Annotated in this window: 51 protein-coding genes and 13 pseudogenes (1 of these 64 only partly in view); 23 read left to right on the forward strand and 41 right to left on the reverse strand. The window is 70.1% G+C overall.

The window, feature by feature from the left end; genetic code table 11:
* Window positions 1–120 precede the first annotated feature (120 nt).
* Both AB0950_RS17890 and AB0950_RS17895 read left to right on the forward strand, forming a co-directional pair.
* Window positions 121–456: a helix-turn-helix domain-containing protein gene (locus tag AB0950_RS17890; RefSeq protein WP_366778884.1), complete on the forward strand. Its 336-nt coding sequence runs from the start codon at window positions 121–123 to the stop codon at window positions 454–456.
* A 492-nt stretch (window positions 457–948) separates the two neighbouring features.
* Window positions 949–1,119: a hypothetical protein gene (locus tag AB0950_RS17895; protein WP_366778885.1), complete on the forward strand. Its 171-nt coding sequence runs from the start codon at window positions 949–951 to the stop codon at window positions 1,117–1,119.
* On the opposite strand, the gene AB0950_RS17900 is transcribed toward AB0950_RS17895, so the two are convergent.
* A complete protein-coding gene (locus AB0950_RS17900) occupies window positions 1,104–1,625 on the reverse strand; it encodes a carboxylesterase family protein (RefSeq protein ID WP_366778886.1) in 522 nt (173 codons plus the stop codon). The two genes, AB0950_RS17895 and AB0950_RS17900, sit on opposite strands and share 16 nt — an antisense overlap.
* 289 nt (window positions 1,626–1,914) lie before the next feature.
* On the opposite strand from AB0950_RS17900, the gene AB0950_RS17905 reads away from it, so the two are divergent.
* The 4 genes and pseudogenes from AB0950_RS17905 to AB0950_RS17920 all read left to right on the forward strand — a co-directional run.
* Window positions 1,915–3,156 (forward strand): protein kinase, encoded by a 1,242-nt coding sequence (locus AB0950_RS17905; protein WP_366778887.1) that lies wholly within the window; start codon window positions 1,915–1,917, stop codon window positions 3,154–3,156.
* 184 nt (window positions 3,157–3,340) lie between these two features.
* Complete coding sequence (locus tag AB0950_RS17910; protein WP_366778888.1) at window positions 3,341–3,520, forward strand: hypothetical protein; 180 nt, start codon at window positions 3,341–3,343, stop codon at window positions 3,518–3,520.
* 325 nt (window positions 3,521–3,845) lie between these two features.
* Complete coding sequence (locus tag AB0950_RS17915; RefSeq protein WP_366778889.1) at window positions 3,846–4,508, forward strand: DUF6368 family protein; 663 nt, start codon at window positions 3,846–3,848, stop codon at window positions 4,506–4,508.
* Between the two features lie 6 nt (window positions 4,509–4,514).
* Window positions 4,515–4,670, forward strand: a pseudogene (locus tag AB0950_RS17920) (site-specific integrase); the annotation flags it as partial.
* A 6-nt stretch (window positions 4,671–4,676) separates the two neighbouring features.
* Here AB0950_RS17920 and AB0950_RS17925 read toward each other — a convergent pair.
* From AB0950_RS17925 to AB0950_RS17940, 4 genes are all read right to left on the reverse strand, one after another.
* Entirely contained in the window at window positions 4,677–5,597 is a 921-nt protein-coding gene (locus AB0950_RS17925) for an RNA polymerase sigma-70 factor (RefSeq protein WP_366778890.1), read from the reverse strand.
* Window positions 5,594–6,799, reverse strand: a complete 1,206-nt coding sequence (locus AB0950_RS17930; RefSeq protein ID WP_366778891.1) for an FAD-dependent oxidoreductase — start codon at window positions 6,797–6,799, stop codon at window positions 5,594–5,596. Before AB0950_RS17930 ends, AB0950_RS17925 begins: the two co-directional genes overlap by 4 nt.
* Window positions 6,800–7,176: 377 nt before the next feature.
* Window positions 7,177–7,620 (reverse strand): zinc-binding dehydrogenase, encoded by a 444-nt coding sequence (locus tag AB0950_RS17935; RefSeq protein WP_366778892.1) that lies wholly within the window; start codon window positions 7,618–7,620, stop codon window positions 7,177–7,179.
* Window positions 7,517–8,008, reverse strand: coding sequence for a transposase (locus AB0950_RS17940; RefSeq protein ID WP_366779060.1), 492 nt, complete (start codon window positions 8,006–8,008; stop codon window positions 7,517–7,519). Before AB0950_RS17940 ends, AB0950_RS17935 begins: the two co-directional genes overlap by 104 nt.
* Before the next feature lie 579 nt (window positions 8,009–8,587).
* On the opposite strand from AB0950_RS17940, the gene AB0950_RS17945 reads away from it, so the two are divergent.
* Window positions 8,588–9,469: an alkaline phosphatase family protein gene (locus tag AB0950_RS17945; protein ID WP_360160620.1), complete on the forward strand. Its 882-nt coding sequence runs from the start codon at window positions 8,588–8,590 to the stop codon at window positions 9,467–9,469.
* A 309-nt stretch (window positions 9,470–9,778) separates the two neighbouring features.
* Here AB0950_RS17945 and AB0950_RS17950 read toward each other — a convergent pair.
* The 5 genes and pseudogenes from AB0950_RS17950 to AB0950_RS17970 all read right to left on the reverse strand — a co-directional run.
* Window positions 9,779–9,880: pseudogene (locus tag AB0950_RS17950) on the reverse strand (IS481 family transposase); the annotation flags it as partial.
* 12 nt (window positions 9,881–9,892) lie between these two features.
* Window positions 9,893–10,261 (reverse strand): trypsin-like serine protease, encoded by a 369-nt coding sequence (locus AB0950_RS17955; RefSeq protein ID WP_366779062.1) that lies wholly within the window; start codon window positions 10,259–10,261, stop codon window positions 9,893–9,895.
* Window positions 10,219–10,644, reverse strand: a pseudogene (locus tag AB0950_RS17960) (trypsin-like serine protease); the annotation flags it as partial. The pseudogene AB0950_RS17960 and the gene AB0950_RS17955, both read right to left, overlap by 43 nt.
* Before the next feature lie 19 nt (window positions 10,645–10,663).
* Window positions 10,664–11,251 carry a hypothetical protein gene (locus AB0950_RS17965; RefSeq protein ID WP_366778893.1) on the reverse strand — a complete coding sequence of 196 codons (588 nt, stop codon included), beginning with the start codon at window positions 11,249–11,251 and terminating at the stop codon, window positions 10,664–10,666.
* Window positions 11,248–12,555 carry a hypothetical protein gene (locus AB0950_RS17970; protein ID WP_366778894.1) on the reverse strand — a complete coding sequence of 436 codons (1,308 nt, stop codon included), beginning with the start codon at window positions 12,553–12,555 and terminating at the stop codon, window positions 11,248–11,250. Before AB0950_RS17970 ends, AB0950_RS17965 begins: the two co-directional genes overlap by 4 nt.
* Before the next feature lie 366 nt (window positions 12,556–12,921).
* Here AB0950_RS17970 and AB0950_RS17975 point away from each other — a divergent pair, with 366 nt between their 5' ends.
* Both AB0950_RS17975 and AB0950_RS17980 read left to right on the forward strand, forming a co-directional pair.
* Entirely contained in the window at window positions 12,922–13,545 is a 624-nt protein-coding gene (locus tag AB0950_RS17975; RefSeq protein ID WP_360571857.1) for a hypothetical protein, read from the forward strand.
* On the forward strand, window positions 13,542–14,354 hold the full coding sequence (locus AB0950_RS17980; protein WP_360160625.1) for a maleylpyruvate isomerase family mycothiol-dependent enzyme: 813 nt from the start codon (window positions 13,542–13,544) through the stop codon (window positions 14,352–14,354). The genes AB0950_RS17975 and AB0950_RS17980 overlap by 4 nt, the downstream gene beginning before the upstream one ends.
* 79 nt (window positions 14,355–14,433) lie before the next feature.
* Here the strand turns inward: AB0950_RS17980 and AB0950_RS17985 are convergent.
* The 6 genes and pseudogenes from AB0950_RS17985 to AB0950_RS18010 form a co-directional block, all read right to left on the reverse strand.
* A pseudogene (locus AB0950_RS17985) lies at window positions 14,434–14,664 on the reverse strand (DUF6193 family natural product biosynthesis protein); the annotation flags it as partial.
* Between the two features lie 272 nt (window positions 14,665–14,936).
* A pseudogene (locus tag AB0950_RS17990) lies at window positions 14,937–15,119 on the reverse strand (FAD-dependent monooxygenase); the annotation flags it as partial.
* Window positions 15,120–15,132: 13 nt separating this feature from the next.
* Complete coding sequence (locus tag AB0950_RS17995) at window positions 15,133–16,272, reverse strand: XdhC/CoxI family protein (protein ID WP_366778895.1); 1,140 nt, start codon at window positions 16,270–16,272, stop codon at window positions 15,133–15,135.
* Window positions 16,265–18,403 (reverse strand): xanthine dehydrogenase family protein molybdopterin-binding subunit, encoded by a 2,139-nt coding sequence (locus AB0950_RS18000; RefSeq protein WP_366778896.1) that lies wholly within the window; start codon window positions 18,401–18,403, stop codon window positions 16,265–16,267. Before AB0950_RS18000 ends, AB0950_RS17995 begins: the two co-directional genes overlap by 8 nt.
* Window positions 18,400–19,392, reverse strand: coding sequence for a xanthine dehydrogenase family protein subunit M (locus tag AB0950_RS18005; protein WP_366778897.1), 993 nt, complete (start codon window positions 19,390–19,392; stop codon window positions 18,400–18,402). Before AB0950_RS18005 ends, AB0950_RS18000 begins: the two co-directional genes overlap by 4 nt.
* Window positions 19,389–19,970 carry a 2Fe-2S iron-sulfur cluster-binding protein gene (locus AB0950_RS18010; protein WP_360160629.1) on the reverse strand — a complete coding sequence of 194 codons (582 nt, stop codon included), beginning with the start codon at window positions 19,968–19,970 and terminating at the stop codon, window positions 19,389–19,391. Before AB0950_RS18010 ends, AB0950_RS18005 begins: the two co-directional genes overlap by 4 nt.
* 281 nt (window positions 19,971–20,251) lie before the next feature.
* Here AB0950_RS18010 and AB0950_RS18015 point away from each other — a divergent pair, with 281 nt between their 5' ends.
* Window positions 20,252–20,821, forward strand: coding sequence for a TetR/AcrR family transcriptional regulator (locus AB0950_RS18015; protein ID WP_360160630.1), 570 nt, complete (start codon window positions 20,252–20,254; stop codon window positions 20,819–20,821).
* Between the two features lie 30 nt (window positions 20,822–20,851).
* Here AB0950_RS18015 and AB0950_RS18020 read toward each other — a convergent pair.
* Together AB0950_RS18020 and AB0950_RS18025 are read right to left on the reverse strand one after the other, a co-directional pair.
* Window positions 20,852–21,084: pseudogene (locus AB0950_RS18020) on the reverse strand (IS701 family transposase); the annotation flags it as partial.
* Window positions 21,085–21,602: 518 nt separating this feature from the next.
* Window positions 21,603–21,728: pseudogene (locus AB0950_RS18025) on the reverse strand (IS5/IS1182 family transposase); the annotation flags it as partial.
* A gap of 361 nt (window positions 21,729–22,089) precedes the next feature.
* Between AB0950_RS18025 and AB0950_RS18030 the strand changes: the two are divergent.
* Window positions 22,090–22,619: pseudogene (locus tag AB0950_RS18030) on the forward strand (transposase family protein); the annotation flags it as partial.
* Window positions 22,620–22,641: 22 nt separating this feature from the next.
* On the opposite strand, the gene AB0950_RS18035 reads toward AB0950_RS18030, so the two are convergent.
* Complete coding sequence (locus tag AB0950_RS18035) at window positions 22,642–23,001, reverse strand: hypothetical protein (RefSeq protein ID WP_366778898.1); 360 nt, start codon at window positions 22,999–23,001, stop codon at window positions 22,642–22,644.
* Between the two features lie 497 nt (window positions 23,002–23,498).
* On the opposite strand from AB0950_RS18035, the gene AB0950_RS18040 reads away from it, so the two are divergent.
* Window positions 23,499–23,831, forward strand: coding sequence for a DUF6233 domain-containing protein (locus tag AB0950_RS18040; RefSeq protein WP_360160632.1), 333 nt, complete (start codon window positions 23,499–23,501; stop codon window positions 23,829–23,831).
* 429 nt (window positions 23,832–24,260) lie between these two features.
* Window positions 24,261–24,407 (forward strand): hypothetical protein, encoded by a 147-nt coding sequence (locus AB0950_RS18045; protein WP_366779063.1) that lies wholly within the window; start codon window positions 24,261–24,263, stop codon window positions 24,405–24,407.
* Window positions 24,408–25,357: 950 nt separating this feature from the next.
* Here AB0950_RS18045 and AB0950_RS18050 read toward each other — a convergent pair.
* Together AB0950_RS18050 and AB0950_RS18055 are read right to left on the reverse strand one after the other, a co-directional pair.
* On the reverse strand, window positions 25,358–25,537 hold the full coding sequence (locus AB0950_RS18050; protein WP_366778899.1) for a hypothetical protein: 180 nt from the start codon (window positions 25,535–25,537) through the stop codon (window positions 25,358–25,360).
* 30 nt (window positions 25,538–25,567) lie between these two features.
* A complete protein-coding gene (locus tag AB0950_RS18055) occupies window positions 25,568–25,822 on the reverse strand; it encodes a hypothetical protein (protein WP_360160634.1) in 255 nt (84 codons plus the stop codon).
* A gap of 474 nt (window positions 25,823–26,296) precedes the next feature.
* Here AB0950_RS18055 and AB0950_RS18060 point away from each other — a divergent pair, with 474 nt between their 5' ends.
* From AB0950_RS18060 to AB0950_RS18070, 3 genes and pseudogenes are all read left to right on the forward strand, one after another.
* Entirely contained in the window at window positions 26,297–26,893 is a 597-nt protein-coding gene (locus tag AB0950_RS18060; RefSeq protein ID WP_366778900.1) for a TetR/AcrR family transcriptional regulator, read from the forward strand.
* 73 nt (window positions 26,894–26,966) lie between these two features.
* Entirely contained in the window at window positions 26,967–27,752 is a 786-nt protein-coding gene (locus AB0950_RS18065; RefSeq protein ID WP_366778901.1) for an NAD(P)-binding domain-containing protein, read from the forward strand.
* A 94-nt stretch (window positions 27,753–27,846) separates the two neighbouring features.
* A pseudogene (locus tag AB0950_RS18070) lies at window positions 27,847–28,179 on the forward strand (helicase associated domain-containing protein); the annotation flags it as partial.
* Between the two features lie 239 nt (window positions 28,180–28,418).
* Here the strand turns inward: AB0950_RS18070 and AB0950_RS18075 are convergent.
* Window positions 28,419–29,441 (reverse strand): zinc-dependent alcohol dehydrogenase family protein, encoded by a 1,023-nt coding sequence (locus tag AB0950_RS18075; protein ID WP_360571874.1) that lies wholly within the window; start codon window positions 29,439–29,441, stop codon window positions 28,419–28,421.
* Window positions 29,442–29,588: 147 nt separating this feature from the next.
* A complete protein-coding gene (locus AB0950_RS18080; protein ID WP_366778902.1) occupies window positions 29,589–30,848 on the reverse strand; it encodes an MFS transporter in 1,260 nt (419 codons plus the stop codon).
* A 137-nt stretch (window positions 30,849–30,985) separates the two neighbouring features.
* Between AB0950_RS18080 and AB0950_RS18085 the strand changes: the two genes are divergently transcribed.
* Window positions 30,986–31,897 (forward strand): helix-turn-helix transcriptional regulator, encoded by a 912-nt coding sequence (locus AB0950_RS18085; RefSeq protein WP_360160639.1) that lies wholly within the window; start codon window positions 30,986–30,988, stop codon window positions 31,895–31,897.
* 179 nt (window positions 31,898–32,076) lie between these two features.
* On the opposite strand, the gene AB0950_RS18090 is transcribed toward AB0950_RS18085, so the two are convergent.
* A complete protein-coding gene (locus AB0950_RS18090) occupies window positions 32,077–32,619 on the reverse strand; it encodes a glyoxalase superfamily protein (RefSeq protein WP_360571877.1) in 543 nt (180 codons plus the stop codon).
* Between the two features lie 547 nt (window positions 32,620–33,166).
* Here AB0950_RS18090 and AB0950_RS18095 point away from each other — a divergent pair.
* Window positions 33,167–33,532: a hypothetical protein gene (locus AB0950_RS18095; RefSeq protein ID WP_360160731.1), complete on the forward strand. Its 366-nt coding sequence runs from the start codon at window positions 33,167–33,169 to the stop codon at window positions 33,530–33,532.
* Here AB0950_RS18095 and AB0950_RS18100 read toward each other — a convergent pair.
* The 4 genes and pseudogenes from AB0950_RS18100 to AB0950_RS18115 form a co-directional block, all read right to left on the reverse strand.
* Window positions 33,450–33,959, reverse strand: coding sequence for an NUDIX domain-containing protein (locus AB0950_RS18100; protein ID WP_360572247.1), 510 nt, complete (start codon window positions 33,957–33,959; stop codon window positions 33,450–33,452). The genes AB0950_RS18095 and AB0950_RS18100 overlap by 83 nt on opposite strands.
* A gap of 134 nt (window positions 33,960–34,093) precedes the next feature.
* Window positions 34,094–34,286, reverse strand: a pseudogene (locus tag AB0950_RS18105) (transposase); the annotation flags it as partial.
* A 37-nt stretch (window positions 34,287–34,323) separates the two neighbouring features.
* On the reverse strand, window positions 34,324–34,518 hold the full coding sequence (locus tag AB0950_RS18110) for a hypothetical protein (RefSeq protein WP_366778903.1): 195 nt from the start codon (window positions 34,516–34,518) through the stop codon (window positions 34,324–34,326).
* Window positions 34,519–34,848: 330 nt separating this feature from the next.
* Window positions 34,849–35,562 carry a helix-turn-helix domain-containing protein gene (locus AB0950_RS18115; protein WP_360160642.1) on the reverse strand — a complete coding sequence of 238 codons (714 nt, stop codon included), beginning with the start codon at window positions 35,560–35,562 and terminating at the stop codon, window positions 34,849–34,851.
* Between the two features lie 128 nt (window positions 35,563–35,690).
* On the opposite strand from AB0950_RS18115, the gene AB0950_RS18120 reads away from it, so the two are divergent.
* Window positions 35,691–36,368, forward strand: coding sequence for an SDR family NAD(P)-dependent oxidoreductase (locus AB0950_RS18120; RefSeq protein WP_366778904.1), 678 nt, complete (start codon window positions 35,691–35,693; stop codon window positions 36,366–36,368).
* 248 nt (window positions 36,369–36,616) lie between these two features.
* Window positions 36,617–36,932, forward strand: a pseudogene (locus tag AB0950_RS18125) (decarboxylase); the annotation flags it as partial.
* 138 nt (window positions 36,933–37,070) lie between these two features.
* Here the strand turns inward: AB0950_RS18125 and AB0950_RS18130 are convergent.
* Complete coding sequence (locus AB0950_RS18130; protein ID WP_366778905.1) at window positions 37,071–37,724, reverse strand: NAD(P)H-binding protein; 654 nt, start codon at window positions 37,722–37,724, stop codon at window positions 37,071–37,073.
* Between the two features lie 202 nt (window positions 37,725–37,926).
* On the opposite strand from AB0950_RS18130, the pseudogene AB0950_RS18135 reads away from it, so the two are divergent.
* Window positions 37,927–38,439: pseudogene (locus AB0950_RS18135) on the forward strand (thiamine pyrophosphate-binding protein); the annotation flags it as partial.
* 21 nt (window positions 38,440–38,460) lie between these two features.
* Here AB0950_RS18135 and AB0950_RS18140 read toward each other — a convergent pair.
* The 5 genes from AB0950_RS18140 to AB0950_RS18160 all read right to left on the reverse strand — a co-directional run bounded on the left by AB0950_RS18140 (window position 38,461) and on the right by AB0950_RS18160 (window position 45,614).
* The gene (locus tag AB0950_RS18140; RefSeq protein ID WP_366778906.1) at window positions 38,461–38,979 is read right to left on the reverse strand and encodes a hypothetical protein; all 519 of its coding nucleotides are present in this window, start codon (window positions 38,977–38,979) and stop codon (window positions 38,461–38,463) included.
* Window positions 38,976–41,792 carry a CHAT domain-containing tetratricopeptide repeat protein gene (locus tag AB0950_RS18145; protein WP_366778907.1) on the reverse strand — a complete coding sequence of 939 codons (2,817 nt, stop codon included), beginning with the start codon at window positions 41,790–41,792 and terminating at the stop codon, window positions 38,976–38,978. Before AB0950_RS18145 ends, AB0950_RS18140 begins: the two co-directional genes overlap by 4 nt.
* Window positions 41,785–42,960: a hypothetical protein gene (locus tag AB0950_RS18150; protein WP_360160647.1), complete on the reverse strand. Its 1,176-nt coding sequence runs from the start codon at window positions 42,958–42,960 to the stop codon at window positions 41,785–41,787. The genes AB0950_RS18145 and AB0950_RS18150 overlap by 8 nt, the downstream gene beginning before the upstream one ends.
* 336 nt (window positions 42,961–43,296) lie before the next feature.
* Window positions 43,297–44,661, reverse strand: coding sequence for an APC family permease (locus AB0950_RS18155; protein WP_366778908.1), 1,365 nt, complete (start codon window positions 44,659–44,661; stop codon window positions 43,297–43,299).
* A gap of 17 nt (window positions 44,662–44,678) precedes the next feature.
* Window positions 44,679–45,614 (reverse strand): carbon-nitrogen hydrolase family protein, encoded by a 936-nt coding sequence (locus AB0950_RS18160; protein ID WP_366778909.1) that lies wholly within the window; start codon window positions 45,612–45,614, stop codon window positions 44,679–44,681.
* 121 nt (window positions 45,615–45,735) lie between these two features.
* On the opposite strand from AB0950_RS18160, the gene AB0950_RS18165 reads away from it, so the two are divergent.
* A complete protein-coding gene (locus tag AB0950_RS18165) occupies window positions 45,736–46,347 on the forward strand; it encodes a TetR/AcrR family transcriptional regulator (RefSeq protein ID WP_360160650.1) in 612 nt (203 codons plus the stop codon).
* Between the two features lie 88 nt (window positions 46,348–46,435).
* Here AB0950_RS18165 and AB0950_RS18170 read toward each other — a convergent pair.
* From AB0950_RS18170 to lysA, 4 genes and pseudogenes are all read right to left on the reverse strand, one after another.
* A pseudogene (locus AB0950_RS18170) lies at window positions 46,436–46,558 on the reverse strand (IS5/IS1182 family transposase); the annotation flags it as partial.
* A gap of 166 nt (window positions 46,559–46,724) precedes the next feature.
* Entirely contained in the window at window positions 46,725–47,573 is an 849-nt protein-coding gene (locus tag AB0950_RS18175; protein ID WP_366778910.1) for an alpha/beta hydrolase-fold protein, read from the reverse strand.
* Window positions 47,574–47,733: 160 nt separating this feature from the next.
* On the reverse strand, window positions 47,734–49,176 hold the full coding sequence (locus tag AB0950_RS18180) for an amino acid permease (protein WP_366778911.1): 1,443 nt from the start codon (window positions 49,174–49,176) through the stop codon (window positions 47,734–47,736).
* Window positions 49,177–49,294: 118 nt separating this feature from the next.
* On the reverse strand, window positions 49,295–50,578 hold the full coding sequence (gene lysA, locus AB0950_RS18185) for a diaminopimelate decarboxylase (protein ID WP_366778912.1): 1,284 nt from the start codon (window positions 50,576–50,578) through the stop codon (window positions 49,295–49,297).
* 112 nt (window positions 50,579–50,690) lie between these two features.
* On the opposite strand from lysA, the gene AB0950_RS18190 reads away from it, so the two are divergent.
* The gene (locus tag AB0950_RS18190) at window positions 50,691–52,034 is read left to right on the forward strand and encodes a helix-turn-helix domain-containing protein (RefSeq protein WP_366778913.1); all 1,344 of its coding nucleotides are present in this window, start codon (window positions 50,691–50,693) and stop codon (window positions 52,032–52,034) included.
* A gap of 467 nt (window positions 52,035–52,501) precedes the next feature.
* Here AB0950_RS18190 and AB0950_RS18195 read toward each other — a convergent pair whose 3' ends face one another.
* The 3 genes in view from AB0950_RS18195 to AB0950_RS18205 are tightly spaced (at most 41 nt apart) and all read right to left on the reverse strand, a layout consistent with a single transcriptional unit that may run on beyond the window.
* Window positions 52,502–54,538, reverse strand: a complete 2,037-nt coding sequence (locus AB0950_RS18195; protein WP_366778914.1) for an NADH:flavin oxidoreductase — start codon at window positions 54,536–54,538, stop codon at window positions 52,502–52,504.
* 41 nt (window positions 54,539–54,579) lie between these two features.
* A complete protein-coding gene (locus AB0950_RS18200) occupies window positions 54,580–55,611 on the reverse strand; it encodes a Gfo/Idh/MocA family oxidoreductase (RefSeq protein ID WP_360571906.1) in 1,032 nt (343 codons plus the stop codon).
* Between the two features lie 29 nt (window positions 55,612–55,640).
* Window positions 55,641–55,653 carry the final stretch of an FAD-binding oxidoreductase gene (locus AB0950_RS18205; protein WP_366778915.1) on the reverse strand. Its footprint extends 1,112 nt past the window's final position, so the window shows 13 of its 1,125 coding nt (coding positions 1,113–1,125); the start codon falls outside the window, past its right edge; it ends in the stop codon at window positions 55,641–55,643.

The following is a 55,653-nucleotide window of genomic DNA, read 5'->3' on the forward strand; positions in this document are numbered from 1 at the left end:
GGGTATTTGCGTGGTGCTGGCACTGCTCGTGGTTCTCCTTCGGGCCAGGATCATAAGCCTGGCTTCAGGGACTCCACGAATCCGGGGTCAGCTCATACAGCCGAGGAGCGTGCGGCCTTCGTGCGCGACATCCTCGACCGCATCGGCGACAAATGGTCGGTCATCGTCATCTGTCGCCTCGGGAAGGGGCCTCATCGTTACAACGAGCTGCGCCGGGCCAGCGACGGAATCACCCAGCGCATGCTCAGTTCCACCCTGCGCGCTCTGGAACGCGACGGCATCGTCACCCGTACCGTCCATCCCACCGTGCCGCCCCGCGTCGAGTACGCCCTCACCGAAACCGGCCGCACCCTGCTCGACGTCGTGAAGGCCCTCGCCCGCTGGACCGACCGGCACGTGGACGTCATCCGGGCCGCCCGCGCGGACTACGACCAGCGAACGCACGCCACGACCTGACACCCGACACAGTCGCGCCCCCTCCACAGCGTCGATCGACCGCGATGCGAAGCATGCCCGGGGGCGCGAGCCAGCTGGATCTACGGAGGCCGTTACCCAGGGGCCCATGAAGGGGGACGGATGGTCAGGGGATTCCTGGGGCTGACAGACCTCTCGCGTGGGAGACGGCCCGTCAAGGGATGTCATCGGCGTGGCTCACGCGGTGTGCTGCGTGCGCCCTGGCGATCCCCTCTGTCAGCCGAAGTGGCGGATGCGGGCTGCGGTCGCGGGGGCGTAGGGCAGCCAGTCACTGGCCGTTCCGGCGGTGACGAACTCGGCGACGGCGCTCGCGGATTCCTGGCCCAGGGTGTGCTCGGTGTGGCCCGCCCCGGCGAGGATGGGCTGTCGGGGTAAGCCTCGAAGGTGTTGAAGAGGAAGGGCAGTTCGGCGCAGTGGGTGGCCCCCAGGGCGTGCGGATCCTCGGCGGGGACGTAGTCGAACGAGTAGACGTAAGTGGTGCTGCCGCCGACCGCGTGGTGGTCGGCGATCTCCAGCGAGGCGTCGCTGGAAGAGGCCGTCGGTCTGCACCGCGGTGAAGATCTGCGCGGGTGTCGCCTGCGGGAGACGCGCGGCGTGCTGCTGGTAGACGTCCTGGGCGGCCTGTCGGCTCAGCTGGGCCGGTGAGCACGTCCAGGGCGGCTGCGGTGGTGAGGTTCTGGATGCGAGGGTCGAAGGCGAAAGAAGGCCGTCGCCTCGTCACGGGTGGTGCCGATCAGCAGCGGCTTGTCCTCCAGGGCGCCGTCCGCAAGCGCCTGCTGCCGGGTGCGGGGCATGCCGGGGGCGTCGAGGACCGGATATATCGGCGGGGCCGCGTTGCCCGGATCCGCGAGCTGGACGGAGAGGCGGCCGTAGGCGTCCAGCATCTGCTCGGCCGGCAGGGCGCGCAGGGCCGCCGCGATGTCCGTGCCGTCCGGGATGCCCAGCAGGCGCAGGTAGGCGGCGGCGTTCTCGGCGGCCTGGTGTGGGTCCTCCGGGTTCAGGCCGAAGGGGCCGCTCTGCAGCAGCACACGGCTGATGAATCCGTTCGTCTCAGGGTCGAGCGCGAGCGACAGCGCCGAGTACGCTCCGGCGGACTGCCCGCCGACGGTGACGGTGCGCGGATCACCGCCGAAGGAGGCGTTGTCCTGCACCCAGCGCAGTAAGGCGGCCCCAGGGTGTGACGGCCTGTCACTCCGGTGCGCTGTAGGAGTGGGCCCAGGGACCCGGGGGGGGGCTCGTGGCACCTGCTCGCCCCCTACTGCGAGCAGGTGATCGCGCAATGAGGGGCAGGCAGGCGAATCCCCCGTCATCTGCCTGCCCCATGCGCGTTCCCCCACGAAGGCTTCCGGTCCGAGAGGGAGTGTGCGTCGGCCTGGGCAACCGGGACCCGAACGCCCGCAACCCGCAACTACCGGGCCCGGGGGAACGACGAGCAACGCGATGATCGGAGTGGGTGTGCAGGGTCTGCTGGCGGACCGCTATGAGTTGCAGGAACTGCTGGGACGCGGCGCGATGGGCGAGGTGTGGCGGGCCTGCGACCACCTCCTCGGGCGCCCCGTGGCCGTCAAACTGCTGCATACCGAGGAAGCGGAAGACGCCGAGCGATTCCGCCTGGAGGCACTGATCGCGGCCCGGCTCAACCACCCCAATGTCGTGGGCATGTACGACTTCGGCTCTCACCACGACCAGCCCCACCTGGTCATGGAACTCGTCGACGGCTGGAACCTGGCCCAGGAACGCTCCCTGCGCGGCGTCCTGCCCCCGGCCGAGGCGGCAGCCATCACGGCCCAGGCGGCCGCCGGCCTCTCCGCGGCACACCACCAGGGAGTGGTCCACCGGGACGTCAAACCCGCCAACGTGATGCTGACCACCGACCGCAGAGTGAAGATCACCGACTTCGGCATCGCACGCTTCGCCGAGGAGACCGCCAGCGGCCTGACCGCCACGGGCACGATCATCGGCACTGCCGACTACCTGGCTCCCGAGCGTGCGTTGGGCCGTCCCGCGCAGCCCGCGTCCGACGTCTACTCCCTCGGCTGCGTCCTGTACGAACTGCTCACCGGGCGGCCTCCGTTCAGCGGAGCCACGTCACTGGCCGTGGTCCAGCAGCACGTCAGTGCCACACCCCCACCGCCCGACCGCCTGCGGCCCGGCATCCCGCAGCCGCTCTCCGACTTTGTGCTGCGCATGCTCGCGAAGGACCCGGCCCACCGGCCCACCGCCGGCCAGGCAGCTGACTGGCTGGCCGCGCAGAGCGGAACGTCGTGGCCGGCCGAGCCCGACGGCACCACCCCCGTGCCCGCCCCGGCCATTCCATCGTCTCCAGCGCTGCACGCCGGTGAATCCCTCGGCGGCACGCACTCCCGCCCCAGCGGTCGCCGCAAACTGGCCTCCAAAGCCGTTCTCGCCGGCGCCGGCCTTGCGCTGTTCGCCGGGGCCACGGCTCTTGGCGCCTCGCTGAATTCCGGCGCCACGGCACCTACGTCTCCACCCTCTCCCTCACCCACTCGCATCGCACCAACAACCGCCGGTCGGACCCCGGCCACGACGCCATCCCTGGCCCCTCCGTCCGCCACGACCTCACCCGGGCCGGAGCACGGTGGCGACAAGGGCGGCGAGTGGCCAGGCAAGCACGCCGACGGGGAGGGAGGAAAAGGACGGCAACGGCACTCCGAAAACTGAGTAGCCAGGGATGGCTCGCACAGCCGTCAGGGCAGACCGTCGCGTGGTCCGTGCTTCCGCTGCTTGCGGTGCGCGCCTGGGCGCCACGCCCCTGACCGGCGGTACGTCCAGGTCATGGCCGAACGTCGCGCGTATCCGAGTGATCTGTCCAATGCCCGCTGGGCGTTGATCGAGCCGGCGGGCCGTGGCGGCGGTTCGTCTCGCCCAGGCGGCGCCGCGGCAGCGTGCGGAGCCGAGCGAGGTCGTCGACGTGCCGGAATGCTGGGATCGACTCGACGGCGCCGCGCAGGTGTCGGTGTGTGCTCCCGGCTGCCGGGTCTGTGTGCAGGCCGAGGAGCGCTACCACCTCGACCTCATCCCATGAACCGGACACCGGCCACCGCGTAGTCGATACGCCGAAACCGCGAACACACGGGCTCCCGCGCGCTCTGGTGGCACAGGCCACGACCGCTGCGGCGGCGGTCGGCGACCGCCAGAGTGTGTCTGAAGGATCGTATATTTCCGTGGTGTGACAGGCTGGCCGGAGCCCGGCCTCATGTTGGAGCATGTGGCGGCCGCCATCCGTCGAGGGTGGCTAGTGCTCTGACCGCACAGGTTCGCCGGGTTGGCGGCGTCGGTGCTCGGACCGGCTGGACTCGGTGTGGGAACAGCTTGGGCGGTCGCGGGGCCGATCAAACTAGGCTCCCAGCATGTCTGGTCCGACGTTGGTGATCGAGTTGGCGGAGCCGCTCTCCCGGACTGCGCTGCGGGAGTTCCGCGCGTTGATGGTGGGGCTCTCCTCCCACTTCGATGAGAAGCGGCCCTGGTTCTTCGCCGTCAACGTGCCCGCAGAGCGACTGGGCGTCGAGGACAGGCGAGAGAAGGACTGGCGTAAGCCGTTCCCGCTGCCACTCCTCGGCAAAGCCTCCGCGGACGAGGAGCTCACGGCCCGGGTGGGATTCAATCCGCAGCGCGAGGACTGGCGTCGGCCCTTCCTGGTCTACTTGATGGGGCCGGGTGTCGGCGATGAGAACATCTTCGATGCTGAGCACGCGGACGAGCCCGAGGTGGAGGCCATCCTCGGCTTCAGGCCGACCCATGCCGTCAATGTCAGCGCCGGCTGCAATCGCGAGATCGACCACGTGGCCACGGCCTTGCTGACCGCCGCTGTCATGGACGTCATCGGGGGCGTGGCCAATGTCGAGCTGCTGGATGAACAGGCGTCGGTCGTCGCTGGCCTTCCGGGGGTGTTGGGGATCGCGGGCGACGACTGGATGGCGCTGGGATCGGCGGAGTTCCTGCGGGCCTGGGTTGGGCACCCCGCCTTCCGGCGTCCTAGTCTGCCGCCCCATCTCCGGAACGCCACTCAATGAGTCCGCATGACCCACCTCGGCGAGCAGGGCGCGTCGCGGCTGATGCTCATGGCGAAGACCCGTCAGGCGAAGCCGGAGAACCTCCGCCGCTACTTCAAGCCGTCGCCCGCGGCACTCCCCGGGCTCACCAGTCTGCTCGCCTCCGACGGCAGCCTGTGGTGACGACGCTCACTGCGTTGTCATGTCGTAAGCGGTGCCGTCGGCGACGGCCTGGAGTTTGTCCGGGTTGGCCACGTTGTGGATGGCGGTGATACGACCGTCGGCGTCGAAGTCGAAGGTGACGGTGGCGAGCACGCGTCCCGGCCCGCTGATCAGGATGCCCGGCCCGCCGTTGATCTCAACGAGTTCGGCCTTCATGTCGGCAGGTGCGACGCCCTGGTAGGTGACGGTTCCGATGGCCGCGAACCAGGAGGCCGCCGTGGCGGCGCCCAGGACCGGGCGCAGGGCCTGGCGGACCTTGCCGCCGCCGTCGGTCCACAGGGTGACGTCCGGGGAGAGCAGCTCCAGCAGAACGTTGACGTCACCGCCGGTAGCGGCGGCCAAGAACCGCTCGGTGGCCTGGCGTTGCCGCGCCCGGTCGGCGGGGAAGCGCGGCCGCCGGGCCCGCACGTGCTCGCGGGCCCGGTGCGCGGCCTGCCGCACCGCGACTTCGGAACGCTCCACCGCCTCGGCGATCTCGGCGTGGCTGAAGTCGAAGACCTCCTTCAGCACGAACACCGCGCGCTCCAGCGGGCTGAGCGTCTCGAGTACGACCAGCATGGCCATCGACACCGACTCGGCCGCCGTGACGGCATCGGAGGCATCCCCGCCGGTGAGGATGGGCTCCGGCAACCACGGCCCTACGTAGGTCTCCCGCTTGCGCCGGGTCGAACGGAGCCGTTCCAGCGCCAAGTTCGAGACGATTCTCGTCAGGTACGCCTTGGGGTCGGCCACCTGCGAACGGTCTGCCGCAGACCACTTGATCCAGGCGTCCTGGATCGCGTCCTCGGCATCGGCCGCGGTACCGAGGAGGCGGTAGGCCACGGAGAACAGAAGCCGCCGGTGCTCGTGGAAGACCTGCTGATCGGGGTGGGCGGACAGGTCGGTCACTTGGCCCTCCGGACCCGGGTGAAGCGGCCCCCGCGGGGCCAGAACGCGCCCGAGGCGGGCATCTTCTTCATGCGGCCGTACGTCGGCCAGGGGGAGGCGGTCACCGTCTCCTTGTACCGGACGGCCATACGGCCGGTCAGGCAGATCCGGCGCGGGCTGCCATCGGGCCGTGTGAACTGCACCACGGCGTCATCGCGTCCCAGGCTCACCGGCGTGTGGTAGTAGCCGAAGCGGAACGGCTTGGGCTGCTTGCCCCTGAGCACCCGGTCGATCGACAGCGCGGCGTGCACCCCGGTCGGCATGCCGCTCTGGCAGGTGCCGTGCATGATGCCGTATCCCTGGCGAATCGCGGCAGCGTCGCCGATCGCGTACACCTCGGGGTGGGACACCGACCGCAGCGCGGGGTCGGTGAGGATGCGTCCGTGCTCGTCGACGCCCAGTCCGGCGGCGGCAGCCAGCGGCGAGATCCGCGTGCCGCTGGTCCACAGGACCGCGTCGGCGGCGATGCTCTCCCCGCCCGCCAGCTCCACCGCGTCGGGCAGCAGTTTCACCACCTCGACGCCGGCACGCACCTGGACGCCCAACCGGTCGAGGGCGGCGTGCAGATACGCCTTGGCCTTCGGGTTCATGGCCGCACCGGACTCCTGCCTGCCCACCAGGACCACACTCAGCCGGGGGTACCGCTCGGCGATCTCCGCGGCCGACTCGACGCCGGTCAGCCCGCTGCCCGCGACCACCACCGTGCCGCTGCCGAGCCGCGCCAGCCGGTCGGCCAGCAGCTCGGCGTCCTGGGTGCTGCTCAGGGTGTACGCGTAGTCCTCGGCCCCCGGCACCGCCGAGGTGTCGGCGAGGCCGCCCAGCCCGTACACCAGCGTGTCGTAGGGCAGCACCCGGTCGTCGTCGATCCGCACGGTCTTCGCGTCCGCGTCCACCGCCGTCACCCAGCCGCGCACGAACTGCGCGCCCGTGCCCTCCAGCAGCTCAGGGACGCTCAGCTCGGCGAGCCGCTGCCCGGTCGCCGTCATGTGCAGCCGCATGCGCTCGGCGAACCGCTCCTGCGCGTTCACCACAGTCACCCGCGCCTCTTGGCGCCGCTGCACCCGGGCCGCGAGCTGAACGGCCGCAGCCATCCCCGCGTATCCCGCCCCCAGGATCACCACGCGGTGCCCGCTCGCCGTGCCCGTCTCCTGCCGTGCGCTCATCGTTGGGTCCTCCTCGGCTCGCTTGCTGACGCCCACCAGACGGGAGCAGGCGGCCTGGACGTGACATGAGCCGGATGTGATGCACAACACAGACTGAATCGGGGCCCGCAGCAATGTGGATGCAGGGGGTCCGTGAAACGACTACCAGTCCCCTGGGGACAAGGGCTGACAAGAAGTGTCCGGTCAAGCGGCCAGGACAGGTGCCGGCGTCACTCATGCGTCGTCGACGGCGTCCTTGTCACGCAGAGAACGCAGCCCACCAGGCAAGCGGACAGCTGGAAGGAGCAGCGGCCCAGCACGATGACGTGGTGCCGCGCGAGCGCCGACAGGCGGGCGACGCCCTCCTCGCGGATGTCGAATCCGCGTATGCTCGTCAGCTACCCGATCTTGATGATTACCTTTCCGAAAGGGCTGGCAGAATCGTAGTACCGGTACGCTGCCACGGCTTCCTCCAACGGGAACACCTGGTCGAGGACTGGTCGCAGCCGATGCGCGGTGATGACGTTGCTCATGGAAATGAACTGAACACGACTGCCGACGGCCAACGCCCGAACCGTAGCGGCGACGCCGAACAGCAGACGAGGGTCGAACGGTGGCCGGAGACGGACACAACGAAGGCGATATGTCCGTCCGACAGCGCCTGACTTCAGAGACTCCTCCAACGTTCCGGCGGTGTCGACCACGCGGTCGATCCTTCCCCCGGCGGTGAGTTCACGGCTAGCGGTGTGCCAGTTCGGGACTTCGCGGTAGTTGATGACCTCGTCGGCTCCCAAATCGCGGAGGCGCTGTTCCTTGTCCGCGCGGCTTGTCGTGGCGATCACTCTCGCGCCCAGGACTTTGGCGAACTCCACCCTGAATGGCGGGCACGAGGGCGTCCTCGGGGAGGATGGCCAACTCGGTCAGCATTCCGTCGAGCGAGCCACCCAGTTGCGGCAGGTATGCCGGCTCCAGCGGGCCGTCCAGCCACCGCGGGAACAATGTTTCGACGGTCCCGGCCCTCGTATCCCACTCGCGCGGACGACAACCGTTGCGGTGGTTGACTCGCTCGTCGCTGACCTGCCCGTATTCGGCATTGCAGAGGACATCGGTCTCGGCGGACATGAGCGCGTCGGCGAACGTCTTGACCATCGCGCGCAGCAGATCGGGACTCGCCGGGGCGAGGTTGTCGTCCACGAGGACGTGCAGGGGCAGACTGTCGGGAGCGGTCATCGTGCTGATCTCCTCGGGCTTCGACACCTCGAACATCAGCCGGTGGCCGTTCGTCTATGCGGACCTCATCCCGATGCCGGAGCAAACCCCGGATCAGCTCGAACCCGTACACCACTTCCGTAGGCGCAACCTCAGACCGACAGGGCCGGGGGCACGGGTGGCAGCACCATACCGGCCGGCAAGTCCCCAGCCGTCGCTGGCGGCTTGAGCGCAGCGCCCCGCAGTTCAAGACGGTTCCCGCCCCGGGCCGCGTTCCAGCCTCGCCCGGCAGCGGTGGGAGTCTTCCTCGGGCGATGGGCAGTTCAGGGTTTTCCCGCATGCAAGGTCCTGGCCATGCCACAGAAGTTCAAGGCGGCCACCGTGCCCGTCCCGCCGCCGTTTCCCGGCGTCCCCTGGCAGGCGAACGCGATATGCGGGGTCATTCTCCGGCCGCCGACAACTGTTTGACGTGCCTTCATTTCAGAGAACCTGAAGACCGCCAGAGCGCCCCCTACTCTCCTACTGCCAGAAGCAAAGACGACCGCCTGAGCAGTAGACAACCCCCCGCGCTGTCCCAACCGCTCCCACAGGAGGTCCACCATGTCCTTGCTGTCCCGCATGAAGCGCTCGCGCCGGGCGCTCTCCCTCGCCGCCCTCCCTGCCGCCCTGGTCGGGGTGTGGGCCGCCGCCCCGGCTGCACAGGCCGCCGCTCTCCCCACCCCCGACCACGTGATCGTGGTGGTGTTCGAGAACCACTCCTACGAGCAGGTCATCGGCAGCACGAGCGCGCCGTACCTCAACAACACCCTGGTGGCCGGCGGCGGCAACCTCACCCAGTCGTACGCCATCACCCACCCCAGCCAGCCGAACTACCTGGATCTGTTCTCCGGCAACAACCAGGGCATCACCAACGACAACTGCTACACGCCGCAGTTCAGCAGCGCCGCGAACCTCGGCTCCGAGCTCATCGCCGCCGGCAAGACGTGGGGCAGCTACAACGAGGGCCTGCCCTCCCAGGGCTCCACGGTCTGCACCAACTCCGCGACCAAATACGCCCGGAAGCACAACCCGTGGTTCGCCTTCAGCAACGTCCCGCTGAACACGGCGCACACCTTCACGCAGTTCCCGACGGACTACACGACGCTGCCCAAGGTCTCGTTCGTCGTCCCGAACCTGTGCAACGACATGCACGACTGCTCCATCAGCACAGGTGACACCTGGCTGCAGAACAACCTCGGCGCCTACGCCACCTGGGCCAAGACGCACAACAGCATCCTGGCCGTCACCTTCGACGAGGACGACAGCTCGCACAGCAACCACATCGCCACCGTGTTCTACGGTGCGCACGTCGCTCCGGGCAGCTCCGCCTCGACCCACTACAACCACTACGACACCCTGCGCACCCTCGAGGACCTGGCCGGTCTGACCACCCATGCCGGAGCCGCGGCCAACGCCGCCGACATCACCGGCATCTGGAACTGATCCAGGTCCGACTTCAACAGGCTTCACACGAAGTTGGCCCACAGCGGTGAACCAGCGTCAGGACCGCAGCCTCACAGGAGGCGGCGGTCCTGACGTACCGGGTGGTGACACACGAACGTCGTCCCCTCGTCGGCGTCGTCAACCGCGAACACCGAAGCCCGGGAGGTGCCTACAGAACAGCCGTCAGACGGGCGGCGGAGTCGTCTGAAAAAGCGGACACAGCTGAAACGGGGACTGACTCTCGGTGAAGAGGGACTGCTGGACGCGGCCGGCCGGCTGGACTGGTCAAGAGCGTGCGTCGACGGCGTAAACCGACTTGGCCGGGCTGGAGCGCTCGTAGCGGCGGATGATCTGCCCGGTGGGGCGGTCCAGGGCAGGACAGGCGTTGAGGCCGTGGCGGGTGAGGAGGCGGCCAGACGGCGATCACCCGCTCGGTTGGGTGTGCGCCACATGGTCGATCCACGGCGCCAGTGGTGCCACGCTGACGTACACCCCGACGTCGTCGACGCGGCAGCTGGGGCCCCAGCTGATGATGCCGGTGACGGTCGTCGCGGCTGGTGCCGTCAGGACGGGGCCGCCCGAGTCGCCGGTGCAGGTGTTCCGGGTGGCCCCGGGAGCCGGCTGGGCGCACAGCTGCCACTGCGGGCGTGGCGCGATGCCGAGATCGCGTTGGGCGCGTACGCAGCGCTGCGGATCGGTGAACCGGAGGGCCACTTCAGAGCGCCGGCAGGGGCCACGCCACCGTAGCCGTCCCGTCCCCAGCCGATTGCCGTGCCCGTGGCCGGCACGGATGGTGTCCGGGTGGGAAGCCGTGCGGGCGGTACGCGGACAGAGCCGGCCAGGACGAGCAGCGCGGCGTCCACGGAGCGATCCGGGTACACCAGCGTGCGGGTGACGTGCACGCGTTGGCCGGTGACGGGCGCGGTGTGGCACAGGTTGTCAGCCCGGACGACCGCGTCGATGGACCCGTCGCGGCGGCCGCTCAGGCAGTGCCGCGCGGTGAGTGCGAGGTCGGGTGCGACGAGGGTGCCGCCGCAGAACTGGCCATTGAAGAGGTCGTTTCGTGGCGCGGAGGCGTTGACCAGCGCGACGACGCTGCGGACGGAGGGCCGGCGGGCCGTCGGCGCGGAGGGTCGCCCCTCCGGCCAGCAGCCCGCCGACGAGCACCACGCCATAGGGCGGCACGTCCCGATCTCAGGAGCATTGCTTCTTCTTCGTCTCCACTTGGAGGCTGATCAGGTTGTGCCACCGGTACTTCTTCGAGCCGACGTGGTAGTCGACCAGGACGGCACGCATGCCGACGTGTGTAGTGCCGGTCACCTTGACCACCGTGACCAGGTTGTACGCGGAGACGGTCCTTTCCTTGACGCCTTCGGGTGGCAAGGTCGCCCCGACCGCCGGCTGCCGCGCCGCCCAAGCCGCCGAGCGGAAGTCGTGGGGCGGTGGATAGGGGGAGTAACCGTAGTCGGTGGACCGTTCGCCCAGCAGGAAGGCTGTGACGAGGTGCAGGCCGTGGGGATCGAGAAGGGTGATCTTGTCGATCACCGCCTTCTGATCACCGTAGTTGTCGAGGTCGTCGCCGCCGAAGGCGACCGACCCGCCGGTCGGGACGGGCACACACACCTGGCCGGAGTTGATCGGCTGCTGGTCCTTGCCGTCGAAGGGGCCGCCGTAGGCGACGGAGGCGGCGGAGGTCGTACGGGAACAGCCGGTGAGGAGGCCCAGAAGCAGACCGGACGTGATGGTGGCGAGCCCTGTGCGAACGGCGGCAGGGCGCTTCACGGGTTGTATCCGCTGCTCGTTCCGGTCGCGACGAACCGGTGGGGATGGGAGCCGCCGACCGAGCCGACCGTCCCGCACAGGTAGCGGGTGGCGTGGAAGCTGTAGTCGACGGTCGCGGTGTTGGAGTAGCCGGTTTCCGAGGAGAAGTCCACACCTGCGTCGCCTGCCAGCGATGCCCCGTTCGCCCAGCTGACCGCGCTGGTGGTGGTCCGCTGGAAGTGGCTGCCGTTGACGTACTTCGCGCACGTGCCCGACATCGTCTTGGGGATGGACGCGGAACTCGTTGTCGCACCGCCGAAGTAGGAGGTGGGCCGTACCTCGTAGTGCGTCCTGTGCTGAGTGCCCTGCGGGGTGACGCCGTAGCTCACGCAGTCGACGCGGTACTTGGCGTAGTTGAACTGAGTCTTGTAGTAAACGCCGTGGTGATCGCCGTAGGTCTGGTAGGAGTTGGTGATGGTGGTGGACTTTGAGGTGGTGCCGCCCGATTGCCAGGAGTCGAACCCCCCGCTGCCGGACATCCCGGCACCGAGGGGGCCTGTCGCGCCCTTGGCGTAGGTGAAGGTGTGGGACACCTTGGTGGTGGCGCTGTAGGTCTGGCCGATGATGACGTTTTCCGCTCCGTACTTCTTGAGCACCGTCGAGCTGCACGACTTGGGGACGCCCGCGTCGTAGTCGGGTCCGGGATCGTCGTCGCCGGTGCCGCCCGCCGGTGCCCAGAAGGCCGAGGTGTCGGTGATGGCCACCGGGGTGTCACTGTCCTCCATGACAGATGCCGATTCATTCGTGGCGCCTATGGAGGTGGCGCAGGGCGTGACTGTGGAGCCGGTGTCGAGTACCAGGTCGACCGCTACAGGGTCGGTGTCCGAGGAGTCGTTGGCATCCGGGTTCGTGGCGGTCAAGGATGACGCGTCCGCCCCGGCGTCGTCTGCCGATGCATCCCCGCCTTTGTCCACGGGGGCGGCGAGGAACGCGGCGCTACCGGACGTGCTGGGTGTCACCCGAGGTGTCACTGAATCGCCGGTGTCGGAGAGCGTGGTGTTGATCGGCGTCCAGATGCCGTGCTGACGGATGCGGACGGGTGCGTCGAACACCCGGGTGGTCAACGTGCCGTCGGGGTTGGCCCAGGATTTGGAGGTGGCGGTCTCCTCTCCGGTGATCTCCACCCGCGATCCGGTCCGACACGCTGCCGCCTGCGCCGGCACCAGGTCGGGTTCGGCACTCGCGGACGGCGCGGGGCTCGCAGGTGCGGCGCCGTCGGCCAGCGCGTACACGCCGCCACCTGAACTCACCAGTGCGAGTCCCACGGCCAGGACCATCAGCCGAGGCACTGATCTTCGGCGACCAGGCCCCGAGGCATGAAACGATCTCAACGGCCCGAAGCCGTGACGATTGGACAAGTCTCCCCCGAGGGAAAATGATCGGGTCGCTCTTCACGGCGAGGTCCGGGCCTGATCATGAAGTTGACGTGAAGAAATCGTCAATTAAAAGTTTCGCCAACTAAAGGTCCAGTGAAGGTGCTGCGCTGCAGGCACACAACCCGGCCCTGCTGCTGGAGCAGTCGCACCAGGGCCAGTTGGCGGACGCCAGGACTGTGCGGTATGCGGTGCGTGATCCGCGCGCAGTTGAGGAACTCGCCAAGGACGTCTGCGGATTCGCCAACAGTGGTGGTGGTGTCCTCTTCCTGGGGATCGCCACGCGGCTGGTGGACGATGGAGAGGTCCTGGTCGGACCAGATCATTCCGGTCGACCGCGCCTCGGTCGACCGCGACCAGATCCGCAAGCTGACCCGCGCACACATCACTCCTGCCCCGCGCGCGGTGACGGTGGACTGGTCCGACGACCAGCAGGGATCCTTCGTGCTCCACATCGACGTCTCCGCCCAGGACTGCGGCTGCCTGTTCGTCGTGGCGGCGCCGGTCGGCAAGCCGGGCACGCCCCGTACGGACACGGTCGCGGTGCCCGCACGCGAGGCGGACGAAACACACTGGCTTCCGCGCACCGAGATCCAGCGCCTGCTCGCCGCCGGCACCGCCGCTTCCGGCATGCCCCCTGCCGAGACGCTGTCCCAGCTGCGGCGTTTACCCGGTCTGCCCTCACCCGCATTAAGCGTTCGATCCGAGTCCGCTCCGCTGCTGCCGTCGACGCGCACCACTGCTGGACAGGGGTGCTGGTGTGCCCCCAACGGAGTCGTTGATGCAAGCGTAGATGTCAGCAGCCCTCACCCTGACTTTTTCGCAGGTCTATCGGTGTACCTGGACAGATGCGAAGGGTTGGTCCACCCTTCACGTCTATGACCGCCCCTCATTGTGAGGCTGCCACGCGATCGCGGCTGCCTGAAGCCATTTGTGTCGTAGCCGAGGAGATAGCCGGCTTGCTCCGCTCGTGTACCGATGCCACAGTGCCCATTCCTGGGGCTGAGTGGACGGTTGGAGAGTCCGCGGCGCATCTGGTTCTGGCCAACAAGTTGATGGCTGCTCTTGCCGCCGGGCATGAGCAGGCATACGGCGACGGCACACCAGGCGGACTTGCGGCGGCGAACGCCGCCTCGCTGGCTTCCTTCCCCGAGCGCGACACATCCGTCCTGGCGGGCGGCATCGTCCAGCACGCGCGGGCATTCACCGAGGCGGCCGGCCTGCGGTCGGCGGACACACCGACGGTGACACCTCTGGGGCCCATGGACTTGGGCACCCTTGGCGCCTACCTGCTGGCCCACATGCTCGGGCACGGCTATGACATTGCAGCGGCACTTGGTCGACCACACATGATCGACCGTGACAGGGTCGATTTGGCGATGCCATTTCTGATCACTGCGATGCCCCGTGTCGTCGATGCAGGAGCGGCTGCCGGTCGCAGTGCCTGTTACGAGCTGAGGGTGCGCGGCCTCTCTCGGCTCACGGTGACGTTCACCAACGGCGCGGTGGCCGTGCATGCCGAGCCCCCGCGCCGTCCCGACTGCACGATCATGATCGACCCGATCACGTTCTTCCTGATTGCACTGGGCAGGCGCAGTGCCACCGGTGCCATCGCCCGCGGCAAGGTACTCGCCTGGGGGCGCAAGCCCTGGCTCGCGCCGGGTTTCCCCGCATTGTTCACCGCACCATGACGGACACTTGCCTGGTCCCCGCCCAGGAAGCACATTCAGCTCCCTTCACGATGCGCGGAGCGATGCAGCCGCCGCGCGTTTACACGCTGGGCCTGACGGCTCGCTGATCGAGCGCGGCGGCGTAGACGATGAACGGAACGTCGTCGGGATCCGATCCGCTCCAGCGCGGGGCACTGCGCAGGAAGTGCAGCGTGCCGTGTGTCGGGAAAGGATAGAGGCCGCGCAGGCGTGGCTCGGCGTGAGCGGCCTCAACGATGACAGGCAGCGATTCGTGCAGGGCGCCCCGGGTGCCCGACCAGCCTTCCAAGAGCTGGCACCAGGACGTTGATCACCTCGCCCTCCTTGATCAGCTTTCGGATGCCCGCCTCCGACCTCGTTTCGGGGTCGCACCGTCGTGCCCGTCGGTGGTTCCGATCACGCAGTCCTACGCCGGGCAGGGTGCCGCCAGCTGACACGCTGTCACAAGGTCGGCATGGTTTCGAGTGGAACGACTGCCTGCACCGTGCCCTCGAGCTCCCCCAGGGACAGTGAGCCTGGCCGGAACTGCATCGCTGAGGGAGGGATCAGCGAGGGGTCTCAACAGGGATGGACGGTCGCGCCGCGGAAGTCGCGCAGGAAGTCGCCGTGCTTCTCCAGTGCCGTCACCGCGACGCCGGCCCGGCCCAGAAGCACGGCGAGCACCATGCCCGCGAGGCCGCCGCCCACTACGCAGCAGGTGGGTCTTCTCCCTTGCGGTCCTGCCCCTTCGCGAGGGCAGTGATTCATCGGTTGATGGAGCTTATCTCCCCGTCGCTCCGGCGGTCTGAAGGTCGCGGTGGATCGGTGTCCCGGAGCCGGTCAGCGGTACGCCGGTGCCGCCCCGCCTGGCGGCGACGATCTCCGCCGCGATCGACAGGGCGGTCTCCTCGGGCGTACGGGCACCGAGGTCGAGGCCGATCGGAGAGCGTAGCCGGGCCAGCTCCCGCTCGCTCACGCCTTCGGCCCGCAGACGCCGGTTGCGGTCCTCGTGGGTGCGGCGCGAGCCCATCGCGCCGACGAACGCCACCGGCATGGCGAGGGCCAGCTTGAGCAGGGGCACGTCGAACTTCGCGTCGTGGGTGAGGACGCACAGGACCGTGCGGGCGTCGGTTCCGGTGCGCCGCAGGTAGCGGTGCGGCCAGTCCACGACGACCTCGTCGGCGTCGGGGAAACGGGCCCGTGTGGCGAAGACCGGGCGGGCATCGCACACGGTCACGTGGTAGCCGAGGAACTTGCCGGCCCGCGCCAGCGCCGAGGCGAAGTCCACCGCCCCGAAGACGATCATGCGCGGTGGCGGCACGTTCGACTCGACCAGCAGGGTGAGGCCGCCGGGGCAGTGTGAGCCATCCTCCGAGATCTCCACCGTGCCGGTACGGCCCGCCTCCAGCAGGAGGCGGGCCTCGGCCGCCGCCGTACGGTCCAGCTCCGGGTGGCTACCGAGAGCGCCCTCGTGCGTGCCGTCGTGCCGCACCAGCAAGGCCCGGCCCAGGAGTTCGGCCGGGCCGCGGGCGACGCGGGCCAGGGCCGCCGGCCGGCGCTGGGCGGCCGCCGCTACGGCCGCCGCGAGGACCGCCCGGGCGGGCGCCCGGCCGGACACCGGCGTGACCAGCACCTCGATCGTGCCGCCGCAGGTCAGTCCGACGGCGAAGGCATCCTCGTCGCTGTAGCCGAACCGTTCGAGGACGCTCTCCCCCGTGCGCAGCGCCTCCAGGCACAGGTCGTACACCGCGCCCTCGACGCAGCCGCCGGAAACCGAGCCGATGACGGTGCCCGCACCGTCCACGGCGAGGGCGGCGCCGGGACCGCGCGGCGCGCTGCCGCCGACGGCCACTACGGTGGCGACGGCGAACTCCCGGCCCTCCTCGATCCACCGCTCCAGCTCCTCGGCCAGGTCAAGCATCAAGCGCTCCCGCTGCCGCGGTCAGGACCCGGTCCGGCCGGATGGGCAGGGCCCGGTGGCGCACGCCCGTCGCGTGCCAGACCGCGTTGGCGACGGCGGCCGCGGCGCCCACGATGCCGACCTCGCCGATGCCCTTGATCCCCACCGGGTCGTTCGGGTCGGTGTCCTCGATCCAGTCGGCCTCGACGTGCGGGACGTCGGCGTGGGTGGCCACGTGGTAGCCGGCGAGATCGGCGCCGACGTGGCCGCCCGAGGCGCGGTCCCGTACGGCCTCCTCGTGCAGCGCCATGGAGATGCCCCAGATCATGCCGCCCACGAGCTGGCTGCGCGCGGTGAGCGGGTTGACGATCCGGCCCGCCGCGAAGATCCCGAGCATGCGCCGCACGCGCACCTCGCCGGTGGTGACGTCCACGGCCACTTCGGCGAACTGGGCTCCGAAGGAGTGGCGCTCGGCGGGCGCGAGCGAGCCGATGGCCTCGGTGGTGTCCGACCGTACCGTGATGCCCTCGGGGGGGATGTCGGCGCCCAGGCCCAGCCTGTCGCGCAGTTCCTCGGCCGCGGCAGCGACCGCCCAGGACCAGGAGCGGGTACCCATGGAACCGCCGGCGATCATCGCCGGTCCGAAGTCGCTGTCACCGATGCGGACGCGGACCCGCTCCGGGGGCGCACCCAGCGCATCCGCGGCGACCAGGGTGAGTGCGGTACGGGCGCCGGTGCCGATGTCGGCCGCGGCGATCCGCACGGTGAAGCCGCCGTCCGGGTGCGCGGTCACGGTCGCCGTGGAAGGTGCCGCGCCCGCGGGGAAGGACGCCGCCGCGGTGCCGGTGCCGAGCAGCCAGCGGCCGTCCCGGCGCAGGCCGGGGCGCGGGTCCCGGTCCGCCCAGCCGAACCTGCGGGCACCCTCCCGGAAGCAGGCGGCCACGTTGCGGCCGGCGAACGGCAGGCCGGACACCGGCCCCCGCTCGGGATCATTGCGCAGCCGCAGCTCGACCGGGTCGATGCCTCCCCTCTCGGCGAGTTCGTCGAGCGCCGCTTCCAGCGCGAAGGAGCCCGGCGCCTCACCCGGGGCCCGCATGAACGTCGGGCTGGGCACGTCGAGCCGGACCACGCGGTTGGCGGTGTGGTGGGCGTCGGCGTCGTACATCACCCGTGCCACCCCGGCGCTCGGCTCGACGAACTCGTGCACGGTGGAGGTGAGGCTGAGGGAGCTGTGCTCCAGCGCGCGCAGTCGCCCCTCGGCGTCGGCTCCGAGCCTGACCCGCTGGATGGTGGGACTGCGGTAACCGGCCAGCGAGAACATCTGACGGCGGGTCAGGACGACTCGCACCGGGCGCTTCAGGACGGTCGCGGCCATCACGGCGGCCACCTGGTGAGCCCGTACGCCCTTGCTGCCGAAGCCGCCGCCGACGTGCTCGGAGCGCACCCGCACCGACGCCGGGTCGAGCGAGAAGAGGTTCGCGAGTTCGCCGATGACCCAGGTGGCGCCCTGGTTGGAGTCGACCACCTCGAGCCGGCCGCCATCCCAGTGGGCGGTCGCCGCATGCGGCTCCATCGGGTTGTGGTGCTCTTCGGGGGTGCGGTACTCGGCGTCCACGACGACAGCCGACGCGGCCAGTTCGGCGTCCAGGTCCCCCTTCTCCGTCACCGCCGGCATGTGCCCGTCCACCGGGTAGGCGCCCTGGTGGCCCGCAGTGAAGTCGATGTCGTGGGGCTCCTGTTCGTACGTCACCACGAGCGCCTCGGCGGCCTCCCTGGCCTGCTCGGACGTCTCGGCCACGACCAGCGCCACCGGCCAGCCCAGATGCGGCACCCGGTCGTGTTGGAAGACGGCACAGGTCGGGTCCGGCTTCATGCCCAGCAGACCGGTGTAGTCGGTGTTCAGGCGCAGGGAGTTGCGGTGGTCCAGGACGGCGAGGACGCCCGGCATGGCGAGGACGGGGTCGCTGTCGATGGCGCGGATGCGGCCACGGGCGACCGTGGAGAGCACCAGCCAGCCGTGCGCGAGGTCGGCGAAGGGGATCTCACCTGCGTAACGGGCCGCGCCGGTGACCTTGTCCCTGCCCTCCACGCGGGTGTGGGCGGTGCCGACGGAAGGCGCCTGCGTGTGTGTCGAGGTGGTGACGGTGGTCATCGGGCGGCCTCCTCTGCGAGTCGGGTGAACTCGGCCACGACGAGGTTGCGCATGAGGGTCACCTTGTATCCGTTCTGGGGCAGTGGCCGTGCCGCCGCCAGTTCGGCGTCCGCCGCAGCGGCGTAGGTCTCGGCGTCGGCCGGAGCGCCGATCAGGACCCGTTCGGCGGCGAGTGCCCGCCAGGGCCGGGAGGCTACGGCGCCGAAGGCCAGCCGCGCGTCGCGCACGACGCCGTCCCTCACGTCGAGCGCGGCCGCGAGCGAGCCGATGGCGAACGCGTACGAGGCGCGCTCGCGCACCTTGCGGTAGCGGGAGTTGACGGCGACCGGGACGGGCGGCAGGACGACGCCGGTGATCAGGGAGCCCGGCGGCAGGGCGGTCTCGCGGTGCGGGGTGTCGCCGACGGGCAGGTAGAAGTCCGCCAGGGGCGCCGCGCCTGAGCCGTCGGCGGTCTCGAAGTGGACGACCGCGTCGAAGGCGGCGAGCGCGACGGCCATGTCAGAGGGGTGTACGGCGACGCAGTTCTCCGACGCGCCGAGGATCGCGTGGTTGCGGTGCTCGCCCTCGACGGCGGGGCAACCGCTGCCCGGGACACGCTTGTTGCAGGGCTTGGTGACGTCGGTGAAGTAGCCGCAGCGGGTGCGCTGGAGCAGGTTCCCGCCGACTGTGGCCATGTTGCGCAGTTGTCCGGAGGCGCCGGCCAGCACCGCCTGGGCCAGCGCCGGGTAGCGACGGCGGACCTCGGGGTGCGCGGCCAGGTCGCCGTTGGTGACGGTGGCGCCGATGCGCAGGCCACCCTCCGGCGTCGGCTCGATCTGATCCAGCGGGAGTTCGCGGATGTCGACGAGCCGGGCAGGGCGTTCGACGCCGGCCTTCATGAGGTCGACGAGGTTGGTGCCGCCGCCGAGGAAGCGGGTGTCCGGATCCGCGCCGAGCAGCGCGACGGCGCCGGCGACGTCGGACGCCCGCCGATAGTCGAACTCCCTCATGCCACGGCCTCCTTCGGCTCCGTCCCGAGGTCCGCGCGCCCCGCGTCCGGCTGGGCCTCGGCCGCCTGGGCCACGGCCTCGACGATCGAGACGTAGGCGCTGCACCGGCACAGATTGCCGCTCATGCGCTCGCGGATCTCTTCTGCGGTCAGCGGCGGTGGTCCGGCCTCGGGCCGGATGTCGTCGGTGACGGCGCTGGGCCAGCCCGCCGCGTGCTCCTGGATGACCCCGATCGCCGAGCAGATCTGTCCCGGAGTGCAGTAGCCGCACTGGAAACCGTCCAGGTCGAGGAACGCCTGCTGCACGGGATGCAGCTGATCGCCCTGGGCGACGCCTTCGATGGTGGTGATCTCCCGGCCCTCGGCCGCCACGGCCAGTTGCAGGCAGGACACGGCCCGGCGGCCGTCCAGCAGGACCGTACAGGCGCCGCACTGCCCCTGGTCACAGCCCTTTTTTGAGCCGGTCAGCGCGAGGCGCTCGCGCAGTGCGTCGAGCAGGGTGGTGCGGTGGTCGACGGGCAGTGTGTACTTCTCGCCGTTGATGTTCAGGGTGATGACACTGGACGTCGATGAGGCCATGAGCAGCTTCTTTCGCATTTCCAGGGCAGATAGGGCATTTCAGCAACCGGGGTACCGGGCGGGTGCGCAGGGTGTGTGGTGCGGCACTGTGCCGCAGGCGTGGGGCGGCGATGCGTGGTGCTGGAACCGAAAGGGACCGCGGACTGCCGCACGGACGCATCCACACCTATCGTGGACGACAATCGGACAGCTGTCCGCTGACTGGAAAACGTAACGGACAGCTGTCCGCTTAGCAAGGGCGAGGTTCGGCCACGAACCCTCAGGGAGGACGAGTGCCGCAGATGAAGGACGCACCCCGGCGCTCGGACGCCCAGCGCAACCGCGAACGCATCCTGGAGGTGGCACTCGCCGAGTTGTCCCGCTGCGCGGACACGCCGCTGAGCGCGATCGCCAAGAAGGCCGGCGTCGGCCAGGGCACCTTCTACCGCAACTTCCCCAACCGCGAGGCACTCGTCCTGGAGATCTACCGGCATGAGATGCAGCAGGTCGCCGACAGTGCCGCCCACCTGCTCCGGACCCGGCCGCCCGCGCAGGCCCTGCGCGCCTGGATGGACCGGCTTGCGGAGTTCGCGATGACCAAGGCCGGCCTGGCCGACGCAATCCGGCAGGTCACCAGCGCGCCAGGCAGTCCGGCGAAGCCGGCCCCCACGCCGGTGATCGACGCGGCGGAACTGCTGCTCCGCGCCAACGAGCAAGCCGGCACCGTCCGGTCCGGCGTCACCGGGGACGATTTCCTCCTAGCTATCGCGGGCCTGTGGCAGCTCGACCCCCGCGACGACTGGCGGCCCCGCGCCACCAGGCTCCTCGACCTCGTCATGGACGGCCTGCGCACGGGGGCGCCCGGCCGGTGAGCACCGCACCGCCGACCACCGTCTGGCACGATTGCCAAGCCGATCGGCGGCGTATGCCTGCACGCCGTCGCGGACCGCATCCGCGTCCCACCGGGGACGGCTGAGGAGGTTCTGGAACCCATGAGGCGCACTGCGGCCTGCGTACCCGGCGAGCTGCCAGCTGTTTTCCGCCCGACGGGCCCGAGCAATGCCCGCACGTAGTCCCGCCGCCGCGGATCAGCCCGGCCGAACCGGTGGCCAACCCGCAACAACACCTCGTCCAGCTCGCCCGCCCGCCCATCGGGGGCACACATCATCTTGCACGATCAGAACAACAGCGATCGAGCATCACCGGTCAAGAACTCCCGCCGCATGCCGACCAGTCAGCTCGGTGCACTCAGAAACAGGCTCCTGAGCAGCGACGACAGCGAACTGCAACTGGAAGACACGACCCGAGCTACTGACGGCCATCACCACGGTCCTCGACGCCGGCCGCACGGCAGGCGACCTCCGCTCCGACGTCACCGTTCGAAGACATCGCCGCCTCGCTCATCGGCATCTTCACCGTGGCCCCCCTGTCCGAGCACGAAGCCAAGGCCGGCCGCCTGCTGAACATCCTGATGGACGGCCTCCGGCCCGCCGCCCGGCTGAGCCACCCCGAACCGCCGGATGTCTGCGCAGAGTAACGAGCCAGCGCTCTGTCCAGACAACTCCGCAGGGCTGATCAGACGGGGACGGCGTCTTCGTCGCCCTTGAACCAGCCGAGCGATCGCCGGGAGGGTCCGCTGTTCCGATGGGTGGTCTATCCGGCGAGGGTGAGGTTGTGGAGTCTGACGATGCTGAGCATGGCGGGCTCGTCTCCGTTGCCCTTGAGGCGGCAGCCGTGCAGGATCTCGAACGGTTTCGTCCGAGTGAGGACGTGCTCGATGAGGGCCGTGGGCCTGGACTTGGGTGACGTAATGAATTTGCGGTTGAGTTCCTGGGTCGCACCGATAGTGGTGGCGGCAGCTATTTGCCGATGATCGTCTGTTCGGTGGGGCGGGGCTGCCAGCCGAGCGTCCGGGCTTTGCTGCTGTCGACGAGCCTCTTGCGACCAGTTCGGAGCGCACCATCGCCATCTGCGGGTTCACTCGGGCCAGCAGTTTGACGATGATGTCGGGCATGGTGCGCGTGGGTACCCTGGTGGCTTCGTCTGGGAACTTGTCGCGCAGGATGCGGGCGATGTCCCCGTACCACAGGAAGCTGCCCGAAGCGAGGAAACGCTGCCCCGCAGCGCCGGGACTCGTCACCTGCGACGCGAAGGTGCAGACGCCGTACGACGGGGTCGTCCATGGAGCCTGCCGCTGGAGGACCGGGTCCTGCTCATAGCGGCGTACTGGCGCACCAACTTGACGATCGCCAACTCCCCCCGCTCTTCGGGGCGTTGAAGTCGGCGGCGGACCGCATCATCGACCACCTAGGGCCGCTGCTCGCACTTCAGCCCCGCCAGCGGTTCCGCAAAGACACCGTGCTCATCGTGGACGTACCCCTGGTCCCCACCCGTGACCACGAGATCGCCGAACAGTCCAAGGAGTACTCGTACTCCACCAACCACCAGGTCGTCGTCGATGCCGATACGCGCCTGGTGGTCGTGGTCGGTCAGCCCTTGCCCGGCAACCGCAACGACTGGAAAGCGTGGGAGGAGTCCGGTGCGAGGGCCGCGGTCGGCAACACGATGACGATCGCCGACGGCGGCTACCCAGGCACCGGCCTGGTGATGCCGCACCGGCGCCGCGCAGACGAGGAACTGCCGGACTGGAAGCAGCAGCACAACAAGTCAGTCGAGCAGTCACTGCCCTTGCTCAGGAAGTGGAGCCGGCTAGGTACGCCAGCCCGGCCAGTAGTCCTGCGTAGGCCAGGACCAGCAGCAGACTGAAGAAGATCAGGGTCCAACCGGTCACGATACCGAGCAGCGCGACGCCGCGGTCGCGGCCGTCCAGGTGCTTACCTCGACGGCGGCCGAGGTGCCCAGCGGGGATCGCGACAACACCAAAGGCGAACACCAGGAACGTGTAGAACCCGCCGTACAGCAGCCAGAACATCGGCGTCAGGAAGATGCCCGCGATCAGACTGGCGCCCAGAAAGGCGGCCCAGATGCTGATCCGAGCAGGCGTGTTACGAGTAGCGCTCGCCGCACCCGTGTCCTGAGTAGCTTCGGCCACGTTTGATTCCTCCCCCGGCTGGTACCGGTGAGCCACTCTACGAGAACGGCCTGCCTGAGTGACATGGGCGTATGTCTGCAAGCTTGAGCAGGTGCTGTACTGGTGACTCAGTCGCACGCGTAGATCCCGGAGGCGGGAACGATCTCGCCGGGGTGGAAGACCTTGTCGTTGTCGTCGCTCATACGACCTGTGTACGACGCGAGCGGCCGCGCGGCGACCAGCGCACCGGCCGGTCACCTGCGGGAGGGGCCCCGGGGCCGGGCACGGTCCAGGGCCCCTCACCTGCGTACGCCTCCACCGGGGGGAGGGGGACTTCTGTACGCGTTGCCGTGTCCAACGGTGGTGGTGCAGAAAGGTCACGCCGCACTCGGCCCCGCGGCACGGGAGTGCCAGATCAACCAGATCAAAGCGAATGGCCATGCCGGGTGAACGACCCCGCCGGGCAGCCGAGGTCTTCAGCCGGGCGTGTGTGCTCAGGACGCAGGGTCAGGGGTTCGATGTCTTGCCGCCGGACCTCGAGCGGCTGCGCAACCTGCGGGTGTGGCACGCGATGTGGCTGGCCCGCATCGACCGCAAGATCGAATTGCTTCTCAAGGCGGCAGGCCGAACAGGACCACGGTCGACGGAGCAGGCCCGAGCCGCCCAAGTGGGTCGTCGAACCCGGCATCAGTGTCGGCCGGCCACCGGTCCAGGTCCACCGGGGCACCTGCTACATGGCCGGCAAACGACACCGCCCCGCCGAACAGGACGAGGCGCGCCGTCTGTTGGCGGACGGCACCAGTGCCTGCACACACTGCCGGCCCGACGCGAGTCTCGGCATCATCGACTGACACAAGGTTCGGCCCCGGACATGCGTGCGCTGTCCGGGGCCGAGCCCGAAGACGGTGTGACCGTGAAGGGCGGTCGCCTACGCGGCGAAAGGCTCCGCGGGGCTTCAGCCGGACGATCGTCCCCGCAGGCAATAGATGAGGCCCGGGAACACTGTCCCATCCACCGTCACGCCCTGTGCAACGACACACGCCCGGTGAACATTCCCCCCGCCCTGCTGCCGCACGGCGCTCGCATGCGCTGCTCAACGCGGGTGGGCCAGTCGCAGGCTTCCCGTTGCCCGGTCCGGGTGGAACGCGAGGCCGTAGGCTCGGCCGAACCGGTTGGCCTCCATCGCCAGGCCCTCGGCCGACGCCGCCGCGGCGGCACCGGGCGCGACCCCGGGCTCGGTCAGAGCCGTCTGCACGCCCACGCAGATTGTGGTGGGGGACGTGGCGGCCCGCCGGATCACCGAACAGCAGCCTGTGAAGTTCGCCGCGATGGAACGGGGCGTCTGGCGTTCCCTCAGGCGCACAGCCAGCTCCGTGCCTCGCTCACCAAGCACCGGACGGATGCGTGTCTCGATGCGGTCGCCGTAGTCCTGCAGCGGCGCCGGCAAGTTGTCGGCCTGCACATCCTGCGGCGCACAGTTCATCGTCACCATCACCACCCCGTCATCCCCCGGCGGCCTCCCGCGAACGCCCTACTGGGCGTACCGCTGAGCGTCTACGACCGCGTGCGAGACGCCCTCGGCATGGGCAGCTCCGCCTCACGACGAGGAAGGTGCCCCCCAGGCGGCCGGGATGCTCACAGCTGCCCCGCGACCCGTCGCGACGCAGCGCCCCAAGGGCACTGAGCACCGCAGTTCCTGCCCCGTCGGCGGCCCCAACCGTACGTGGCAAGCCGCCACACCCGGTCGGCGTGCGCATCTCCCGGGCTGCGCCCGCGAGCAGAACGGCTTGGGACGATGCCGCCGCCGGGCACTGCGTCCTCGACGCGCTGACCGTGGAGGTGTGCAGGACAACGGTGTAAAGGTGTAGGTGCTCGCTGCACGGCGGCGACCAGGTCGGCGTGATGGCCGTGAGGCTGGGCCCTGTCACCCAACGACGATCGCCGCGCCGTGTTCGCCTCGGCCGCCTGACGGACACCGCCGCGGCGAGTCACGGCGACGCACTCCCCGGGGCACGATGTGAGGCATAGGTCGACACTCGTCGAAGCCCAGTGAAGCCGACTCCGGTCCCCGGCGTTTCCTGGAGTCGGCGGCCACGGCGCGGATACACGACCGACGTTGGACGATGCGGGAATCGGAGCCGGCAATGTTGATGGCCAATCCTGTGATCTTGCGCAACCTGGTCGAGCTCGGCCACGAGCTGTCCGGTGTACCAGCCCCTTGATCGGTCTCCGTAAGGACGGGCGATGGCCTCATGAACGTTTCGCGCCGACACGGTCATGAGGCAGCCCAACGGGTGCGAAGCCGGAGCCCGGCAGGGGCTGTCCGGCCGGATGGAACGCCGGCTCGGTCTCTCCGGCCTGCCGCTGCGCCACCGCCTCACGGACCGGACCAGCCGGATTCCCACTCTCCGTCGCCGTCCCCGTTCTGGTCCCCGCCTTGCGCCTGCCACGGCGTCGTCCGGGGCGCGTCTCGACGACCGGACTGCTCCCGCTCGCCCTCCGCTCCGGTCGTCGGCTCGGGCTCCCCCTCGGCCTGCGACGGCGTGCTCTCACTCATGGTCTGTCCTCCCTGACGGCCGTCGGCGGGTCACGGTCGCTGGCTGTCTCCGACCTCTCCGTCCGCCTCGCCGCGTTCGGCATCGGCCTCCGCCGGTGCCTCGACGCCCTCCAGGGGCTTGCCCGCCGTCGTGCCGCGATGGGGTTGGTAGCCCTCCTTGGCACTCGCCGTGCCCGGCACCGACCGGTCCCGTGCCTGCTGCTCCCCGCCGGAGTGGGCACCGGGTTCCTCGTCGCTGCGCGCCCGGTGGTAACGATCAGTGTCATGGTCCTGCTGCCCGCTCATGTCCGTTCCTCTCGTCTGCGTCGGCGGCCCGCCGGGTTCCCGGCGGCGAACACCGCGAAACGCCTGGTCGTCAGGGCCTGGTCCGATCGGGAAGGTGATGTGTTCGCCCTTCGTCAGCTGCCGGTGACACGAGCCGTCATCGTGGTTCCCCGATCGCCCTGCTTGTCCGCCGACGCCATGTGGCGTCGCCGTCCGAGGTGGTCAGTCCTGGACGCTGTCCGCAAGGCGAGGAGGGCGACGGTCTTCGTCGTTGGTGGCCGGGCGGACTCGGTCAATGTGCGGCTGGGCCGCGAGGTGGCAGTGCGCTGGGACGGTGTGGAGGCGCCGGGCGACCTCCCGCTCAGCCAGCGCAGGCAGCGCGGGAGGCCGCGCTCAGCCGCTTGACCGGATGCTGTCTCCGCTTTACTCTGCAATCAGTACGGAGGCACCCTCCGTTTTTTAGGAGCTACAGGATCGCGTAAGCCAGGAGGGCGTATGAGCGCCAATGGGCAGCAGGGGCGTAAACCCCGTGCGGATGTCCAGCGCAACCGTGCCGCCCTCCTGGCAGCGGCGCAGTGTCACTTCCTGAGGTACGGGGTCAGTACGTCCTTGGAGGCGGTGGCCAAGGAGGCGGGCGTCGGGCCTGGCACCTTGTACCGGCACTTCCCCACCCGGGAAGCGTTGCTGGCGGCCGTGCTGCAGACGCGCTCCCAGGAACTCGTGGCGCGCCAGGCGGAGATCGCACAGCTCAATGATGCCGACGAGGCGCTGGAGCAGTGGCTGCGCGCGCTGGAGGAGTATTTCAGCGCGTTCAGTGGCCTGCCGGAGCCGCTCATGGCCGCAGCCAGGGCACAGGATCCGGATAATCCGCTCACACTGCCCTGCGACACCGTCATCACCGCCACCGAGGAGTACGTGCGAGCCGCCCAGCGGACGGGGAACGTGCGCGAGTCGGTGAAGGGCTACGACCTGTTCCTCGCGGCCATCTCCGTCGCCTGGCTCAAGGGTGCCGGCGGCGCCGACGAAGAGTCACTGAACCGGCTTCGCACGCTCATCGCCACTGGCTACCGCGAGCGGGACGCCCAGGCGTAAGCCCCGCCTGTCGATCACCAAAACGCCCCAGGATCTCTGGACTCCGGGCGGTGTCCGGCGCCTCCATCCTGCAGTGACCACACCGCACCACCCTGGGGTGGCGCGACCTGTCAAAGGACAAATCATGAAAATCTCTGTTATCGGCGCCGGCGCGATCGGCGGCAACCTCGCCCGCAAGCTCAGCGGAGCCGGTCATGACGTTCAGGTGGCGAACGCCCGCGGCCCCGAGGCCGTCGCGCCCGACGTGCTGGAGACCGGCGCCCGCGCCGTGGCACTCAAGGACGCCGTCAAGGGCAGGGACGCCGTCATCCTTGCCATTCCCTTTGGAGTGGCGGGGCAGCTGGCCGACCTGTTCGCCTCCGTCCCGGCCGAGACGGTGGTCATCGACACCTCCAACTACTACCCGCACCTCAACGGGCAGATCCAGGCAGTGGAAGACGGTGCAGTGGAGAGCGTGTACACGTCCGAGCTCCTTGGACGGCCGGTGGTCAAGGCGTGGAACGCCGCCCTGGCCGAAACCCAGCGAACGAAGGGTGTCCCGGCGGGCACACCGGGCCGCATCGCCATCCCTGTCGCCGGCGATTCCGAGGAAGCCAAGCGCGTGGCCATGCGTCTGGTGGACGACACCGGATTCGACCCCTACGACGCCGGCGCACTGGCCGACTCCTGGCGTCAGCAGCCGATGGGGCCCGCCTACTGCACCGAACTGAGCCTGGAGGAGCTGCCGGCGGCCCTGGCCGCAGCCGACCGCGTCAAGGACGCGGCCGTCCGCGACAGCATGCCAGAGCGCTTCGCCGCCCTCGGAGCCAATCCCACTCTGGAGGACATCGTCGAAATGAACCGCGCCGCCCACCGGTGACGACGGCAGCCCCCGGCCGCGGCGCACGCCCCGTGCGAGAAGTCCTCCCACGGCTTCCCTCGCACGGGGCGCCGCGGCCGGGTTCTGCGGCACGAGCCGTGTCAGGGGCGTTCAGAGCCGCGGCGAGGGACAAGGTGAGGGGGAAGGGTCCGGGCCGTCGGCGCATACGCGGCAGTTGCTGAAGTTCTCCGCGCCGCGTGAGCCCGCACAGCTAGCGGCGTTCATCAACCTGCGGGTCCTCAACCCCGAACACGAGCAATGGCGGCGCGGCATCAAGGCCGTGGTCATCTACAACCGGCTCCACGGCGACCTGAAGGTTCCGTTCACGTACCGCGTGCCCGGCCGCGACGAGCAGGAGGTAGAGGCCGAGGGGTGGCCGGCCTCGCTCGCCGGGTTCCCGCTGGGGCAGTGGATTGCCGACGCACGGACGCTGCCCGAGCCGATGCTGACCACCCCCGTGCCCGAGCCCCGTGCTGCGGCCCGGGCGGGCGGCCGAACCGAAGGGGGACGGTTTCTCCGGACACTTCGGAGGTGTCTCAAGTGCATGGCGACACCACAGCTCTTACCGGCCGGTGAGCCGAAGCCGTCTGCAGGGCCGCGCCGGCGAGCGCCTCGGGGCCGCTTCACCCTTGGTGGTGCGGCCCCGAGGGCGTGCCGCGGACGGTTTCAGAGGGTGAGGAGAACCTTGGTGGCGCGGCGCTCGTCCATCGCTTTGTAGCCTTCCGGCGCCTGGTCCAGGGGAAGGGTGAGGTCGAAGACCTTGCCGGGGTCGATCTTGCGGTCCCAGACGAGCTGGATCAGGTCGGGCAGGAATCGGCGTACGGGCGCAGGGCCGCCGAGGGTGTGGATGCCGGCGAAGAACAGTTCGATGCCGGGGATGGTCACGTCGTAGTTCACGCCTACGTAGCCCAGGTGGCCGCCGCCGCGGGTGGCGCCGACGGCCTGCATGAACGCCTCCTGGGTGCCGACGGCTTCGACCACCGAGTGTGCGCCGAGGCCGCCCGTGAGTTCCTTGATCTTCGCGATGCCCTCGTCGCCGCGTTCTTCGACGATGTCGGTCGCGCCGTAGTAGCGGGCCAGCTTCTGCCGCTCGGGGTGACGGGACATCGCGATGATACGGTCCGCGCCCAGCTGCTTGGCGGCCAGGACGGCCATCAGGCCGACGGCGCCGTCGCCGACGACCGCGACGGTCTTGCCGGGCCCGGCCTCCGCCGCGACGGCGGCGAACCAGCCGGTGCCGAGCACGTCGGAGGCGGCCAGCAGGGAGGGGATCAGCTCCGGATCGGGCTGCCCCGGGGTGGCGACGAGGGTGCCGTCGGCGTGCGGGATGCGGGCCTTCTCGGCCTGGGTGCCGATGGTCTGCGAGACGAACTCGGCGTGCACGCACTTGGACTGGAAGCCGGCCTGGCAGATCTCGCAGGTGTTGTCGGAGATGACGAACGATCCGACGACGAAGTCGCCGACCTTGACGTTCTTGACCTCGGAGCCGACTTCCTCCACGACGCCCACGTATTCGTGGCCCATGACCTGGTGATCGGCAGGCTCGATGCCGCGGTACGGCCACAGGTCCGAGCCGCAGATGCAGGTCGCGGTCAGCTTCACGATGGCGTCGGTCGGCTCGATGATCTTCGGATCGTCGCGTTCCTCCACCCGGACGTCGCCGGCGGTGTACATCACTACTCCACGCATCGTGGGTCTCCTTGCTCTGTCGTGCTGGCGCCTGAGGCGCCGGTTTGTGTTCAGGAAGGCACGGCAGTGCCGCGGCTTCCTCGATGTGAAGGCCTGACACCGTCGAGCCCGCTGGACGGGCCTGGCTGTCCGGCCCCGGGCTCGGTGTCACTGCTGCCGGTGCGGCTCGGTGTGTGCCGCGGCCGAGTGGCGGCGCCGGGTGAGCGCGATGGTGATGGTGGGGATCAGCGTGAGGGCGGCGATGGCGGTGCCGACGGCGGCCGGACCCGTGGCTCCCAGGGGGGAATCGAGAGCAAGGCCGGCGATCCAGGAGCCGATGGCCGTGCCGAGGTTGAACGCCGAGACGGTCAGGGCAGAGCCCAGAGTGGGGGCGTGGCCGGCGAAGCGGACGCCGAGGGAGATCAGCACCGGGTTGGCGCCGAGACCGAACAGCCCCAGCAGGGCAACCAGCACCATCGTGGGCGCGGCGTATCCGGAGAGTAGGCAGATCGCCAGCAGCAGGACTGTGGTCACGGCTGGGGCCGCGATCGTCGTCATGTACGGATGGCGATCCCCGAGACGGCCTCCCACCAGGAAGCCTGCCAGGGCGCCGACACCGAAACCGACCAGCACCAGCGGGACCAGACCGGCAGCCAGATCAGCCCGGTCGGTCAGCAGCGGCGAGATGTACGTGTACGTCGAGAGCACGCCACCGGCGGTGGTCGCGCAGGCCGCCAGGGTCAGCCACAGGCGCCCTGACCGCAGAGCGGACAGCTCGGAACGGACCGAGACCGCGTGGTCACCGTCGGTGTCGCGCGGAACCTGGCGGGCGATGAGCACCATGGCGGCGGCTCCCAGGACGGCGAGCGCCCAGAACGGCCCCCGCCAGCCCATCAACTGTCCGGCGAACGCACCCAGCGGTACACCGACGACGTTGGCGAGCATCGCGCCGGCGCCCACGACGCCCAGTGCGCGGGAACTCGCGGCGGGACCGGCGGCGCGTGCGGCCACGACGTTGGCCACCGCCCAGAACGCGCCGGTCGCCAAAGCGGTCACGAACCGGGCTGCCAGGAGCAGTGCGAAGCTGGGACTGAGGGCGACGACGACATGCCCGGCCGCGAAGATCCCCAGCGCCAGGATCAGCGTCAGCCGCGGGGGCAGCCGCAGCGTCAGCATCGCCATCAACGGCGCGCCGACGATCATCCCGACCGCGAAGACAGTGATCAGCAGTCCGGCCCGGGCCACGCTGACCTGCACATCCCCCGCGATCTCCGGCAGCAGGCCCGCCACCACGAACTCGGTCGTGCCCATCAGAAACGTGCCCAGGGCCAGCACGTAGACGAGGAGCGGAAGCCGGGCGGGCGGATGTACGGGGCCACCACTCCGCAGGTCGGCGGGGGCGTGGAGGGTTTCTCCTCGCGTCGTCATGCTTCATCTCCGGAGCGGATCGAGATCGAGGGGCGCATCCCACGAAACCGGCTCCGCCGCAGGTGCGGGAGGCTGCGTTTATCGGGGGTACAAGCTCGACCCCCCTCCCCCGAGGGACGGGCCGTAGCGTGGAAGGCATGGAACGCCACTTGGACAACCGCGCCGACATCCGTGACTTCCTCGCCACCCGGCGCGCCAAGATCACTCCGGAGCAGGCCGGGCTGCCCACCAGCGGTCGGCGCCGGGTTCCGGGGCTGCGGCGTGAGGAGGTCGCCGTCCTCGCCGGCGTGAGCACCGAGTGGTACATCCGGCTGGAGAAGGGCCACATCAGCGGTGTGTCGGAAGATGTCCTCGACGCGGTCGCCCGCGCGCTGCAGCTGGACGACGACGAACGCACCTACCTGTTCGACCTGGCCCGGGCAGCCCAGCCGCCCAGCCGCGGCCCTCGCCGCCGCAAGGCCATCGACATTCCGCCGCGCGTCCAGTGGTTGCTCGACTCCATGACTCTGTCGGCGGCGTTCGTCACCAACGGCCGCCTGGACATCGTCGCCACCAACGCCCTCGCCCGCGCTCTCTTCGCGCCGCTGTTCGAAAGCGAGACCACCGACGAACGCGGCCGTCCGAACTTCGCCCGGTACTGGTTCCTCGACCGCGGTGCCCCAGACTTCGTCGCCGACTGGGAGGGCGCCCTCGGCGCCACCGTCGCTCTGCTGCGCGCCGAGGCCGGGCGCTACCCGCACGACAAGGCGCTGCGCGAACTGATCGGTGAGCTGTGCACGGTGAGCCCCGAGTTCCGCACCCGTTGGGCCGCCCACGACGTACGCATCCACCACGGCGGGGTGAAAGAGTTTCAGCACCCTGACGCCGGACCTCTGAAACTCGTCTACCAGCCGTTGGACCTGCCCATTTCCCCCCGTGAGGTACATTCCCTGACCATCTATACCGCCGAGCCGGGGACCCCCGACGAAGACCGGCTCAAGCTCCTCGCCAGCTGGGCAGCGACCCGACTCCAGGAAGCGGAACCCACCGGCGACAGGGACCTGTCCTGATGTGGCGGATCTCGCGTCGGCGGCCTAGGCGGCGGGCCGGCGGATGGCCTGAACGGCCGTGTAGTAGAGGCAGAACAGGTCGTTCCTGAACCGGCTGTCCGTACCTTGGCGCGGCTGCTTTCTAGGAGCACGGTTGCTTTCTGGGAGAGAGCGTGCCAGTGCGGCGCGCCAGCAGGCGCCTACTGCGCCGACGGCGACTGCGCGAATCGGAGGATGTTGCCGTTCGGGTCGGTGACCTGCATCGTCGGCCCGCCCGGCGCGTCCAGGTCGATTCCGGGTCGCATGGGCGCGTTCGGACGGGCGAGCAGCTCCTCGTGCAGCGCGGACACGTCGCGTACTGGGAACCAGGCCACGCCATGCGGGCTGCCGTCGCCGTGGTGCTCGGACAGGTGCAGGACGGCTGCCGATCGGGAGACTTGGACGTACAGCGGCAGACCGGGTGCGAATCGGTGCTCCCAATCCAGAGTGAATCCCAGGTAGTCGAGGTAGAAGGGCAGCACCTGGGCGACGGACATGACGCGCAGCACCGGCACGGCCGGGCTGATGGCCGGTACGGACGAGCGACCAGCGACCGCGGCGAGCACATTCCAGTCCCTGGCACCAAGCTGATGAGCGATCAGTTCGAGCGCGAGTCCGTGCGGGATCTCGATGCCCGCAGCGGCCAGGTCCTCACGCAGGAGCTTGGCCAACTTCTTGGCATGGTCGGTATGGGTGGACGTCATTGCTTCGGCTCCCCACGCGGCCCGTCCCGCCGATGCTCGCGTTGTCGGCCGGTGCCGCGTTCAGGTGAACCGATGCGAGGCGAACCCACGGCGCATTCACCGAACCCCGAAGGGCGCGAGCGGCTGGCTGCACCAGGCCGTTCGTGACATTACCGGTCGGTCTTGCCGCCGCGCTACCACAGGCGCTCGGGCTGGCGGCCCTGCCTGTGCAGGGCCCGATGACGGCGGGGCGCGGCCCGTGACGGTTGTGGCACTCGTCAGCTGGTATCGCGGCTGCATGTTCCAGGCTCTCTCCCTCTGTGTGCTCCAAGCGTCTGGATTCGGATGATCGGGACCCGACAGGGGTGCGGGCTGACCGGCACGGTGGATGGCAGGTCGCCGGTGCGCACGAACCGCGGCTCACTGGTGCCGGAGGCGACCGTCGCGTCCCGCTCTTCCTTCTGGCGGGCGCACTGGCTGCGTTCGCCGTGCTCCTCGTGAGGGTGCACAGGCGCCTTTCGTCGCCACACTCCCTTTCGGCGCGTTCGCGGCTGTCATGCTGGCTTTCATGGTGGCGTTCCTCAGGAGCGCGACCATCGTCGACCAGGACCGCATCACCGTCCGGGACGCGGCGACCCGGAGAACCGCCTGGCGCGATATCACCGCCATCGGGATCGAGGAGAACCTGATCCCGAATGCGGTTGGCGGCAGGGCCAAGACTCTGGAGAGCATCGGGATCTCTACCCGCGAGGGCCGCAGGATGTGCTCCCCCACCTCGCGGGCAGCGGCACGCTGTCGGTGCACCATGAGCGACCTCGAAACGACCAGCACCTTCGTCCCTCTGACTCAGCTCATGAGCACCGTTTCTGCGAAGGCGCCGGGTCAGCACGACAAGCGAGATACCGATCGAAAATCTCCTGGCTATCAGGAGTGAAGGTCCACTGCTGCAGAGTCCGCCGCAGCTGGGACTCGGTCAGCCACCCGTGCCAGGCCACCTCACCCGGATCGGGGGCGACGACCTCCGGAAGCACGGCATCGCACACCCCCAGCCAGTGAGGGCTGAGCCCGCCCCGGTTGAGGAACTTGAACCGAAGGCACACTGTCGCCGGCGTTCCCAGCTCCTCACTGAGCTCGCGGGCAGCTGCCGGCTCATAGGACTCGCCGACTCCTGCAGCGCCCCCGACCCCGAGTTCGTAGTGACCTGGGAAACGGGACAACTGCTCGGCACGCCGATGGACGAGAAAGCGACCTTGCCCATCACGGCACACCACCGAAGCAACTCGGTGCAACCAGCCCTCCCGCACGGCCTCCCACCGACTGACTACCCCCAGCACACGGTCCTGAGCGTCAACGCGTTCCACGAGTTCGTCCACGACGCACACGATCGCAGAACCCACTGACACCCGTCCGGGGTGCCCGGACGGTCACGCAGTCAACGGTCCTCGGACCACCCTCATCCCACGGAACGAAAGGTCACGAACCTGCCTCGGTTCTCAATACCTTGCCACTTCGCGCCGTTGTCGACGATGTAGCGGATGCCGTCGACGATCTCCCGCCGAGGCCACTTCTCTGGGTGGCCGCCGGTCTTGGTCTGGCAAGGCCGGGATGGGCAGCAGGGGTTCCAGGAGTGCCCATTCTGCGACGGAGGTGTCGGACGGGTAGCGGCGGCGACGGGCAACAGCAGGCATGACGGGCTCGGCAGCGTGATCGGCGATGGACGGGCGGCTATTGGGAGAGCTGTGCGAGGGTGCCGCGCACCCCGGTGAGCTGGGCGGTGGCGAACTGGGCCCATTCGCCGTCGGGGTAGCGGGCCAGGTGCGGGTCGAGCGTGCCCGTGATCACGCGGGTGAGGCGGCCGAGGATCTGCCGGAACTGCCGCTTGTCGTACTCGATCCAGTCCGCGGGGTCGCCGGAGAACATGAACCCGTCCCGCCGGGTCCATGTGATCGGTGTCAGGATCTCGGCGACGACGTCGCGGACGTGCCGGATGCCGCGGCCGATCTCGAGAGGGTCAGGCGGGTGGCGGCAATGAGCTGGTCGGTGTGAAGGCCGGCGGGGCGCCGAGCCCATTGCCCGCCGGCCCGCGTCCAGGCGGTCGCGGTTTCGGGGCTTGTGCCCAGTAGTCGGGTGAGGACCGTGGCCGGGAGCTGATCGGTGCCGGGCACGGGGACGTGGGAGGGGCCAGATCAGTGCGGGCGCGTAGGAGTCGCAGCGACTCCCGCACGCCGACGGACGGCGCCGACCGATCGATCAGCGCCGCTTCCCGGTCTCGGGGGAGCTGACGCCGTGGCTGGCGCGGCGCATGGCCTCGTACAGTGCGGCGTCCTCCGGCGGGTCCGGGAGCGGTCCGCGGGCTGGGGCCTGGAATGACTGCACCATCCACGCCACGAGGCGGCGCCAGGCATCCGGCGCGGCGTCGCCGGTGGCGCTGAGGACACCGGCGTTGGCCATCAGCAGCAGGACGAGATCCCGGCTGGTGAAATCCTCGCGAAGCTGTCCGCTGTCCTTGGCGCGGCCGATCAGTTCGAGGAAGCCCTGATACGCCTGGGCACGGAGTGCTTCCAGTTCCTGGGCAGCGGGGAAGCTCATGGTCAGGATGTCGGCGAAGCCGCGGTCGGCGGCCTGCATCGCACAGACCTCCTGGATGTAGCCGGTGAAGCCGTCCCAGGGGTCCGGGTCGGCCAGCGCATCGGCGGCGGCCCGCGCGTAGGCCTCCATACGGTCCGTGAAGACCGCGACGACGAGCTCCTCCTTGCCGGGGAAATGGCGGAAGAGGGTGGCGATCCCCACCCCCGCCTCCCGCGCGACCGAGGCCATCGACGCGTTCAGTCCGTCGCGGCCGAACACTGTGCGCGCGGCGGCGATGATCCGCCCCCGATTGCGCTCCGCGTCACTGCGCTTGGGCGGGGCTGCGGAGTCGGCCCTGCTACCGGTGCCGTCGACGTGCTGGTTTCGGGGGGTCATGTCCGTCAGGCTAGCAAAACGGAAGCCCCTCTCCGATTACTGTGTTACCGTCGACCGTGAACCGGATAGGGCTTTCCGGATCCGAAACGGATAGGCCTATCCATCTCTACCTGATGAAAGGTTCCCTCATGCCCACCATCGCCATCGTCGGCGCCGGCCCTCAGCTCGGTCTCGCCATCGCGCGCACGTTCGGCACCCACGGCTACGGCGTCGCACTGATCGCCCGGAATCACGCCAAGCTCGAGAACCTGGTCGGCGAACTGACCGCCGAAGGGATCAGTGCCGCCGCCTTCCCCGCCGACGTGCTCGACCGCGATGTGCTCACGCGGGCGCTCAAGGACGCCGCCGCGCACTTCGGCTCCATCGACGTGCTGGAGTACTCCCCGGTGGGCGGGCTGGGTTCCACCGCGATGACCGCCCCGTCCGAGACCGACCCGGTCCACGTTCAGCACGAGATGGAGTTCCAGCTGTACGGGGCCATCGCCGCCACCCGGGCGGTGCTGCCTGCGATGCGGGAGGCCGGCGCGGGCACCCTGCTGTTCACGACCGGGGCAGGATCGATCGACCCCGTACCGATGATCGGCAACGTCAACGCCGCCGCCGCGGCCCTGCGCAACTGGGCCATCAACCTGCACAAGGAGCTGGACGGCACCGGAGTGCAGGCCGCCCACGTCGCCATCGACGTGTCGATCGGCAGCGCCGTCATGCCCGGCCACGCCGTCGCCCAAGCCGAGGAGATCTCCCCCGTCTACTGGGAGCTCCACACCACGCGCCGCGACCAGGCCGAAGTCGTCTTCAGCAGCTGACACCCCACCCGCATACGCGTCTCGCATCGGCCGGGCCATGGCCCTCGGGCCTCGCCCGCGGGCAGGTCCTGGTCGCCGTGCACCCGGCCGCCGCTCTTCTCTATGCACGGCCGGCCGTCCTCGACGGACGCATGGAAGAAAGCCAGGCAGTCCTTCAACGCGCAGGTCCTGGAACACTTCACCGACGATGTCCGGGGCAACGGCCTGGCCATGGTCACCGGTCTCGTCGGCGCGTGCGAGGGCTTCGGCAAGGAGCCCTCACCGGGCCCCTTATCCTCGCCTCCCGGTCGGCGTTGCTGTTCGACACCGCCGTCCTGGGCTGCTGCGGCCTGACCCCGGCGACGGCATGACCGCCTACGACCTCGGCGAAGCAGCGGTGAAGAAGGCGGTCATCGCGTCGGCACGTCGCATCATCGCCGCCGCCGACGGCAGCAAACTCGGCCGCACCACACAGGCCTACGTCGGCCCCCCATTTTGGCCGACATCCTCGTCACCGACACCACCGCGGCCGCCGACGAGACCGCCGCACTCGAGAACAGCGGCACCACTGTCAAGATCGTCTGAACCCGGCCACCACATCCCGGCCCCCAGGCAGACACGCATGTTCCGCCCCGCCGTGGTATCCGCTGCTTTTGCGGTGGAGGAGGGCATGCGCCGCGGCTTGCGGCCTCATCCAACGGCCCAGGTGAGCCAACCAGGTGGTCAGGAGCGGACGTTCACCCGGACCGCCTCTTCGATGGGTGTCGATCCCGTGTTGAGTTCGAGGATCTGCCGGCCGATCCGGGGCTCGTGAAGCAGTTCAGCGAGCGTGGCGGCCACGTCCTCGCGAGCGATCTGGCCGTGGAACTCCGCCGGCCCGAGAGAGACGGTGCCGATGCCCGGGTCGTCGACAAGGAGGGACGGACGGAGGATCAGCCAGTTCAGGTCGCTGCGGCTGAGAGCGACATCTGCCTCCTTCTTCACGGCGAAGTAGTACTCGACCTCCTCACCGAGGTCGCGTTCGCACCATGATTCCGGAAGCACCGACACCAGCGCGAAGCGCTCCACACCGGCGAGGCGTGCCGCATGCATGGCCTTGACGACCCCGTCGCCGTCGATGGCTTTCGTGACCTCCTTGCTGCCGCCATTCGAGCCGGCGCTGAAGACGATCACGTCAACGTCGCCGAATGCTGCCGCCAGTTCTTCCACGGTCATGCCGGCAAGGTCGCCGACGGTCGCCTGCACACCTTGTGCGGCGAGGGCGGCCTGCTGGTCATCCCGGCGAACGAGCCCGCGGACGGTGTCTCCCCGAGAGCGCAGTTTCCGCGCCAGCAAACCGCCGATGCCGCCGGTGATGCCGATGATGAAGACGTCCACGCCGGATGCTCCGTTCTCTCGATGCGACTCTTCGGCTCCGTCACGAGACCGATCCCAGGCGATCAACGGCGCGTGTCCGCACGAGTATTCCGACCACACACAGGCCGTCGTCCCGTGCGCTCGATGACACATCATCTGCCGAACACAGCTACCCAGGCCCCCATCGCATGCGGTCAGCTGCCGAGCGCGAGAGCGACGCCGAGAGTGGACCCAGGTCCGCCACGAGGAGGTCGCGGCCTTTGCCGCCGGTGCCGAAGCGCAGCTCACCGGCCGGCTCGCCGCCTGTGGCGGCTCCTGTGGTCCGGGCAACCTCCACCTGAACAACGGCCTGTACGACGCCCACCGTTCCATGGCGCCGGTGGTCGCGCTGGCCGCCAAGACACCCAGCGGAGAGATCGGCACCGGCTACTTCCAGGAGACCACGCCGAACGGCTGGCGCCGCCTCCTCGGCTCCTTCGTGCACGGCTCGATGGCCACCGCGCTGCGCCAGGCCATCGGTACGCCGTTCCTCGACCGCGGGCGGCAGGTCGTCTCCCTCTCCGGCGACGGCGAATTCTCCGTGCTCATGAGCGACTTCCTGACACTCGTCCAGTACCAACTGCCGGTGAAGGTGGTGCATCACGGCCGTAAGGGTGAGAAGAAGGGCGGCGGCTGCCGCCGCTCTCGGCGCAACAGCCCCGTGGCCACGCCGCCCGGATGCCCTGGCGTTCGACCACGAGCCGGGCGGCCGGGGTGACTACTGCCGGGGCCAGCCCAGCAGCCGGGCGATGACGGCGGCCAGCTCACGCAGCGTGGACCCGTCGGCGGCCTCCTTGCCCAGCCGAAACTCGAACTCGGTCTTGCCGCCGCCTCGCTTGAAGCGGATGTCGACCTTTGTCTGCAGCCAGGCCACCGTACCGGCCAGGACGACGACACCTGGAACGGCCAGTTCGCCACCGAGCCGCGAGTCGTCAGGCGGATCGGCGAGCAGCTCAGTGGCGAGATCTGCGCAGGCCGGCTCGTCGGCGAGCACAGCGAGCAGGCGGCGGGCGGCGGCGCAGGCAGCGGCACCCTCGGGGACGGCCGGGGGCGCGTCAGGCTGCGCCTCCGGCCGGGTGCCACGCAGGGCGTCCAGCAGAAGGAGCGCCTCCGCCTGGTCCAGCGGCATCGTGTCCACGGCCGCGCCCGCCGTCAGTTCCTCCGTCATCTCCTGGAGGATGAGGATGACTTGCCGGTCCGTCAGTTCTCCCGAGGCGAACGGTGTCGGCGATGTCACCGGATTCTCCAATCTCCGAAGAGCGCGAGCGCTGCCCAATGGTACGGATGAGTCTGCCAGGGCCCGTCGTACTGCGCGCCGTCTCCTTGGAGCATCGCGCGCTGAGCCTCCCACAGGGCTCGCCACGGCGTCTGGGGGGCGGCGGACAGTCGGCGGTAGAAGTCCGCGAAGAGCCGGCGCGAACTGGCGTCGTCCACGTCCCACAACGTGCCGACGACCGACCGCACACCGGACGCCTGCAGGAGGTGGGCCAGCCCTTGGAGGTCCCCGGTGCTGTGCAGGTCGCGACGGGCCGTCGAACAGGCGCGCAGGGTGAGGAGGTCCAGCCTCAGCCCGCTGTCGAGCAGGTGGCGGGCCGTCAGCAAGTGCCGGAGCCGGGTCCGGATCTCCACCTCCGGCGGGTACTTGCTCGGGCGCTGCCCGTCGTGGGCCAGCAGCAGCCCGGAGTCGAGCGGCTCGGTGCGGTCGAACCAGCCGTGTCCGGTGAGGTGGGCGACGCGCGCGGCGCGCAGACCGGCCAGTACGGCGTCCGGTGTGGCGGACAGACCGCCGACTTCGGTGACCGACTCCCGGCCGGCGTGCTCGGGGGCGATGAAGTCGATGTCGTGCTCCAGCCGCTCCGGGACCGGGTCCTCGCCGGCCGCTACGCCCGCGACCAGGACACCTCCGTCGGCCGGGGCGGGGGGCTGGGCGACCGTACGCAGCAGGGCGGTGGCGCTGGACACCTGCACGACGGCGTGGCGGTGGACGAGCGGCCGTCGGCCTTCCCGCGCGTCCTCGTCCGTCGACGGCAGCGGCAGCGCCGCCAGGGGCAGCGCTTGCAGCGCCGGGTCGGCGGCGACGCAGAGCAACTCCCGACCCGTCACCGCGGGCAGGAAGGCCAGCAGACCCGGCGCCACATCCGCGAAGAAGTCCAGATTCCGGCGCCACGGCCGCCGTGCCGGAAGCGGAGGCAGCGGCGGGAAGGCGTCCGCGTCCCCGTCGAAGACCCGCCGCAGCCGTTCCGCCACGCGTTTTATCTCGCGTTCGCCCACCGGTGACGGAAAGACGGTCAGTTGACCGGTGTCGGCGTGGACGACGAAGATGACGCAGGCACCCTCGTCGCCGCCGTCACCGCAGCTGAAGTAGGAGACGAAAGCGCAGTGGCGGGCGTCCGGATCCGCTCCCAGGCAGGCCCGCAGCTCCCGCAGGGTCGCCGGTGTCCCGGGCACACCCGTGGGCGCCGATGCCCCCTCGACCCATGCCCGGTACTCCTCGTGGAGATCGAAGGCGAGCTCGACCGCCCCGTCTCCGTCCGGCACGGCGAGCCCGGTGTTGTCGTGGTCGAGCAGCATGGCGATGAGCAGCCCGTAGCACTCCCGGTGCTGGGTCACCAGCGCGGCCAGGTCCTCCCGCGCCTCGCCACCGCGTCCGGCGACCCTGCGCCGCAGCCGGCAGCGCCGCGCCCACAACAGGTCGAAGGCCTCCTGCCGAGCCGCGCCGGTGCCGAGTCGCGTGCCCTCGCGTGCCCCCTCCGCCCTCAGCGCCCTCGCCAGCCGCACCTCGAGCCGCAGCACCATCGCCAGTTCGGCACCGCGTCCGAGCGCCTCCTGCCGTAGCGCCCGCAGTGCCGCGGCCGCGCCGCCCGCGATTCCCGCCGCGGCCAGCGCCTCCGCCTGGGCCAGCCGGAACGGCAGATGGTGCACCCAGTAACGGTCGTCCTCGGGGAGCAAGTCGCGAAACACCTCCGCGGTGCGCAGCAGCAGGTCCCTCTCCGGAGCCCTGAGCCGTTCCATCCGCCACGCAATCACCCGCATCCCTTCGGCGGTGGCCTCCCGGTCGACCGTCATCGACTTCAACAGTCCCTGGAAGTAAGCCTCTGCGGCGCCCGCGTGGTCGTCCTCGTCCACCAGCAGGTCTCCGAGTCCGACCCAGGCCTGCGCCGCCCGCAGGTTGCGCGGGTCGTCGACGCCGGCGTCACCGCTCAGCTCCAGCGCGCGCCGGAAGCAGCGCCGGGCCGCCACGGCGTCCCCCGCCTGCCGGTACGCCTCTCCGAGCCGGTTGAGCGCGTGCGCCCGTGTTTCCGGACCGGCGCCCGCCGCCTCCGCACGGGTCAGTACGCGGCGGCACTCGCGCACCGCCTGTCGGCTCCGGCCGGCGGCAGTGTGAGTGTCCGCCAACTCGCTCCGGATCTGCAGCTCGTCGGCGGTCTCCCCGATCGTCGACACCGCGTCGAGCGCCGCCCGGTACTCGGCACAGGCGCGTTCGTACTCGCCCCCCACCCGGTAGAGCCGACCGCGCAACCGGTGCAGCCAGAGCCGCAGGCCGGGCTGGATCATATCGTCGGAGGTGCCGATCTCCGGGGTGAGGCCGTCCAGGATCCGCAGTGCCTCGCGGTGACGCCCGGCGGCCCCCATGGCTTCAGCGACCCGCCCCTGCATCCCGAGCAGCCGCCCGAAGGCATAGGAGTCCGGGGGCACCGCGGAGACCGCGGTGCGCACCAGTTCCAGGGCGGCGTCAAGACGCCCTTGCGCCATCAGCCTGGAGGCGTCCCGCTCGATGGGCTCCCAGCTGTCGGCGTGCTCCGCGCCACGACGGCGGCCGGCCTCCCGCAGTGCGGGCGTGATCTCCTCCACCAGCGACACGTAGAAGTCCACCAGCGCCGCGGCCTTCACCTGTCCGTCCCTCTCGAAGGCCCGCTGCCCGGCCCGTAACTCCTCCACCAGTACGGCGAGATCGATCCCCGGTGCGTGGGTGAAGAGGACGTACTCGGCCCGCCGCAGGCCGTCCGCCTGCATCAGCAGTGCGGCAACGTACCGTTCACGGTCACCCACCCGCGCCCCCTGCCGGATCGGCGATCTGCGCGCCGACGGTACGCGCGGCAAGCCGCACGGTCTCCTCGTCCTCCTCGGTCTTCGAGGTCGCCAGCGCGAGGCCGAACTGGCGGCTCGCCTCGTCGCGTTCGCCGAGGTTCCAGAGGAACTGCGCCACGTGGAAATGGGTGTGGTGCCCCGCCCGCGGATCGGCGGCGAGCTCGAGGGCGAGTCGGCGCGCCTCCTCGTAGTCGCCGCGGCCGTCCGCGGCCCGGCCGTACACGGCGAAGAGCAGGCCGACCCGGAGCTGCTCGACGTGCGGGTGGCTCCGCAGTTCCCGGCGGAGTTCGTCCTCGGCGCCGGGGGCGCCGCGGGAGGCCCGGTGGCAGATGTCGTCCCAGCGGCGCTTCAGCTCGTCCGAGCCCGCGCGGAATCCGGGGTCGGTCACCTGCGCGCGGACGGCCGCGAGCACCGGCGAGTCGGGGGCGACCCGCTCCAGCCGGCGCAGGACCTCCGCCAGGCCTTCCCGGTCATCCGTCAGTACCCGTGCCATGCCGAGGAGTTCCATGCCGCTCACGTCGTCCGGTGCGCGGTCGTGAAGCCGCTCCGCGACCTCCGCCACCTCGGACGCGGTGACACCGCTGCCCGGCTGCCGTGCGAGGCCGGCCAGGATCCGGCACAGCTCCTTGAGGTCCGCAAGCGAGGCACGGCCCTGGGCGTCCAGCTCCCGGTACGCCTCCGCGCGGGCCTTGAGCAGGCGCTGTTCCCGCTCCCACCGACCGCGCAGTCCCTCCAGCTCGGCCCACCGCCGGCGGACCATCGGGTAGGCCGGGTCGTCGTCACGGCAGCGCCGGGCGCACGCCTCCAACACATGGGCGCATTCGTCCAGGCGGCCGGCGCTCATCAGGCAGGAGGCCATGTTCAGCACCACGCGGGCGGTCCCCGGCAGATGCTCCACCAGCAGACGCCAGAACGTCAGCGACTCGGTGTACCGGCCCGCCTGCGCCAGGCCGATCGCGTACCGCTCGACCGCGGCCGGGTCGGCGCTGGACGCCGCGTCGGACAGGACGCCCAACCACCGCTCCCGCTCCGGAGCGGACGTGGCCTCCTTCACCCCCCGCAGGGCCTCGTCCCCACGCGGGTCCGGCCCCGCCAGCAGCCACGGCCAGTCCACGTGGTACTTCGCCACCGCGCCACCCCCATCCCCTCCTCCACGGCGTTCCTTCCCGCCCATGCATACCAGAACGCCTCTTTCCACCACGAGGACGCTCCTGGCCATGTGACAGGTCCTCGGGCGTCCCGCTCGCCCAGGCCTCTGGGCGGGCCCTCTGTATCGGTGTGCTCCAGACGCTGGCGAATCTGCTGGTGCCCTGATGGCAGGTGACCGTGGAGGACGTGCATGCCGTCCTGGAGGGTTGGAGACCGATCCGGGCTCCTACTCAACCGCGGCGTCGCCCTGTGACAGGCGGCGGACGGCCACGCCACACAGCGTGGGGCCCAGGCTGAACCACTCCGGCGGCGTGGTTCATGCCGTCGGGAGGAGGGGGCCGGAGGCTTCCGGCTCCGCGGGGCCGTTTTCCTCGTCGGACCGGAGTCGCAGTTCTGGGGCGGGGCGGCGGAAGCCCTTGGTGATCACTGCGAGCCAGAGGATTCCGATGACCAGCCAGCCGAGGCCGAGTCTGACAGCGGTGCCGCCGAGCTGAGTGATCAAATAGACGTCGACGGCGGCACCGGCGGCGGGCAGCAGAAGGTACCGCACGGGCGAGTGACGGGTTCCGGAGCGCCACTGCCGCACGGCGTAGGCGATCACGCAGACATTGACGAGCGTGAAGCCGAGGAACGCTCCGAAGTTGATGAAGGAGGTGGCGTCGGCGAGTGAGAGGTTCATGGCCAGCAGGCCGACGCCGCCGATGATCAGCACGTTGACGACCGGGGTGAGCAGCTTGCGGTGCAGGCGTCCGAAGACCTGCCGGGGCAGGGCTCCGTCGCGGCCCATGACGAACATCAGGCGGCTGGTGCTTGCCTGGATGGCGACGCAGGAGGCGAACCCTCCGAGCATGCTGACGATGTTGGCCACGTCGGCGAAGGTCTTTCCGCCGACGGTGGTGAACAGGAGGTACCCGGCGGAGTCCTCGTCGGGGAAGGAACCGCCCGGGTGGGCCCACTGCATCAGGAAGGAGATCACGACGAAGATGCCGCCGCCGGTCAGCACGGTCAGGATGATGCTGCGCGGGATGGTGCGCTGCGGATCACGCACCTCCTCGCTGAGGGTGCTCACCGCGTCGAAGCCGAGGAAGGCGTAGGCGGCGACGGCGGCGGCAGCGGTGACGGCGGAGAGGCTGGTGGCGCTGTTCCAGAAGGCGTGGCCGGCCGCGGGAGTGCCGCCGTGCCCGAGGCCGTAACGGACGCAGAGCGCCGCAAGCACGACGAGGACGGCGGTGACGCCGAGCAGCAGCACTCGGTTGATCCGGTCGGCGACCTTGAGGCCGATGATGTTGATGGCGGTGGCGAGGGCCACGTTGACGACCAGCCAGGCCCACTCCGGGACGGCCGGGAACTGGGCGTGGAGGTAGATGGCCTGGAGCAGCCAGGCGACCATCGGCAGGAAGAGGTAGTCGAGCAGCAGTGCCCATCCGGCCAGGAAGCCGATGCGGGAGTCGAGCTCCTTGCGGGCGTAGGTGTACACGGAGCCGGAGCTCGGATGGACCTTGGCCATCTTGGCGTAGCTGAGGCCGGTCAGCAGCATGGCGCCGGTGGCGATCACGTAGGCGGTGGGCGCGGCTCCCTTGCTGGTGGCGGCGATGACGCCGAAGATCGAGGTGACGACGGCGGGGGCCATGTAGGCGACGCCGAAGGCGACCACGGAGAGGAGTCCGAGGTCTCCACGCATGCGGGAGGGCTGATCTGTCACGAGATTCTCTCTTCCCCGAGTGTGCGGCGGGTCTCGGTGGGGTCGCTGGGGAAGGGGACCGGGGCGCTGGCACCGGCCCAGGTGGCAGGGTCGATCCGACCCTGGTAGAGCGGCAGGGCGAGGGGGCGGTCGCCGGGGTGGAACTGCTGCCAGGGCCGGTTGAGCGCTGCAGTGCCGAGGCGGCGGACGTTGGCGACCTCGTCCAGGTCGATCACGTCGGTGAGGGTGGTGTCACTGTCGGCCGCGGCCTCGGAGCGTACGTTGCCCTGCGGGTCCACGAGCAGGCTGCGGCCGGTGCCGACGGGCGCGGCGCAGTTGACGCTGGCGACGAAGAGCTGGTTGACGATGGCGTTGGCGCGGGCCAGCACGAGTTCCTGGGCCCGGTCGCTGCCGGAGGTCTGTACGAAGTTGAGTACCAGGTCGGCGCCCATCCAGGCCAGGTGGCGGGTGGTCTCGGGGAACCACGCGTCGTAGCAGATCGACAGTCCCACGCGGCCGATGCCGTCGAGGTCGAAGACGGTGAACTCGGCGCCGGGGAAGACGGTCTCGTACGGCCGCCACGGGAAGATCTTCCGGTAGGCCGCGACCCGTTCGCCGCGCGGGGAGTAGACGGGTGCGGTGTTGCAGACGCGTCCGTCGGCGTCACGCTCGTAGACGCTGCCGGGGGCGAGCCAGACACCGAGGTCGCCGGCGAGTTCCGCGAGGGCGCGGTCACGCGGGCCGTCCAGGGGCTCGGCAAGGGCTTCGGGAAGCTCGGCAGGTGCGAGCGTGGCACCGCCGACCGGGCCGCCCAGGTGCAGCTCGGGGTACACGACCAGCGGTGCGGCGGGGAGCCCCGCCGTGCGCCTTCGCACGTCGGCGGCCAGGCCGTCCAGGTCGTCGGCAGTGCGTTGGGCTGCCTGGGCCAGCACAAGAGGGAGGGGACGGGACATGGGTCACCAGGTCTGACTCGGGGATTCGTTAAACGAAATTTAGTTAACGAATGGGGGGAGGTCAATGGATCGCCGCAGGTGAGATACGAGCGGCATTCGGCGGTGTGCGAGCATGTCGTGCATGGCCCGACCCAGAAACCAGGCGGAACGCCGCGCCCAGCTGATCGACGCGACCGCCAAGACCGTGGTGGAGCTCGGGGCCACAGCCACCAAGCTGCGGGACGTCGCCAGGGCCGCCGGCGTCACCCCTGCGTCGGTGCTCTACTACTACGCCGACATCCAAGAGCTGTTCGCCGCCGTGTTCGAGCGCAGCGCCGCGACGTACTTCGTCAGCCGCGAGGAGGCCATCGCGGCAGCGGACGGCCCGGTGTCGCGGTTGCGTGCCTGCATCCACTCCGGTGTGCCCTGGCCCGGAGAAGGCGAGGAGAGCACCCGGCTGCTCTTCGAGCTGTTCCCGGTGGCACTGCGCAACGAGGGCGCCGCCGACCGGCAGCGCCTCTTCGCGAACCAGCAGACCGAGCTCTACCGTCAGGTACTCGAACTCGGGCAGAAGAGCGGCGATTTCGCGCTGGCCGGCGATGCCTGGGCCCTGGGGCGTTCCTTCGTGGCACTGGAGGACGGCTACGCGATGGACCTGCTGGTCGGCAGTGCGACCGCCCAGAACATCGAGGACCGCCTGCTCGACCACGCCCGCATCGTCACGGGCAACCCGGCCTTCGGCCGACGCGACTGACCGGACGTCACCTGAACGAAGGCGGCCGGCTCACGCACTGAACCCCGCCAACGCCCTGGTCGCCCACCGCATGTCCGGCGGCCGGCGGCAGGGTGCCGTCCAGGATCACGAACGACTTGGCTGCCACCCGTTCGAGTGCCTGTCGAAGCGTGGGAACCAGCTCTGCCCGGAGGTCCATCGCCTCGCTGTAGCGGTGGACTGTGGCCACACCTCGACAGGTCGATCGCGGACGGGCAGACAAGCACGACGGCGCTGCTGGTCAAGCGAGTGATCTTGGTTGTGGCTCGCCTACCAGGAGATTCACGCCTTCATGCGACCAGGTTGCAGCTCACCTCACCGCAGTCGGCGCCTGGCTGGTTGGATGATGCAGGTGTCGATCAATCCTCGTTGGACCGCCACAGCCAGCGCAGAGCGTCCGGAAGCAGGACGCCGCCGTGGTTGGGGCTGTGTCCGCCGTCTCCCAGGACAAGGCGGAAGTCGTATCCCGCTTCAGCGAGAGCGGCTGCCACGCGCAGGTTTTCGGCGAGCCAGTTCCGCTGTGGCTCATTCCAGTGCAGGTCGCGGTGGCCACCTTGCATGAAGATGCGCAGCGGCTTGCGGGGGACGCGGGAGATGAGGTCCGGGTAGGGATTGCCGTTTGGCATCTGCGCGAAGCTGGACAGGTATCCGATGACGCGGCGGAACTTGTCCGGACGCAGCCACGCGGCGGTGAAGGCGCAGTTGCCGCCGCTGCTCCCGCCGCAGGTGCCCCACTGTTCGGGCGACTGGGCGATGGTATAGCGCTCCGCAACCTGAGGGATGATCTCGGTGAGGAGGAAGGTGACGTACCGGTCGTCGAAGGCGTCGTACTCGTTGTTGCGGTTCTTCGGGTTGTTCGCATCCGGGAAGACGCCAGGATCGACGAACACGCCGATGGTGACGGGGATGTCGCCGCGGTGAATGAGGTTGTCCAGGACGATCGCGCCGCGTACCTCCCCTGCGGGGTCCAGGTACCACCATCCGTCCTGGAACACCATCAAGGATGCCGGTTCCGCTGGGTCGTACCGTGCAGGCACGTGTACCCAGAACTTCCGGAAGGTTCCCGGGTAGACCTTGCTGCCCCGCCACTCGAACGCGACCGTCTCGCCAGCGGGCACGCCCGGCTGTAGAGCGGAATCGGGTCCATGGACGTAGCGCACGTCCGACTGGTCGATCGGAAGTGGCTGGTAGGGCATCTCGATGGTCACGGGGAACAACCGTAGGACGATCACCACCCTCGGCCACAAGGGATTTTCATCCAGGCCCTCCACCTCGCACGTTCAATGCGAGGTTGGAAAAGGCTCCCACATGGTTTGGCCGACCATCATCACGCATGCACGTTCTGCGAGTCGCTCTGGTGGCGTCCTGTCACGCGAGGTTGACCGGAGCCCGGGAGTCGTCGGTCGTCTCCAGTCGCGAGTTGCGGCGGCTGTAGAGCAGGTAGACGACCAGCGCCAGTGCCAGCCAACCGCCGAACAGCAGGTATGTGTCCAGCGGCAGCTCGTAGAGCAGATAGCCGCAGGCGACGACGGACAGGACCGGCACCACCGGGTAGCCCGGCACTCGGAACGCCCGCTTCAGCTCCGGAGCCGTACGCCGCAGGATCAGCACACCGAGCGAGACCACGGCGAAGGCCACCAGGGTGCCCATGCTGGTGAGGTCGGCGAGCATGTCCAGGGGGAAGACCGCTGCCAGAAGGGCCACGAAGCCGCCGGTCAGCAGCGTGGTGAACACCGGGGTGCCGGTGCGCGGGCTCACCCGCCGGAAGGCGCCGGGCAGCATCCCGTCGCGGCCCATCGTGTAGAGGATGCGGCTTTGCCCGTAGAGGACGACGAGGGTGACGCTGACGATGGACAGCACTGCGCCGGCGGAGAGCAGGATCGCGGGCCAGCCGGCCCCGGTGATGTCGCCGAGGATCGCCGAGAGGCCCGCCTGCTGCCCCTTGAAGGCCGTCCACGGCTGGGCGCCCACCCCCACCAGGCTGACCAGCAGATACGTGGTGGTGACCACGACCAGCGCTCCGATGATGGCCAGCGGCAGGGTGCGCTGCGGGTTGCGGACCTCTTCGCCGGCGGTGGACACGGCGTCCAGGCCGATGAAGGAGAAGAAGACGGTGGAGGCGGCGCTGCTGACCCCGGCGATGCCCATGGGTGCGAACGGATGCAGGTTCCCGGCGTGGAAGGCGGTGGCGCCGATCACCACGAACAGCACCAGCACCCCCAGTTTGACCAGCACCATCACCGTGTTGACCACGGCCGACTCCTTGGCGCCGCGTACGAGCAGCAGACAGCACAGGGCGACCAGTACGACGCCGGGCAGGTTGATGTACCCGCCCGCGCCCGGCGGTGCCGCGATCGCCTCGGGCATCTGGAAGCCGAAGAGCCGCTCGGTCAGGTCGTTCAGGTACTGGCCCCAGCTCACCGCGATCGCCGCGCCGGAGACCGCGTACTCCAGCAGCAGGCACCAGCCCACGGCCCAGGCGGCGAACTCGCCCAGCGTGGCGTAGGCGTAGGAGTAGGAAGAGCCGGAGACGGGCACGGCCGAGGCCAGTTCGGCGTAGCAGAGCGCGGTGAGGGCGGCTGCCGTCGCCGCGAGTACGAAGGAGAGGAGCACGGCGGGGCCGGCCTCCGGCACCGCCGAGTCCAGCACGAAGAAGATTCCGGTGCCGATGGTGGCACCGATGCCGATCATCGTGAGCTGGAAGGGGCCGACGGTGCGGCGCAGCCCGCCGCCTGCGTCGGACTCCGCGGTGAAGGCGTGCAGGGGCTTGCGCCGGAGCAGTTGACGGCGCAGCGTCGACGGTTGGGACATCGGAGCCTCTTTCGTCGTGAGGGTGACGTCCGGCCTGGGGAATCCGGGCCGGGATGCGGGTGTGGTGGGTCGCGCGGCCCGGCGAGGCCCGTGACCGATGACCGCCGGTTGCGGGCGCTCAGGGCAGGTCGCGTCGCTGCAGGTCGTCGTACGTTTCGCGGCGCACCACCGCCCGCGCCTCGCCGTCGCGGCAGAAGACGACGGGCGGCCGTAGCGCGCCGTTGTAGTTGTTGCTGAGGGAGAAGCAGTACGCGCCGGTGACCGGCACTGCGATCAGGTCGCCGGGCCGGGGATCGCGCAGCTGTACGCCCGCGCTGAGGATGTCGCCGGACTCGCAGTGCCGGCCGACCAGGCGGTACGGGTTGCCGCCCCCCACCCGGGTGGCCACGGTGGCCTCGAAGCGCTGCCCGTACAGCGCCACTTCGAGGTTGTCGCCCATGCCGCCGTCCACGGCCACGAACGACGGGTCGCCGTCCTTGACCGTGACCGCCCGGTACAGCGTCACTCCGGACTCGGCCACCATGGACCGGCCCGGCTCGATGACGATCTCCGCCTCGGCGGGCAGCACCCTGCGGGCCGCGGCCACCAGCGTGTCCAGGTACTCCTCGACACCGGGCGGCCTGTCGCCGTACGTGTAGCGGGCGCCCAGTCCGCCCCCCAGGTCGTACACGGCGAAGGAGCCGAGGTCCGCGACCGCCTCCACGGCCCGCGTGAACGGCTCCGTGTCCAGGATCTGGGACCCGATGTGGACGTGTACCCCGTCCAGCCGCAGCCGGCTGCTCCCGCGCAGCCGCGTGATCGCCTCTCGGGCCTGCGGGAGCGTCAGCCCGAACTTGGAGCCCTCCTGCCCGGTCGAGACCGCCGCGTGCGTGGCCGGTCGGATCCCGGGCGTGACCCGCACGAGGACCGGCTGCTGCGCCGTGACGATCCGTTCCAGCCGGTCGATGTCGTCGAAGTTGTCGATGACGATCAGCCCGGCCCCGGCCTCGACGGCCATCCGCAACTCGGCCTCCGTCTTGGCGTTTCCGTGCACCACCAGCCGGGCCGGGTCGACGCCCGCGGCCAGGGCCAGGGCCAGCTCGCCACCGCCGGCGACGTCGATGCTCAGCCCCTCCTCGGCCAGCAGCCGGTACACGGCCGTGCAGGGAAAAGCCTTGGAGGCGAACGCCACCCGGGAGTTCGGCCAGCGGGCGGCGAGCCCGTCGGCGTACCGGCGGGCGCGGGCCCGCAGCGCCGCCTCGTCGACGATCAGGGCCGGGGTGCCGAAGCGCTCCGCGAGGTCGGTCACCGCACAGCCGCCGACCACCAGGCTGCCGTCGTCGGCGAGCGCCGTGTCCGGCGGGAACAGCCCGAGCAGGGCCTCCTGGGACGGCGGGGCGGTCGGCGCGACCGGGATGGCCATGGTCTTCCTCCGTGGGTACGTGCCCTGCCGGCCCCGGGGTGGTCCGGCGGCAGCACCATGCTCCGGGGCACTCCCCGCCCTACGCCTTGTCGTAATCGCCTATGATGTCGCCATGACTTCAGCGGATTCGCCAAATGCCGTGGGTCATCGTGATGACACCCTCGACGGCGGGCCAGGGGCGCAACCCGGGGCCGCTGCCCCGCGGCTCATCGATGCCGAGGTACCGCCCATCGGTCCGGGCCTGGCCGGCGATCCGAGCGGCGAGGAGCTGTTCGCGCTCGCCGACGCCATCGCCGCCGTCACCGGCGGATCCGTGGCCATCGAGGATCTGGACGCCCGGGTGCTCGCGTACTCCACGCTGCCCGGCCAGCGCATCGACGAGCTCCGCCGCCAGGGCATCCTCGGCCGGCGCGTGCCCGACCAGCCCGGCCCGCAGGCCGAGCGCCAGCTGCGCCAGTACCGGCAGGTGCTGGCCGCCCCCGGTGTCGTACGGCTGGCGGGGCTCGCCGAGGGAGAGCTGCAGCGGGCGGCCGTCGCCATCCGCGCCGGGAGCCTGCCGCTCGGCACGATCTGGGCGATCGAGGACCATGCGCCGCACGACGAAGGGCTCGACGCCGCCTGTGAACGGGCCCTCCTGGACGGCGCCCGGACCGCAGCCCTGCACATGCTGCGCCGCCGCAGCGCCGCCGCTCTCGAACAGCACGCCCGCGAACAGGCCCTGCGTGCCGGCCTGGACGGCACCGCGCCGGCCCACGACACGGCGTACCGGCTCGGCCTCACCGCGGGCACTCCACTCACCCTGATCGGCTTCGCCCCGGTCGGCGGCGCGGCGGAGGCGGGGGCGGCGCTGACCCGCCTGGTCGCCGAGCTCGGCCGGCACTGGGGGGCCGTACGCCCCTCGGCCGCCGTCGCCACCGGTCCGCGCGCTGTCTACGCCCTGCTGTCCGGAGAGGACCCGGACGCCGCCCGGCGGTTGGCCGCGCAGGCCCTCGCCGCCGTGGCCCGCCCCCGAACGCAACCGGCGCGGGCCGCCGTCAGTCGGCCCGCCGCCGACGTCACCGAGCTGCCCGCACTGCGCTCGGAGGTGGACGACGTGTTGCGGGTGACCACCAGTGAACCGGAGGCGCCCCAGGTCGCCACCCTCACCGACGTGCACGCCCGCGTGCTCCTCACGCACGTCGCGGACGAGCTGGTCCGGCGGCCCCGCCTGCGGCACCCGGGGGTCGAGGCGATGCTCGAGCACGACCGCACCCGGAACACCCACTATGCCGCCTCGGTGCTGGCCTGGCTGGACGCCGTTGGCAACGTGGGCGAGGCGGCACATCAACTGACGGTGCATCAGAATACGCTCAAATACCGCCTCCGGCGCGCCCGCGAGCTGTTCGGGCTCGACCTGGAGCATCCGGACGACCGGCTCTCCTGCTGGCTGCAGCTGCGGATCGGCACACCGCTCTGACCACCGCCCGAGCCGAGGGTGGGCGAGGTGCCCCCGCATCCGGGCCGGCCATGGCCCGCCGCAGGCTGCCTGGCTGTGTCCGTGTACGTCGGGGACCACGCCCACCCCGTCGTGAGGCGGGCATGCATCGGCTCTCCTCGCCGGTCGCCGTGTCTGTGAGCGTACGGCCGTTGTCAGTGCCTGCTGACACGATCACCGCCATGACACCGTTGCTTCTCGCCGACATCGAACGAGCCGTTCGCAGCAGTTGGAGTGCCGAGACGTGCACCCCTGGGTTCCGATCGCGCTGGACCGAGGACAATCCGGCCCGGGATCAGTGCGGGGTGACCGCCATGCACCCTCGACCCGGGCCACGGTGGCCGGACGGCTTCCGTCAGGTCAGCCACGGTGCCGAGCAGTGCACGGCCGCGCAGGTCATTGTCCAGGTCGTCGAGGCGTACCGTCGCTGGCTGGACAAAAACGACCTCTCACAGTGCCCCGCACAGTCGCCGGGCGTCAAGGAGCGCGGCGTGGACGTTGCGGTGGGTGACGGCATCACCGATCCGAAACAGCTGGTAGGCGCCGGCCTGGTTGGTCACTCGGTCCTGTGGCCGGCCCTCGGCCAGCGCGGTCAGGTCGGTCTCGCCGAGGTTGCGGGATCCCGCCCGCAGCTGGTGGTACAGGTCGTCGGCGGGCATGGTGCCGTGTTCGACGACGACCTGGTCGACCGTCCGCTCACACACCGCGTCGGTGTAGGCGTTGGCCAGCGTGGCCACCAGTGCGCCGCTCTCGCGCCGGACTCCGCGCAGCACATGGTCGGGGGTGAGCACCACGCCGTGTGCGTACAGGGCGCGTAGGTAGTCCGGGTAGAGGGTGCCGGTGACATCGGCGCCGACCGTCCGGTCGGGGGTGACGAGCTCCACCTGTACGCCGGCAGTGGCGAGGTGTTCGGCCGCGGTCAGCGCCTGCTCCCCTCCGTGGTCGTCGAAGATCAGTACCCGGTGGCCGGGCCGGGGGGTGCGGCTGAGGACGTCCCAGGTCGAGTCGACCAGTTCCTCTCCGCTCTGGCCCACGGCGGTGTTCGGGAGCCCGCCGGTGGCCACCACCACAACGTCGGGTCGCAGAGCGAGGACGTCGGCGGGCTCGGCGAGGCAGCCGCGTCGGACGGTCACTCCCAGGTGTTCCGTCTCCTTGGCCAGCCAGTGGATGATCCCGGCCTTCTCGGCGTGCCGTGGGGTGCGGGCGGCGAGGATCACCTGCCCACCGAGCCGGTCGGCGGCCTCCAGCAGCGTCACGTGGTGACCACGTGACGCGCAGACGCGGGCGGCCTCCAGTCCCGCCGGACCGCCGCCCACCACGACCACACGCTTGCCGACGCTTGCCGGGTCGACCAGTTGCGGGATCACCGATTCCCGGCCGGTGGCGGGGTTGTGCAGGCAGAAGGTCTCGACCCGGGAGGCGCAGTATGTGGCGCCTACGCAGGGACGGATGCGCTCCTCCTGTCCGGCGAGGAGTTTGGCGACGATGTGCGGGTCGGCTATGTGCGCCCGCGTCATGCCGACCATGTCGGCGCAGCCGCCGTCGATGGCGTGCCGGGCGGTGGGCAGGTCGGCGATCCGGCCGGCGTGGAAGATCGGAATTCCCCCTGCCTCCTTGCGGATCGCGGCCGCCACCGGCAGGTGGGCGCCCAGCGGTCGGCCGAAGACGGGGATGACCTCGGCCAGTTCGCGGTCGGTGTTGCCGGAGCCGTAGATGACGGACAGGAAGTCGAGCCGGCCGGTGCCGGCCATCGCCGTGGCGATGTCGATGCAGTCGGCGGGTGCGAGGCCGCCGGCCACGCCCTCGTCGCCGGGCACGCGCATGCCGACGACGAAGTCGTCGCCGACCTGTTCGCGGACCTCTTCGAGCACCATGTGACCGAAGCGCAGCCGGTTCTGCAGAGTGCCGCCGAACTCGTCGGTACGGTGGTTGGTGCGCGGCGACCAGAACTGGTCGATCAGGTGGCCGGCCATGGCGGCGATCTCGATGCCGTCCAGGCCGCCCTCGCGTGCCCGTCGCGCGGCGGCACCGTAGGCCTTGACGATCCGGTCGATGTCGAAGTGCTCGATCTCCTTGGGAAAGCTGCGGTGTGCCCGCTCGCGCACTGCGGACGGGCCGAGTGCGGGCAGCCACTGGTCGATGTCCCATTTGGAGCGCCGGCCCAGGTGGGTCAGCTGGATCATGACGGCGGTCCCGTGCCGGTGCACGCGGTCGGCGATGGAGCGGTAGAACGGCAGGATGGCGTCGTCCCCGGCATTGATCTGGTCGAAGACGTTCGCGGAGTCCGCCGCGACGTTGCTCGAACCTCCGATGATCGTCAGAGCGATGCCGCCCTTGGCCTTCTCCTCGTGGTACAGCTCGTAGCGCAGGCCCGGCGCGCCGCCCTGCAGATAGCCGGAAGGCGCGTGCCCGGTGCTGTAGATCCGGTTCTTGAGCGTCAGGTTGTTGATCCGCAGCGGCTGCAGGACGGGGTCGTTCGCACGCACGGGCAGGACTCCTTCGCCGGGTCGAGGGGATGGGTGCGGGATCAGGGCAAGCGGACGGCCTGGCCGCTGCGGGCGCTGGCCCGGGCGGCGTCCAAAACGGTGGCGGTGGCCACCGCGTCCCACGGATCGACGGGCACCGCGCCGGTGCCGCGGACCGCCGCGGCGAAGGCGGGGTAGAACAGGTCCCACGCGCCGCGGGCGGACGGCACGGGCTCGGCGTGTGCTCCGCGCAGCACCTGTCCCCAGCGCTCTTCGGGCTCGGCCCCCCAGCGCTGGCCCTGCGCGGACGGGGAGGCACCTGCGATCAGCAGCGCCTCCTGCCCGTCCATCCCGTCGACGACGTAGGTGCCCGAGGTGCCGGTCGCCCGAAAGCGCGGTCCCGGGGCACCCTGCCGCCAGCTGCCCCACAGATGCGACTGCACGCCGCTGTGGTGCGTCAGCGCGACGAAGACGTCGTCGTCCAGCCCGCCTTCGCCGTCGCGGTGGTGCAACTGCGCGTACACCCGCTGAACCGGCCCGGACAGCACCAGGGCCTGGTCGACCAGGTGACTGCCGAAGTCGAGCAGGGTGCCGCCGCCCGCGGCGGGCGGGCCCGGCTCGGGCTCGAACCGTTCGAACCGTGACTCGAAGCGGATCAGCCTGCCCAGCCTTCCCTGGTCGACCAGCTGCCGCAGGGTGCGGAAATCGGAGTCCCATCGCCGGTTCTGATAGACGGTCAGCGGGACACCGAGCCGGTCCGCCAGCTGTACCGTCTGCCGCGCCGACTCCGCGTCGAGCGCGAACGGCTTGTCGCAGACCACCGCCAGGCCCAGCCTCAGCGCCTCCTGCGCCAACGTCACGTGGCTGGCCGCGGGAGTGGAGATCGCGACCGCCTCGGCGCCGGCCCGGGCCAGCTCCTCCAGCGAGGCGTACGTGGGCCGGTCCAGGTCGCGGGCGACCTGTGCACGGCGCTCGGGCGAGGTGGTGACCACCCCGAGGAATTCGCAGTCCTGAGCGGAGGCGATCAGCGGGGCGTGGAAGTACCGGCCGCCGAAGCCGTAACCGGCCAGACCGATGCGTACGGGCGTGGTCATGCGTGATCCCTTTCCGTGGTGGCCGCTGGTCAGCGGAAGCGG

This window comes from Streptomyces sp. NPDC007189, assembly GCF_040703635.1.
Classification (GTDB): Bacteria; Actinomycetota; Actinomycetes; order Streptomycetales; family Streptomycetaceae; genus Streptomyces.

Excerpts from the sequence above, each read along its gene's own strand:
- AB0950_RS17905 (WP_366778887.1), top strand. The coding sequence starts at position 1,915 with ATGATCGGAGTGGGTGTGCAGGGTCTGCTGGCGGACCGCTATGAGTTG.
- AB0950_RS17915 (WP_366778889.1), top strand. The coding sequence starts at position 3,846 with ATGTCTGGTCCGACGTTGGTGATCGAGTTGGCGGAGCCGCTCTCCCGG.
- AB0950_RS17930 (WP_366778891.1), bottom strand. The coding sequence starts at position 6,799 with ATGAGCGCACGGCAGGAGACGGGCACGGCGAGCGGGCACCGCGTGGTG.
- AB0950_RS17940 (WP_366779060.1), bottom strand. The coding sequence starts at position 8,008 with ATGACCGCTCCCGACAGTCTGCCCCTGCACGTCCTCGTGGACGACAAC.
- AB0950_RS17945 (WP_360160620.1), top strand. The coding sequence starts at position 8,588 with ATGTCCTTGCTGTCCCGCATGAAGCGCTCGCGCCGGGCGCTCTCCCTC.
- AB0950_RS17980 (WP_360160625.1), top strand. The coding sequence starts at position 13,542 with ATGACCGCCCCTCATTGTGAGGCTGCCACGCGATCGCGGCTGCCTGAA.
- AB0950_RS17995 (WP_366778895.1), bottom strand. The coding sequence starts at position 16,272 with ATGCTTGACCTGGCCGAGGAGCTGGAGCGGTGGATCGAGGAGGGCCGG.
- AB0950_RS18000 (WP_366778896.1), bottom strand. The coding sequence starts at position 18,403 with ATGACCACCGTCACCACCTCGACACACACGCAGGCGCCTTCCGTCGGC.
- AB0950_RS18005 (WP_366778897.1), bottom strand. The coding sequence starts at position 19,392 with ATGAGGGAGTTCGACTATCGGCGGGCGTCCGACGTCGCCGGCGCCGTC.
- AB0950_RS18010 (WP_360160629.1), bottom strand. The coding sequence starts at position 19,970 with ATGGCCTCATCGACGTCCAGTGTCATCACCCTGAACATCAACGGCGAG.
- AB0950_RS18015 (WP_360160630.1), top strand. The coding sequence starts at position 20,252 with ATGAAGGACGCACCCCGGCGCTCGGACGCCCAGCGCAACCGCGAACGC.
- AB0950_RS18040 (WP_360160632.1), top strand. The coding sequence starts at position 23,499 with ATGTCTTGCCGCCGGACCTCGAGCGGCTGCGCAACCTGCGGGTGTGGC.
- AB0950_RS18050 (WP_366778899.1), bottom strand. The coding sequence starts at position 25,537 with ATGAGTGAGAGCACGCCGTCGCAGGCCGAGGGGGAGCCCGAGCCGACG.
- AB0950_RS18055 (WP_360160634.1), bottom strand. The coding sequence starts at position 25,822 with ATGAGCGGGCAGCAGGACCATGACACTGATCGTTACCACCGGGCGCGC.
- AB0950_RS18060 (WP_366778900.1), top strand. The coding sequence starts at position 26,297 with ATGAGCGCCAATGGGCAGCAGGGGCGTAAACCCCGTGCGGATGTCCAG.
- AB0950_RS18075 (WP_360571874.1), bottom strand. The coding sequence starts at position 29,441 with ATGCGTGGAGTAGTGATGTACACCGCCGGCGACGTCCGGGTGGAGGAA.
- AB0950_RS18080 (WP_366778902.1), bottom strand. The coding sequence starts at position 30,848 with ATGACGACGCGAGGAGAAACCCTCCACGCCCCCGCCGACCTGCGGAGT.
- AB0950_RS18085 (WP_360160639.1), top strand. The coding sequence starts at position 30,986 with ATGGAACGCCACTTGGACAACCGCGCCGACATCCGTGACTTCCTCGCC.
- AB0950_RS18090 (WP_360571877.1), bottom strand. The coding sequence starts at position 32,619 with ATGACGTCCACCCATACCGACCATGCCAAGAAGTTGGCCAAGCTCCTG.
- AB0950_RS18095 (WP_360160731.1), top strand. The coding sequence starts at position 33,167 with ATGGTGGCGTTCCTCAGGAGCGCGACCATCGTCGACCAGGACCGCATC.
- AB0950_RS18110 (WP_366778903.1), bottom strand. The coding sequence starts at position 34,518 with ATGTTCTCCGGCGACCCCGCGGACTGGATCGAGTACGACAAGCGGCAG.
- AB0950_RS18115 (WP_360160642.1), bottom strand. The coding sequence starts at position 35,562 with ATGACCCCCCGAAACCAGCACGTCGACGGCACCGGTAGCAGGGCCGAC.
- AB0950_RS18120 (WP_366778904.1), top strand. The coding sequence starts at position 35,691 with ATGCCCACCATCGCCATCGTCGGCGCCGGCCCTCAGCTCGGTCTCGCC.
- AB0950_RS18155 (WP_366778908.1), bottom strand. The coding sequence starts at position 44,661 with ATGCGTGGAGACCTCGGACTCCTCTCCGTGGTCGCCTTCGGCGTCGCC.
- AB0950_RS18160 (WP_366778909.1), bottom strand. The coding sequence starts at position 45,614 with ATGTCCCGTCCCCTCCCTCTTGTGCTGGCCCAGGCAGCCCAACGCACT.
- AB0950_RS18165 (WP_360160650.1), top strand. The coding sequence starts at position 45,736 with ATGGCCCGACCCAGAAACCAGGCGGAACGCCGCGCCCAGCTGATCGAC.
- AB0950_RS18180 (WP_366778911.1), bottom strand. The coding sequence starts at position 49,176 with ATGTCCCAACCGTCGACGCTGCGCCGTCAACTGCTCCGGCGCAAGCCC.
- lysA (WP_366778912.1), bottom strand. The coding sequence starts at position 50,578 with ATGGCCATCCCGGTCGCGCCGACCGCCCCGCCGTCCCAGGAGGCCCTG.
- AB0950_RS18190 (WP_366778913.1), top strand. The coding sequence starts at position 50,691 with ATGACTTCAGCGGATTCGCCAAATGCCGTGGGTCATCGTGATGACACC.
- AB0950_RS18200 (WP_360571906.1), bottom strand. The coding sequence starts at position 55,611 with ATGACCACGCCCGTACGCATCGGTCTGGCCGGTTACGGCTTCGGCGGC.